Here is a 54,178-nt window from a genome sequence, read left to right as displayed (position 1 = left end):
AGTGTTGGTCAAGGGCGAATCCGACTCCACCATCCCCTTTATTTTCCTTCAACAGGTCGCTCACAGGTGTTTTTCATAGAATTTTTGACGCTACCTCATTTTTCATTTCCATTGTACTACATGAACAAAGACAAATGGAAAACTTATTCGTTATAATGATTAAAAAGGAGTGATGACATGAAAAAACGGAAACTTGGACATTCCAACTTATATGTAAGTGAAATTGGCTTTGGCTGCATGTCGCTCGGTACGTCGGAAAACGATGCGATTCGCCTCATTCATGAAGCGATCGATCAAGGAGTAAACTACTTCGATACAGCCGATTTATATGATCATGGGTTAAATGAAGAGATTGTCGGTAAAGCATTAAAAGGAAAACGACATGATGTCATCGTTGCGACAAAAGTAGGGAATCGTTGGACGGAACAAGGAAACGGCTGGACATGGGATCCGTCAAAAGCATACATAAAAGAAGCGGTGAAACATAGCTTACGACGATTACAAACGGATTATATTGATGTATATCAACTACATGGTGGAACGATTGATGATCCGATCGATGAAACCATTGAGGCGTTTGAGGAATTGCAACAAGAGGGCATCATTCGTTATTACGGCATTTCCTCTATGCGTCCAAACGTCATTCGCGAATATGTGAAGCGATCGCGCATCGTTTCTGTCATGATGCCGTATAGTTTACTTGATCGTCGCGCTGAAGAATGGTTTCCGCTTTTGAAGCAACATAACGTGAGCGTCATTGCTCGCGGACCGCTAGCGAAAGGATTATTAACTGAACGTCCGATTGAAAAAGCAAGCGGAAATACGAAACAAAATGGCTATGTCGATTATTCGTTTGCCGAGTTAGTGACGCTCATTCCAAAATTAAAAGCGGTTGCTCCGAACGAAACGCTGACGGCAATTGCCCTTCGTTTTTGTTTAGCAAATGAAGCCGTAGCAACAGTCGTTCCAGGCGCAAGCCGATTATCGCAACTAATCGAAAACGTCGCTGCGCAATCAGTAACATTGAGCGATGAACAAATAGCTATCTTAAAACAACTGACAAAACAAACGATGTTTACTGATCATCGGTAACCGAGGGTGTTCGCCCTCGGTTATTTAAATTTTCGCCAATCTAAGTCACTTTCTTCTAGCCATTCGGCAAACGTTTTATTTTTTTCTCGCTTACGAGCTTCTTCTTTGCGCTTTGCTTCCTCTTCTTCTTTTCGTTTTTGTTCTTCTTCTTGCAGTTGCTTTTGTTTTTGCTTAAGCTGTGCGATCAGTTGCTCATTTAATCGATCTTTTAGCATAAACATCTCCCCCTTTCCCCAAACTAATCATGACTAAAACATAAAGGAGTGAACTTTTATGGCAAAAAATAAAAGCCAAAAAGGAAAGCCGACAGCCGATACGGTTCGTCCTGTCATTGCAAAGGAAGAATTAGAGAAAGCAATTCATCCGACAAAACGGCAAAATTCTCCGCAGTAAGAATGGGGACATTCGTCCCCTTATAAAATATCTGTAATATGCGGCATATGTCGTTCAATCCACGCAAGCGCTTCATCTAACTGCACGAACGATTGTGTTTCAAATGTCATCTCATCTTGCAGTAGCCAGACATCGCGTTCGTCGTTTGAAAATCCTGCAACGGACCAATGAAGTAAACTATACGGATGGTTATTGTACAAAAACGACACCCATGTTTTTTCCTTTACTATTTTTCGAAGACGATTCACTTGATCATTCACAACAATCACTCTTTCTATGTCAATTACAGTACATTTTTATTTTAACTCAATATTGTGAAATAAGAAAAGAATACTCTTGAAAACAAAAAGAAAGTTGCGACTTATGTAAGGACGATGTAGTATATACGATATAAGGTATACAAGGAGGTGGAATATATGGCGAAAGTGCAAATTAAAGTGATGGATAACGGTTCATTTCGTGTAACCGGAGATGTTGAATTAATTGATATGGAAGGAAACGAGTTTGAAACAAAAGAAACATTTTCTCTCTGTCGTTGCGGGCTCTCGCAAAATATGCCATTTTGTGATGGAGCCCATAAAGGAAAATTCCAATCCGTCGTTCGCGCTCCGAAAAACGAATAAGCCCGGCTTTTATTCCGGGCTTTTACCTTTCAACGCTCCATAAGCGACATGCGCGCATTTAAAATTTGATTCGGGCTTTTTAATTGAAAACACCCTGCCCCATCGACAACATCAATCGTCATTTGTTCATCAAAGAAAATGAGCCGATGTTTTTCCATCCAAATAGGCATATCGTTTGTTTCAATCTCTACATCATGTTCGTCTAATTGATCGACAAGCAGTAACATAGGCACGCCGTTTACGGCACATCCGCAATCATCTGTATCGTATGTCAGCTTGACGTGCTTGTTTCCACGAACACGACGAAGTTGTTCGATCGCTCGTTCCGTTATCGTAATTTTCACCACTTGCACCTCACTTACTTTTTTAAAAATGCCCGTTTCCCCATTTTTTCAATGACCGATGGAAATAATTGATACAATCGACTTCCTATATGCATCCAAAACGGCAAATTCACTTCGCGCGTCGGAGTAAGCATTACATCAACGATCCGTTTTGCGACAAATTCAGGACGAAGCATCCACCGTTTCACGTTTTTCACATATTCCCCAGACGTATCAGCAACAGTAAAAAAGTTTGTTTCGATCGGTCCAGGGTTCACTGCAGTGACAAAAATGCCATACATGGACGCTTCCATTCGCAAGCCATTTGTAAATCCAAGGACAGCATGTTTTGTTGCGGCATATACGCTCGATTTCGGCGTCGCAATTTTTCCAGCTTGAGATGCGACATTAATAATGTGGCCGGATCGTTTTTTCATCATATGTGTGTACACTTTTTTTGTACACGCGATCAATCCGAGCACGTTGACATCAAACATTTGCTTCGCTTCCAACAAATCAATATGCTCGACATAGCGAAACACACCGAATCCGGCATTATTAACGAGAATATCGATATCGACAGACGCAAGTAATCGATCAAATACAGCGTCTACTTCCTGCTGATTGCTAACATCTAACTGTTCATATAAGCAAGAAATGCCGTACGTTTGTTCAATATGTTGCGCAATTTGCGCCAATTTTTCTTTTGAACGCGCAAGCAATATCGGTATTCCTCCACGTTTAGCTACTTCGTATGCAATTTGTTCGCCAATGCCGCTCGACGCTCCTGTAATAACGACGTATTTCCCTGCTAATTTCATGATCTCACCACTTCGTACATATATATTTGATCGTCTTTTTCTTTTTTCACTGCTCCGATTGCTTCTAAATAATCGAGTTGACCGATCGTTTCGGACATCGTCAATAAAAATTCACGTTCATATACGGACGGAAAAAGCGCACGACATACGTCAAATGCCGTCATTGGCTTTTCACTTAACAATTGCCATACATATTGCGCACGCTCTTTTTGTTTTTCAAGCCGCTTTTCGACAAGTGATGCAACATCTGTCACATCTTCTCCATGTCCTGTAACGATCGTTGTAATGTCGTAATTCAGTAGTTTCTTTAATGAATCGTTATATTGCAAAAGTGGTTTCGGGCGCTCTTGTTCACCGATCGCAGGCGGCTCTAACAACGGATTAGATGAAATCGCAGCTAACAAATGATCCCCTCCGATCATCAACCCATCTGCTTCACGATATAATACAATATGACTTTGCGCATGACCTGGCGTTTCGATAACCGTCCAGCCTTCAATCATATCCCCTTCTTTCACTTCTTGAGTGAGCGAGCGCTCGCACGAAAAGCGGAGGGAGCGCCGAAAGTTTCCGAGTTTTGCGATCCATTCTTCCCCAATTCCACATTCAATTAAAAATTGCTCAAAATATTGTTGATGCCACGCAAAAAAAGCAGCATCTTTCGCAATCCAAGGTGCAGCTTTGCGATGGCCAATAACAGGAAGCGACGGAGGGAAATAATCAAGTAAACCGACATGATCCGGATGGTGATGTGTAATGATGACTTGCTCAATATCTTCCGGTTCATAGCCGAGTTCACGTAATTCCCGAACGAAGACATGCCACGCTTCTTCTGTTTTCACTCCAGCATCAACGAGCGTTAAACGGTCTCCTTTGACAATATACATATTGACATCGCCAACGGCAAATGGCGTTGGGACGACAATGCGATGCAACTGTTCCATTTTTTCGGCTCCTTCATTATATCATCATAACTTTTCGTTTCGTCTGTTTATCAGTTTACACTTATTTTTTTCATTTGTCATTTATTTTTATTTATTTATTAAAAAATTCAGAAAATAAAAACATAAAACCTATTGACAACGAGCTTGTTTTTCATGCATAATTGCAAGCAAATCATATATGTCTGAAGCGATGAATAGGGCCAGTACATGATAAATGGTAACAAGAGAGTGAGACCCATAGGCTGAAAGGTTTCATTACCCTCTTTATCATGGAACCTACCCTATGAGCAGTTAGGCAAACCTAACCGTCTTGCCGACGATACCGGCATAAGAGGTGGGCACATTGTGCCAACAAAGGTGGTACCGCGGAAAAAAAGACCTTTCCGTCCTTTATCGGACGAAAGGTCTTTTTTATTTTGGAGACGAGGAGGAGGAAAAAAATGACGATCACATTTCTCGGTGCAGGGTCGATGGCAGAAGCGCTCATTTCAGGAGTGACACAGACACTATATGAGCCGAAACAAATGATTGTAACGAATCGCTCTCGAATGGAGCGACTGACGTATATGCAACAAACATACGGGGTACGAATTGAAACGAATAAAGAACAAGCCGTCAAAGAAGCTAATATTGTTATTTTAGCGATGAAGCCAAAAGACGTTGCAGAAAGCTTAACGCCAATCGCACATGCTTTTCATGAGCAACAACTTATTATTTCATTGCTTGCGGGAGTGACGACGGATACGATTGCATCGCTCATCGGAAAACAAATGCCTGTCATTCGTGCCATGCCAAATACATCGGCGGCAATCGGGCAATCTGCCACAGCGCTCGCACAAGGTGCCTATGCAACGGATAAACATGTCCACATGGCAAAAGAGCTATTTGAAACGGTCGGGATCGTTACGATTGTTGATGAAAAGCATTTACACGCCGTGACAGGGCTATCGGGTAGTGGACCGGCGTACGTTTACTATTTAGTCGAAGCGATGGAAAAAGCAGCAGATGAAATTGGACTTGAGCGCGATATTGCAAAAGAGCTTATTTTACAAACGATTATCGGTGCTGCTCATATGTTAAAAGCAACAAACAAACATCCTTCCGTTTTGCGCAAAGAAGTAACAAGTCCAGGCGGAACGACAGAAGCTGGCATTGGGGTACTTGAACGTTATCGCTACCAAGAAGCGATGATTGCATGCATTAAACGAGCAACTGAACGATCAAAAGAACTTGGTGAAGCGCTGCTTTCTTCCGTTCAATAGTGCAATTTGTTTTTCTTTTCCAAGTGCGCGTGGTATCATTTTTATGGAAGATACTACGGGAGGGATTTAATATGTTATTTTCACCATATACCATTCGAGATGTTACCTTTAAAAACCGCATTGTTATGTCACCGATGTGCATGTATGCGTGCGATCGCGAAGATGGAACGGTGCACAACTGGCATCTCGTTCATTATGCAACGCGCGCGGTCGGGCAAGTCGGGCTCATTATGGTGGAAGCGACAGCTGTGACGCCACAAGGACGAATTTCAGCTCGCGATTTAGGGATTTGGGATGATAACCATATCGATGGATTGCGTACGCTTACTACGCTCGTTCATGAACAAGGGGCAAACATCGGCATTCAGCTTGCCCATGCCGGCCGAAAGGCAACCGTTTCTGGTGAAATCATTGCACCATCCCCGATTCCGTTTGATGAAACGATGCGAACACCAAAAGAAATGACAAAAGCGGACATTGAAGAAACGATCCATGCGTTTCAACAAGGTGCGCGACGCGCCAAAGAAGCGGGATCTGATGTCATTGAAATTCATGCTGCTCACGGCTATCTCATTAACGAGTTTTTATCGCCGCTCACAAACAAACGAACAGACGAATACGGTGGAGAAAACCGTTACCGCTTTTTAAGTGAAATCATTGAAGCAGTGAAAGAAGTATGGAACGGACCGCTATTTGTCCGTATTTCCGCACACGATTATCATCCAGACGGGTTAACAGTGAAAGACTACGTCGAATATGCAAAACAAATGAAAGCACAAGGCGTTGACCTCATTGACGTTAGCTCTGGCGCCGTCGTCCCGGCAAAAATTGATGCGTATCCAGGTTATCAAGTGCCGTTTGCGGAAACGATTCGCCGTGAAGCAAACGTGCCAACTGGTGCGGTCGGACTCATTACGTCTGGCTTACAAGCGGAAGAAATTTTACGCAATGGCCGTGCCGATCTCATTTTTATCGGTCGCGAGCTTCTTCGCAACCCATATTGGCCAAAAACAGCTTCAAGCGAACTCGGTATATCGCTTGAAGCGCCGAAGCCGTATGTCAGAGGGTGGTAATACACGACAAAGGATGTCCAATGTAGCGGACATCCTTTTACATTTCAAAATAATAGTGAGCGTGAAGTTGACATCCTGGATTAAACGCCGCATTGCAATGTGGACAATGGTAATTGCTTGTCATATATTGTTCAATCGTCAGCTCAGTTTGACAAACACCGCATAAAACCGCTTTTTCATGAAAACGTTCTTTCGGCCATACGACATGCTTGCCACAACCATGTTGTTCATGGCAATGTACACATGGAAAATATGTTTTACAGCAATAAAACTTAATCGCAATGACATCGCGTTCACTATGATAATGTACACATCGTGTCTGTTTATCAATGACGCTTCCTTTTACTTCGATCATTGTTAACCCTCTTTTCGTAAAATTGGAAACGATGAAAAATCGAAAGCAAGTGACACGTTCGGAAAAATCGTTTTCGCTTCTTCAACGAGTTCGTCACACATCTCCCCTTGATAACGGGAACTAATATGTGTCAAAATGAGTTGCTTCACTTCCGCTCGTTTCGCTACTTCTGCTGCTTGCAACGTCGTTGAATGATAGTAATCATGCGCTAAATGTGCTTCTTTGGCACGAAATGTTGCCTCATGGACAAGGACGTCGGCTTGTTTCGCCAATTCCACACTCGCCTCACAATACCGCGTATCTCCTATAATCGCAACAATGCGTCCTTTCTTTGGCGGGGCTACAAAGTTTCGTCCATCAATGACAGTTCCATCATCTAATGTGACAAGCTCCCCTCGCTTAATTTGTTGATAAATCGGGCCTGGGCGCACGCCAAGTGCACGCAATTGATCGACGAGCAACGTGCCCGGTAAATCTTTTTCAACGATTCGGAAACCGTATGAAGGTAAACCGTGATCAAGCAATTTCGCTGTAACAATAAACTGCTCATCTTCAAAGACGACACCTTCTGTATCTGTAAACTCATGAATATGCAAATCATATTTTAACCGCGTACCGCTAACCGCTAAGGCAGTGTCAACAAACGAACGAATACCAGTAGGGCCGTAAACAAAAAGAGGTGTTTCTCCCCCTTGAAATGAGCGACTTCCAAGCAGTCCAGGCAAGCCGAAAATGTGATCGCCGTGTAAATGAGTAATAAAAATACGTTCAATGCGTCGCGGGCGAATAGACGTATGTAAAATTTGATGTTGCGTCGCTTCACCGCAATCGAATAGCCATGTCGCTCCTCTTTCTTCTAATAACTGAAGGGCAATCGCCGATACGTTTCTCCCTTTCGACGGGACACCAGAGCCCGTTCCTAAAAACAATAATTCCACGCTACAAACTCCTCTCTTTTCTTTAATCGGATAAAACATTTGCGTTTACCACAATAAACCTCTAAAATTACATTATCATGAACCTTTCAAAAAATGAATAAAAGTGAGGTATATGGTCCGTGAATGACGTACAACCAAAAGCGACAATTGTTATTTTTGGCGCAACTGGCGACTTAGCAAAACGCAAATTATTCCCATCTATTTATAAACTTTATCAAAAAGGAAAGCTTTCTGAACAGTTTGCGGTTGTTGGTGTCGCCCGTCGTCCCCATACAAATGAATCGTTTCGTCATTACGTAAAAGAAACGATTGAAGAAGCGACAAAACAAGAATTAATGGATGATCCATTTATTTCTCATTTTTACTATCATTCATTAGATGCAACAAATACGCAATCATACGAACAATTAAATGAATTATTAACGCGTGTGGAAGAGCAATTTCATATTCCAGGCAACCGCATTTTTTACTTAGCGATGGCGCCTGAGTTTTTCGGAACAATTACATCGCATTTAAAATCAGAAGGACTGACAGCGACAAACGGCTGGACGCGATTAGTCATTGAAAAACCGTTCGGACATGATTTGCAAAGCGCACAAAAGTTAAATGAAGAAATTCGACAATCGTTTTCCGAGGAACAAATTTTCCGGATTGACCATTATCTCGGAAAAGAAATGGTACAAAACATTGAAGTCATTCGCTTTGCGAACGCGATTTTTGAACCGCTTTGGAACAATCGCTTTATTGCCAATATTCAAATTACATCAAGCGAAACGCTGGGGGTGGAAGATCGCGGTCGTTACTATGATCATTCTGGTGCGCTTCGCGATATGGTGCAAAACCATATGCTACAAATGGTTGCCCTTCTCGCAATGGAACCGCCAATTAAGCTGACAACAGATGACATTCGTAGCGAAAAAGTGAAAGTGCTTCGCGCGCTTCGTCCGATGACACATGATGACGTCGACAAATATTTCGTACGTGGGCAATACGGGCGCGGCATTGTGCGCGGGCAACAAGTCGTCGGTTATCGTGAAGAACATAGCGTCGATCCACATTCTAATACGGAAACGTTTGTCGCAGGGAAACTAATGATCGACAACTTCCGCTGGGCAGGTGTGCCATTTTACATACGAACAGGAAAACGAATGACCGAAAAATCAACGAAAATTGTTGTGCAATTTAAAGACGTACCGATGAATTTATATTATCGCACGAGCGAATACGTTCATCCGAATTTGCTCGTCATCCATATTCAACCAGATGAAGGAATTACGCTTCATTTAAATGCGAAAAAAAGCGGCGAAAGCATGAAAACGACGCCAATTAAGTTGGATTACTGCAACAATTGCATAGACGGCATTAATACGCCAGAAGCGTATGAAAAATTGTTATATGACTGCATGCGCGGCGATGCGACAAACTTTACGCACTGGGACGAAGTCGCTGCGTCATGGAGCTTTGTCGACCCGATTTCTGAAGTATGGGAAAATACGAAAGCGGTTGACTTCCCGAACTACGAAGCTGGCTCGATGGGCCCGAAAAAGGCAGATGAGCTATTGCAAAAAGACGGCTTCCACTGGTGGTCGCTAAACGGAACAATGTAAGGAGGAAATAAACATGAAAATGTACGATGTCACTGCTCCGATTTTTGAAGGGATGCCTGTGTATAAAAATAAGCCGGAAAAACAACCGAAGCTAACGACCGTCACGAACGATTACGTCACCGAATCGCGCATCGACATGGATGTGCATACCGGTACGCACATTGACGCACCACTCCATATGGTAAAAGGCGGGGAAACATTTGAAACGATTCCGCTTGAAAAACTCGTCGGCTACTGCAAAGTATTAGACGTCACAAACGTCAATGATCGCATTACAAAAGAAGATCTCATTCATTTTGATATTCAAGAAAATGATTTTATCTTATTTAAAACAAAAAATTCATTCGACGATGCCTTTAACTTTGAATTTATTTACGTCGCCGAAGATGCTGCTGCATACTTAGCCGAAAAACGTATTCGCGGCGTCGGCATTGACGCGCTTGGCGTCGAACGAAACCAAGCGGGACACCCAACGCATAAAACGCTGTTCGGCCATGGCATTATCGTCATCGAAGGACTTCGGCTAAAAGACGTTCCAGCAGGCGAATATTGGATGGTCGCCGCTCCGCTTAAACTCGTCGGCACCGACGCCGCCCCAGCGCGTGTATTATTGTTTGAACAATAAGCAATCCCCCTCATCATATGGTGAGGGGGATGTTACTATCTATAATTGTATTAAATGGGAGGGGGAAATATGCATAAGCATTTGCCGATGGAAGAAGAAGTGATGGACATGCTAATTGGGGGGTTTTCTTTTATCATGTCCATTGCAGTCATGACAATTGTATATCTTTGGAGAAACAATCGAGCGCAACAGGTAGCTTTCTTATGGGTTTTTTGTCATTTTTTCTTGCTTTCCATTGGGGTATTTTTTGCATTCAAAGCCATTTCTTTCGACCTCGAGCATGCACAAGCATCGGTAGAAATTTCGCTTCTTTTAAGCAAGGCAGGAATATCATGGGGTGCGAGCATGATTTGCTTATTAATCGGGATTAGGAAACTAACAAACAAGACAAAGCAATAATATCCCCCTAGAGCCGCTTGCCCTAGGGGGTGTTCGTTTATTTTAACCATTCCGTATGGAAAATGCCTTCTTTGTCGATGCGTTCGTATGTGTGCGCACCGAAGTAGTCGCGTTGTGCTTGGATAAGGTTCGCTGGCAATGTATCCATTCGATAGCTGTCGTAGTATGCTAAGGCGCTAGCGAACGCTGGTACTGGAATGCCGCGCATCGCTGCGGTTGCAACGATTTCGCGAAGCGATTGTTGATAGTTTTCGACAATGTCTTTAAAGTACGGGTCAAGCAATAAATTTGGCAGCGCTGGATCGCGGTCGTACGCTTCTTTAATTTTTTGTAAAAATTGCGCACGAATGATGCAGCCACCACGGAAAATCATTGCGATATTGCCGTATTGTAAATTCCAGTTGTATTCTTCCGAAGCAGCTTTCATTTGCGCAAAGCCTTGGGCGTACGAGCAAATTTTGCTCATGTAAAGCGCGCGGCGAACGGCTTCAATGAAGTGCGCGCGATCGCCTTCATACGGCTTCACTGCTGGACCTGCTAATAGCTTGCTTGCTTTCACGCGCTCTTCTTTCATTGCGGAAATAAAGCGAGCAAATACCGATTCCGTAATAATTGGTAGCGGAACGCCTAAATCGAGCGCGTTTTGGCTCGTCCATTTTCCTGTTCCTTTTTGTCCTGCTTTGTCTAAAATAACATCGACAAGCGGCTTGCCTGTTTCTTCATCGATTTTTGTAAAAATGTCTGCCGTAATTTCGATTAAATAACTATCTAATTCTCCTTTATTCCACTCGGCAAATACTTCATGAAGCTCTTGCGCGTTTAAGCCAAGCACATGTTTTAATAAAAAGTACGCTTCGGCAATTAATTGCATATCGCCGTATTCAATGCCGTTATGCACCATTTTTACGTAATGGCCTGCACCGTCTGGACCGATATATGTCGTGCACGGCTCGCCATCGACCTTTGCGGCAATCGCTTCAAAAATCGGACGGACGAGTTCATGCGCTTCTTTTTGTCCACCTGGCATGATGGAAGGTCCTTTCAGCGCCCCTTCTTCTCCACCAGAAACGCCTGTACCGATAAAATGAATACCAAGTTCCGCAAGTTCTTTATTGCGGCGTTGTGTATCTTTAAAATACGTATTGCCGCCATCAATCACGATATCGCCTTTTTCTAAATACGGCTTTAGTTGCTCAATTGTTGCGTCTGTTGCAGCACCTGCTTTTACCATCAACAAAATTTTGCGCGGCTTCTCAAGCGCGTTGACAAACTGTTCGATGCTATATGTACCGACGATGTTTTTCCCTTCCGCCTCTTTTAAAAACTCGTCTGTTTTTTCGCGTGAACGGTTATATACGGCAACGGAATATCCACGGCTTTCAATGTTAAGCGCCAAGTTTTTTCCCATGACCGCTAAACCGATCACACCAATTTGTTGTTTCGCCATAGCAAACGTTCCTTTCTATATTTTGATTGTTCAAAAAAGAACATACCATAATCATCTTTTCTCGTTCAAGTGTTCTGTTTCTCATTTTTTATATGTTCTTTAATCGTACTTGATCCTTCTAAATGATCGAACAATATTGTCGGATCAATGACGGTAATTAGCCGATCAGGCAAATTCGCAATGCCGATGAAATATGGCGTTTGTTGATAAGCGAGCATATTCACTTGCTTCATCATATGTGACGGGATATCAATAATTTCTTTTGCATCGTCTACAATAAACGCGACATGTACATCGTCTGTATGCACAACGATGAGGCGCGTTTTTTCTGTTTCCGTATATGGACGGCGATATAAAATTTGCGACGTATCAAGCACAGGAACGAGTTCACCGCGAATGCGCACAACACCGAGCATATACGAAGGCATTCCCGGAATGATCGTCGGATGGCTCATTTTTTCGATGGAAACAACATGTTCAACCGGAATGGCATATTGTTCATTCGCAAGTTGAAAAACGACGACTTTCTCCATCGTTTCACCCCCTTGTCGTTACTTCCTCAATAATGGCAAGCACCATCTCCGTTGCTTTGACAAGTTCTTCAATTGGCATCCGTTCATTTGTTGTGTGAATGTCTTCATAACCGATCGCTAAGTTTACGGTTGGAATGCCAAATCCTGCAATAACATTCGCATCGCTACCGCCACCGCTACGCAACAGCTTATGCGGACGACCAATTTTTTCAGCCGCTCGCTTCGCTACTTCAACAACATAATCCCCGTCTCCGAATTTAAATCCTGGGTACATCACTTCCACGTGAACATCTGCACGACCACCCATTTCTTCCGCTACTCGCTCAAACGCTTCTTTCATTTTCGCGACTTGCGCTTCCATTTTTTCTGGAACGAGCGAACGCGCCTCTGCTAAAATGTCAACGCGATCGCAAACGATATTTGTTTGTGTTCCACCTTCAAAACGGCCGATGTTTGCGGTTGTTTCTTCATCGATGCGCCCAAGCGGCATTTGCGCAATCGCTTTCGCGGCGATTGTAATTGCCGACACGCCACGCTCTGGTGCAACACCGGCATGAGCCGTCTTTCCGTGAACGGTCACTTTCAACTTCGCTTGCGTCGGAGCAGCAACGATAATTTGTCCAACTTTTCCATCGCTATCTAGCGCATATCCAAATTTCGCTTGAATGAGCGACGGATCAAGCGCCTTCGCCCCAACGAGCCCAGACTCTTCTCCAACAGTAATAATAAATTGAATTGTGCCGTGCGCGATTTGTTTTTCTTTTAACACTCGGATCGCCTCAAACATGGCGGCAAGCCCTGCTTTATCGTCCGCTCCTAAAATCGTTGTCCCATCTGTCACAATATATCCATCTTGAATGGACGGCTTGACCCCTTTTCCTGGCACAACCGTATCCATGTGTGATGTAAAGTAAATCGGATCTATCCCTTCTTTTGTCGCAGGCAATGTGCAAATTAAGTTGCCTGCACCATGACCTGTTTGTGCTGTCGTATCATCTTCAATAACGTGTAAACCGAGCGCTTCAAACTTCGCTTTCAGCACATCTGCAATGTCACGCTCATATTTTGTTTCGGAATCAATTTGCACAAGCTCTAAAAATTCATCAACTAAACGTTGCTCATTGACCATTATGCATCCTCCTATGTATGTACTCACTTTTAAGTATAACGAAAATTCCTTCATATGGCGATGAACATGTACACATAATTTTTTTCTTTCATTTCACACATTTGTCACAATTTCATTATATCATTCATCTTGAACTTCATTTCATAGTAAATTAGGAGGTTTTTATGGATTACTTAACGAACAAAGATTTTTACAAAGCAATATGGCGTTGGCACTTTTATGCTGGAATCATTTTTGCGCCATTTTTAATTATTCTTTCCATTACGGGAGCCATCTACTTATTTAAGCCACAAATTGAATCTGTTTTATACAACGATCTCTATTATGTTCAAGAGGGAGAACATGAGCTAGCCCCAAGCTACGTGATTGAACAAGTCAAAAACACGTATGAAAATGCTACTGTCGTCAGCTATCGTCCGAGCAATGCCCCTAACCGTTCAACAGAAGTGGGCATTGTTTTAGATGGAAAAACTTATATCGTTTTTGTTAACCCATATACCGGCGATATTGTTGGTAAACTCGCAAAAGAAGATAAGCTTATGAATATCATTGTCAAGTTGCACGGCGAGCTCATGGTCGGAACAGTTGGTGATCGAATCGTTGAACTTGCAGCATGTTGGGCCGTTATTTTATTAATAACGGGATTATATTTATGGTGGCCACGAAACCGCTCTTTATATGGCATTGTAAAAATTCGCTTTCATGAAGGAAAGCGCGTCATGTGGAAAGACATTCATTCCGTTCTTGCTATTTGGCTTTCTATGTTTATTTTATTGCTTATTTTAACCGGTTTACCTTGGGCTGGATTTATGGGCCATCAAATTAATCAAATCGCTACAGCCACCCATACAGGATATCCATCTGGATTATGGGATGAAATACCTGAATCTGTTGTTCCAACAAAATCGGTCGCAGATGTGCCATGGGCTGCAGAAAATATGCCTGTGCCTGAATCGAAACAAAATGGGGCAATGACGATTCCGGTTGAATCAGTTATTCAAATTGCAAAAGATCGGCATGTTCATCCTGGCTTTTCTATTTACTTCCCTGAAGGAGAAAAAGGAGTATATACCGTTTCCGTCTTTCCGAACTTGCCGCAAGATCAAGCTACATTACATATTGATCAATATAGCGGCGAAGTGTTAGCAGATTTACGCTTTAAAGATTATGGGTGGCTAGCTAAAATGATCGAAATTGGCATTGCCCTTCATGAAGGTCGATATTTCGGCTTATTTAATCAATTGATCGGTCTTGTAACTTGCCTCGGTCTTATTTTCATTGCGTATAGCGGTGTTGTCATGTGGTGGAAACGACGTCCAAATGGGGCACTTGGTGTACCACCTGCACCACAAAGCAAAAAAGTGATGCGAATAGTCACCTTTATCATTATCGTATTAGGACTTACCATGCCTTTAGTCGCTCTTTCATTAGTCATCGCTTTTATTGTCGATTGGATTGTTATCCGTCGCATTCCAAAATTGCAAACATGGTTCTCGTAAGGGAAAGCGAACAGTGCACCCACTGTTCGCTTTTCTCTGCTACAACGGAATATTCCCATGTTTCTTTTTTGGACGTTCTTCCTGTTTATGGCGAAGCATATCGAGCGCTTGAATAAGCTTGATTCTCGTATCGCGTGGATCGATGACGTCATCGACCATACCGTACTTTGCGGCGACATAAGGGTTGGCGAATTTGTCGCGATATTCCTCAATTTTTTGCGCTCGCGTTTCTTCTGGGTTCGGACTATTTTCGATGTCGCTTGCGAAAATAATGTTCGCTGCCCCTTGTGGTCCCATAACGGCAATTTCTGCATTTGGCCATGCGTATACGACATCTGCTCCGATCGATTTACTATTTAATGCAACGTATGCTCCACCATACGCTTTCCGTAAAATGACCGTTATTTTCGGCACCGTCGCTTCCGAATACGCATATAAAATTTTCGCCCCATGACGAATGATGCCCCCGTGTTCTTGTTTGACTCCTGGGAAAAAGCCCGTCACATCTTCAAATGTAATAATTGGGATATTAAACGAGTCGCAAAAGCGAATAAAGCGCGCCGCTTTATCCGATGAGTCAATATCAAGCCCCCCGGCCATAAACTTCGGCTGGTTGCATACAAGTCCGACAACTTCCCCTTTTATGCGGGCAAAACCGATGACAATATTTTTCGCAAAATCTTTTTGTACTTCCATGAACGAGCCTTCGTCAACGACTTGCCACACGACGTTTCGCACATCGTATGGACGCACCGCATCAATAGGAATGGCATCCGCTAAATCGGGACGGTAATCGCTTTCCTTTTGTGCAGGTGCAACAGGCGGCTTTTCTTGACAATTTTGTGGAAGATAGCTTAATAGCCGCCGCACTTGGGCAAGTACGTCTTCTTCTGTCGCTCCTGAAAAATGAGCATTTCCGCTAATCGTATTATGAACGCGCGCGCCACCTAAATCTTCGGCACTAATTTTTTCTCCTGTCACCGTTTCAATTACTTTCGGTCCCGTAATAAACATTTGGCTCGTTTTTTCAACCATAAAAACAAAATCGGTAATGGCTGGTGAATAGACAGCCCCTCCTGCACACGGACCCATAATGACGGAAATTTGTGGAACGACGCCTGAATAAATCGAGTTTCGGTAAAAAATATGGCCGTATCCATCAAGCGACAACACGCCTTCTTGAATGCGCGCGCCACCAGAATCGTTTAATCCGATGATTGGAGCCCCTGTTTTCGCTGCTAAATCCATAATATTCGCAATTTTTTTCGCATGCATCTCCCCAAGCGCTCCACCGAATACAGTAAAGTCTTGCGAAAAGACAAATACTGTTCGCCCATCGATTTTACCGTATCCTGTGACAACTCCGTCACCCGGACCTTTTTTCCCCGCTAATCCAAAATCGGTGCAACGATGTTCAATAAACGGATTTAACTCAACGAACGTCCCTTCATCTAATAAAAGATCGATGCGCTCTCTTGCCGTTAATTTTCCCTTTTCATGTTGTTTTGCAATTTTATCGTCGCCACCGCCTAACTCAATTTCCCGGCGACGGTCATATAGCTCGTTGATTTTATCGTACATGTCCATTATTGCCCACCGACCTTTTCACAAAGCTCATATAACACGCCGCGGGCTGACTTCGGATGCATAAAAGCGATGTGTGCACCGCCTGCACCGCGTTTCGGTTGCTCGTGAATCATGCGAATGCCGTTATTTTTTAACTCTTCGATGCGCTGTTCGATATGATCAACCCCAAGCGCGACATGATGAATGCCTTCTCCTCGCTTTTCAATAAAAGAAGCAATCGGGCTATGTTCAGAGAGCGGCTCAAGCAGTTCAAGCTTGACATCGCCAACTTTTAAAAATGCTACCCGAACTTGTTCTGATTCGACCGTTTCAATGCCAATGCACGATAAGCCGAGCGTATCCGTATAAAACGGAAGCGCCTCGTCTAACGATTTGACTGCAATGCCAATATGATCGACTTTTTTTACTTCCATGACCCCCACCCCTTTGTTGTTCTCGGTTGCAAACCATCTGTGTATTTCGACATCTTTTTTCTTTTTTCCTTCTTTTTTTGCATTTTTCCTGCTTGTTTGCCGCACAGCATGTTTGTACAATAGGAAGCAAGAGGTGAAGAACATGCATTCAAAAAAAGTGCAAAAAATTGTTGTTTATTTAATGCTTGGCTCGATGCTTTTAACCTCTTTGCTCGCTGGATTAAGCATGTGGATATAGAACAAGCTGACCATATTCGGTCAGCTTGTTCTTTGTTTTATTTCAGCGCCCCATACTTTTTACCGAGCTGTTGGAACGATTCATTTGTTTTTACAATCGCTACTTTCGTTCCTAGTGGCACGTTCGGGTATAACGCCTCGACATCGCGATTGTGCATGCGCACACATCCTTCTGTTATATAACGTCCAATCGATGACGGTCGATTCGTTCCATGAATCCCATACGTTCGCCCATCTGTCCCGCGCGCATCAAATCCGATCCATCTTGTACCGAGCGGATTGTTCGGGGCGCCGCCTGGAATATTTTTCTTTCGATAGTACGGATTGACCGCCTTTACCATAACGGTAAATAATCCTTCTGGCGTGAGCGCATTCTTTTTTCCTGTAGCAACACGATATATACGTTCAATTTTTCCATGGCGAATAAAAGCAAGTTGATTCGTTTGTTTGTTAACAATAATCATCGGATCACCAACGCGCGGATTGTCTCCAAGCGGCCAAAGCGGTGAAAGAAAAAGAAAGAAAGCAAAAAGAAGCGGCATCATCTCACCCTTTTTCAATTATTGTGCGTAAAAAAAGGGAGATCATACCGTTACAATTGACTTTTGATGATTAAATATTGTTCCATCTCTTTCACAAAATGCAAAAGAGCCGCACGTTGTTCAAACTCCTCGCGCGTTTTTGGTAACGGCATTTGTTGAAACTGTTTTTTCATCTCCTCAAGTTGCCGAATAAAACGATCCGCTGTATTTCCCGGGTGAATCGCATCGCTTAGTTCATCGATAAAATCAGCAATCATATTGCGTTGCTCGACCGTATATGTCATTGAACTAATAAGCGGCAACATCCGCTCAATAATTTCAAATTGCCGTTCGCGCATACGAAAATATCGGTAATAATAATCTTCATTGCGCAAAAAATGATTTTCAATATTTTGCAACGCAAGCGCCTTTGCTTGCTTTAACGTATCGCTCGCTAACGCAATTTCTTTTCCGTCCCATAAACTTTCATTCGTCCGTAAATAATGAACAATTTCTTTAAAAATGATGCGAAATAAGTCTTCTACGATGCGTTGATATTCTTTTAAATCTTTTTCCACGCTCGGCATGTACATATTGACGAGCAAAGCGATGCCGATGCCGATGATCATTAACATCACTTCATTATATACGAGATGCCACGTCATCGCTTTCGCCATATATACGTGCAAAATGATGACCGCACTTGTCGCAATTCCTTCGGTCACTTTCAACGAAACGGTTGTCGGAATAAAAAATAATAGCAATAAACCGATCGAAATCGGATGATAACGAAGCCCTTCAAAAAAGAAAAACGAAAACAACAAACCAACTAAACCAGCAACAAACCGAGCACGCGCTGTTTGCAATGATTTTTTTTTCGTCACTTGAACGCAAAGTAATGTAATAATGCCAGCAGAAGCGAAATTTTCAAGATGCAACGATTGGGCAATCGCAATAGCGCTCGCCGTTCCGATCGCTGTTTTCGTCGTTCGATAACCAATTTTCAGCATAGCTATCACACTCCGCCCCTATTATAACACATTCCAATATAAAAGGTGCCCATCACGGACACCTTTTACATTTGTTCATATAAACGAATTAATTGCTCGGCAGCCATCGTGACAGGCTGTTTTCCTGCCATCACCTCTTGTTCAATAGCCGGTAACTGTTGTTGTACAACTGGATGATGAAAAAAGCGGTTGTGTAAGTAATCTTTAATCATTGCATGCAGCCAATCTTTCATCTGTTCTCTTCTTCTTTCCTCAAACACACCCGATTGTTTTGTCGTTTGCACAAACCGTTCGATCACTTCCCAAATTTGTTCAATTCCTTCTCCGTAAAGAGAAGAACATGTATAGGCTTTCGTTTCCCAGCCTTTCGTTGCGTGGCGCAAGTAGTGTAAAATTTGATTATATTCTTCTTTCGCTACTTCTGCTTTCTTTTTATTGTCGCCATCTGCTTTATTAATGACGATCGCATCGACGAGTTCCATCATTCCTTTTTTCATTCCTTGCAATTCATCACCAGCGCCCGTTAAAGCGAGCAATAAGAAAAAATCAACCATACCGCGCACCGCCACTTCGCTTTGACCAACACCGACCGTTTCCACAAGAATTACATCATATCCAGCTGCTTCACAAAGCAACATCGTCTCGCGTGTTTTGCGATGCACACCACCGAGCGTCCCACCTGATGGGGAGGGACGAATAAACGCACGCGGATGGCGCGCTAAATGTTCCATGCGCGTTTTATCTCCAAGAATGCTTCCTCCTGTAATTGAACTGCTCGGATCGACAGCTAATACGGCAACACGATGTCCTTTCTCACATAAAAATTGTCCGAACGCTTCAATAAACGTACTTTTTCCTGCTCCCGGCACACCGGTGATGCCAATGCGAATGGAGCGCCCGACATATGGAAGGAGTTCATGCAAAATGCGCTGAGCTTTTTCGGTATGTTTTGCTGCATTGCTTTCAATAAGCGTGATCGCTTGCGCTAAAATGGTGCGATCATGATTCAATACACCTGCAACATATTCCTCAACGGAACGTTCTTTTCGTTTTACCGATCGGTTTTCTTTCGCTAAATGGGCACGATCGTTTCCTTTCACATACGACGTTGCAAACATCTTTCCGTCATCAGCCCATTCAGGCCGAGATGTCCGTTCTTCGCTCATTCACTCACTTCCTCGTAACCGAGTCGTCGATAAATTTCATGCAATACTTTTTGTGCTGCTACCGGAATGATTGTACCTGGCCCAAAAATTGCAGCTGCACCATGTTCATATAAAAATTCGTAATCTTGCGGTGGAATGACTCCACCAACGACAACGATAATATCTTCACGCCCTAATTTCCGCAACTCTTCAACAAGTTGTGGCAACAACGTTTTATGCCCCGCAGCAAGCGAGCTCATGCCGACGACATGGACGTCGTTTTCAACCGCTTGCCGAGCTGTTTCTTCTGGTGTTTGAAAGAGAGGACCGATATCGACATCAAACCCTAAATCAGCAAATGCTGTTGCAATTACTTTTGCTCCGCGGTCATGTCCATCTTGTCCCATTTTTGCGATTAAGATGCGTGGTCGTCTTCCTTCTAGCTCGTAAAATTCATCCGTCATTTTTTTGACGCGGGCAATTTCTTCTTCGTTTGTAAACTCGGAACTATATACGCCGCTCACGGAACGAATGACGGCTTTATGCCTGCCTGCTACTTTTTCAATCGCATCAGATATTTCCCCTAACGTCGCCCGAGCGCGCGCTGCCTCTACCGCCAATTCAAGCAAGTTTCCTTCACCTGTTTCTGCTGCTTTCGTAATCGCACGTAGCGTTTGTTGAACGCGTTCTTCATCACGAGAAGCGCGCAACTGTTTTAATTTTTCAATTTGCCGCTCTCTAACGGCCGTATTATCGACTTCTAAAATATCGATCGGTTGTTCTTTTTCTGGACGATATTTATTCACGCCGATAATCGTCTCCGCACCGGAGTCAATTTTTGCTTGCCTTCTTGCCGCAGCTTCTTCGATGCGCATTTTTGGCAAACCTGTTTCAATCGCTTTCGCCATTCCGCCGAGATTTTCGATTTCCTCAATGTGAGCCCATGCACGCTTCATTAATTCGTTCGTTAACGTTTCCACATAATACGAACCTGCCCATGGGTCAATGACTTGGCAAATGCCTGTTTCTTCTTGTAAATAAAGCTGCGTATTGCGTGCGATGCGAGCGGAAAAGTCCGTCGGTAATGCAATTGCCTCATCAAGCGCATTTGTATGAAGCGACTGCGTATGTCCCATCGCTGCGGCATGCGCCTCTAAACATGTGCGCACGACGTTATTAAACGGATCTTGTTCAGTTAAGCTCCATCCCGATGTTTGCGAATGCGTACGAAGGGCGAGCGATTTTTGGTTTTTCGGGTTAAATGTTTTCATCATTTTCGCCCAAATGATTCGCGCTGCCCGCATTTTTGCTACTTCCATAAAATAGTTCATCCCAATCGCCCAGAAAAACGATAGGCGCGGAGCAAATGAATCAATGTCAATGCCTGCTTTTAGTCCTGTGCGCACATACTCTAATCCATCCGCAAGCGTATACGCGAGTTCAATATCTGCAGGTGCTCCTGCTTCTTGCATATGGTAACCTGAAATGCTTATGCTGTTGAATTTCGGCATATGTTTGGACGTATACGCAAAAATGTCTGCGATAATACGCATGGACATTTCTGGTGGATAAATGTACGTATTCCGCACCATATATTCCTTTAAAATGTCATTTTGAATCGTTCCAGATAGCTGTTCTTGTTTTACTCCTTGTTCTTCAGCCGTCACAATGTAAAACGCCATAATTGGCAATACGGCACCGTTCATCGTCATCGATACGGACATTTGGTCAAGCGGGATGCCGTCAAATAACGTTTTCATATCTAACACAGAATCAATGGCGACCCCTGCCTTGCCGACATCCCCAATAACGCGCGGATGGTCGGAGTCGTATCCTCGATGTGTTGCAAGATCAAAAGCGACAGACAGCCCTTTTTGACCCATCGCTAAGTTGCGACGATAAAATGCATTACTTTCTTCCGCTGTCGAAAAGCCAGCGTATTGACGAATCGTCCATGGGCGATTGACGTACATCGATGGATATGGTCCACGAACGTATGGCGGAATGCCCGGCATATAGTCAAGAAAATCGAGGTCTGCTATATCTTCTTTCGTATATAGCGGTTTGATCGCAATATGTTCGTTTGTTTGGAATACGAGCTCATCGAATGTTGCTCTTACTTTTTGTTCGATCGCTTTTTTCCACGTTTGTTCATCAACTGGCTTTCCATATTGTAACGATCGATTGGCAAAATTAATTTTCCCCATCCACGTTCACCCCCATATCTTTCATAAATGCGAAAATCGTATCGTAGCAGTTCGAACCGATATGAATGAATCCATTGACGCCCGCTTCTATAAACGTTGCTTCAATATGTGATGGTTGCTTTCCTGCGACATATATGCGAACATCGATTTTTTCCGTTTTTACTTGACGCACAATATGCGGAACGGCATCTACATAATCATCATCTGTCCCGCAAATGATATAATGCGTTCCGTTTGCTTCAAGTATGCCGTTGACGGCTTCCTCTATCGTCATATAACCGTCATTTTTTACGACTGTAAATCCTCCCGCTTCAAAAAAGCCTGTCATAAAATCAGCGCGCGCTTTATGTTTTGGAATGGAACCGAGATTTACAAGATGCACAGTTGGACGCTGACCGCTTGTTTCTGCATGGCGTTCCGATGCTTTGCGAAGCTGTTCAAACGGCTCAGATAAACGCCATTGTCGAATCGGTGACACAATCACGGCTGAACTTTCCTTTCCATGTATAACATGTTGAGCGATCGCTCGACGTTTAACAAGCGAAAGCGCCTCTTCCATTGTTTTTATATCGATATACATATGATTGCTTCCGTAAGCAGTGTACGTATGTTTCGGTGCTGACGGCTCAGCGATGTTTGCATATACGTTCGTTCCGACGATCTTTTCTTTTCTTTCTTTCACATGTTGTTCGCGTTGTTTTGCTACGTTTTCAATTTCCTTTTGCACAAATCCACATTGAAGCGCTTTTGTCATCCCGCCTTGCGCTTCGATTTGTTGAAATAATTTCCAAGCTTCTTCTGCTATTTGTGCTGTCAACGTTTCTACATAATACGATCCGCCAGCTGGGTCAATCACTTTTCCGATATGGGCTTCTTCTAACAAAATAAGTTGTGTGTTTCTAGCGATGCGCTCTGCAAATTCATCTTCTGTTGCAAACGGTTCGTTAAATGGTGAAACATGAAGGCTGTTTGCTCCACCGACGATCGCAGCAAACGCTTCTGTCGTTGCGCGAAGCATGTTGACGTACGGATCGTATACCGTTTTCGTAAAATACGACGTACGCGCATGAATGGATAGTTTTTGCGCTTGTTCGCTTCCTCCGAACGCTTGCACAATGTTTGACCAAATGAGCCGCGCAGCACGTAGCTTCGCAATTTCTATAAAGAAATGTGAGCCAACTGGGAAAGAAAAATCGATACGGTTGGCTACGTCATCAATCGTTAATCCACGCTCGAGACATTCGTTTATATACTCTACGGCTGAGGCAAAAGTAAATGCAAGCTGTTGAATCGCATGCCCTCCCCCATTATGATACGGATCGGCATGAACGAGAATTGTTTTCACATGCGGCATATGTGTTTTCGCCCATTTCGTCACATCTGCCATGACATCGTATAAAGTAGAAAGCGGCATAGGAAGCTTTCCTGTGATCGTCAGTAAATGAAGTGGATCCATTCCGATCGTCCCGCGCATGCGACTAAGCGGCTGTCCACTTTCCTCAATATATGCGACAAAAAGCGGAAGAAACGGAAATGCACATGCCCCTGTATCGATGCGAAGCGAGTAATTTTCTAAAGAAATGTTTGAAAACATCGTTTTTATTTGTTCTATCGTTTGAATAACAAATTTTAGCTTCGGCAATACGACATGAATTTCTGTCTGTCCACGTTCAAGTTGATGTTTCATGAGCTCATTCCATCGTTCAGGTGTCGAAGCCTCGCACTGTTGACTGACTTCCCACGCTTTTTTTATATATCCTTCTACTTCTGTTCCGCGCACATATGAAGGAAAACCCGGATATTGTTCAATAGGCAACCCCTGTAAATCAGCGCGTGTATAAATCGGTTTTAATTGAATTTGCTCATATGTTGTGGCATATAATCGTTTAAACGGTTTTCCTTTTAGCGATTTTTCCACTTCTTGTTTCCATTCGTCGTAGCTTGGAATCGGAAACGATATTTGTTTCATTGTGGCACCCCATCCCCCTTTGTTGTTAAAACGCTTTCTTTTCTTATTTTTGAAAATATTCGTTACATTTTTTATTGTAGTACATCGTCGAAAGGAAGAAAAGAGAAATCGTTGATATAAGAAGAAGAGGATAACTATTCGTTACCCTCCTCATCATCATTAGTAAATTGGTGTGTTTTCTTTTGTGACATGCTCTAAAATTTCTTTGACACGCGCTAAAAAGCGACCGCAAATTAAACCATCGAGCACGCGATGATCTAGCGATAAGCAAAGGTTAACCATATCGCGAACCGCAATCATACCGTCTTTGACAACCGGGCGTTTCACGATCGATTCAACTTGTAAAATCGCTGCTTGCGGGTAGTTAATGATTCCCATCGATTGCACCGAACCGAACGAACCTGTGTTATTGACTGTAAATGTGCCCCCTTGCATATCTTCCGGACGGAGTTTACCTGCGCGCACTTTTGCGGCTAATTCAGCAATTTCACGCGCAATTCCTTTAATTGATTTTTCATCAGCATGTTTAATGACTGGAACGAATAAGGCGTCATCTGTTGCTACGGCAATTGAAATGTTAATATCTTTCTTTTGAACAATTTTATCTCCTGCCCACATCGAGTTCATTTGTGGGAATTCTTTTAATGCTTGAGCCACCGCTTTTACAAAAAACGCAAAATACGTTAAGTTAAAGCCTTCGCGCTTTTTAAATTCGTCTTTAATCGAATCGCGATAAGCAACTAAGTTTGTTACATCGACTTCAACCATCGTCCATGCGTGTGGTGCTTCATGTTTGCTACGAAGCATGTTTGTCGCAATCGCTTTTCGAACTGGTGTCACTGGAATTTCAATATCGCCTGGTTGAAACGGTACGTTAGGCGCAACGGCTTGTTTCGGTGCTGCCGCAACTGAAGCTTCCGCTTTTGGCGCTTCTTGTACCGACTGCACAGGCGCTTGAACCGGAGCGGTTGGCGTTTGACTTGGCGTTGGAATGTTGCCGGATTCGATCAATTTCAACAAGTCTTTGCGCGTAATGCGTCCGCCCATGCCTGTTCCTTGTACTTGTTCAAGGTCGATGTTGTGCTCTTGGGCAAGGCGAAGAACGGCTGGCGAATAGCGGCCTCTTTCTCCCGCCGGTTTTTTCGGCATTGCTGCTTGTGCTGGCGCTGCCGGAGCTTCCGCTTTCGGTGCTTCTTCTTGTTTCGTTTCCGCCGTTTCTATGCCTTCTCCTTCGACTTCAATCGTACAAATGACGGCGCCAACTGGCAACGTTTCCCCTTCTTTTGCGATAATTTCTTTAATGACACCAGCAAATGAAGATGGAATTTCTGCATTCACTTTATCTGTCATCACTTCGGCAAGCGGATCATATTTGTTGACACGCGTGCCAACAGATACGAGCCATTGACTAATCGTCCCTTCCGTTACACTTTCCCCAAGCTGTGGCATCGTAATTTTCTCAATCGCCATCGTGACTCCTCCTTAAAACTGCGCCAATTCGCGCATCGCCTTTTCGACTTTATCTGGGTTGACCATAAAGAATTTTTCCATCGTTGGCGCATATGGCATAGCTGGAACGTCTGGACCAGCTAGTCGCATAATTGGTGCGTCTAAATCGAATAAGCAATGTTCTGCAATAATCGCCGCTACTTCGCTCATGACGCTTCCTTCTTTATTGTCCTCTGTCACAAGCAATACTTTTCCTGTTTTGCTTGCCGCTTCAATAATCGCTTCTTTATCGAGCGGATAGACGGTACGCAAATCTAAAATGTGAGCGGAAATGCCTTCTTGCGCCAATTTTTCAGCAGCTTGCAAAGCAAAATGAACACATAAGCCGTACGTAATAACTGTAATGTCTTCTCCTTCACGTTTGACATCTGCTTTACCGATCGGAAGCACATAGTCGTCTGTTGGGACTTCCCCTTTAATGAGACGATATGCGCGTTTATGCTCAAAGAACAACACTGGATCTTCATCACGAATCGCCGCTTTTAATAATCCTTTCACATCGTACGGTGTAGACGGCATGACGATTTTTAATCCCGGTTGATTCGCAAAAATTGCTTCAACAGATTGAGAATGATATAACGCTCCGTGAACGCCGCCGCCATATGGAGCACGAATAACAATCGGACAATTCCAATCGTTATTCGAACGATAACGAATGCGCGCCGCTTCAGAAATAATTTGGTTGACAGCAGGCATAATAAAATCCGCAAATTGAATTTCAGCAATTGGGCGTAATCCGTACATCGCTGCACCGATCCCGACACCAACAATCGCAGATTCCGCTAACGGCGTATCAATGACTCGCTCTTCCCCAAATTGATCATAAAGCCCTTGCGTCGCTTTAAATACGCCCCCTTTTTTTCCAACATCTTCTCCAAGTACGAATACGCGCGGGTCACGTTCCATTTCTTCGCGAATGGCCATCGTAACGGCATCGATATATGAAATGACAGGCATGTTTATTCCTCCTCTGCGTACACGTATTTCAACGCATGTTCTGGTTGTGCGTATGGTGCTTTTTCGGCGTAGTCTGTCGCTTCGTTTACTTGTTTCATCACGCGATCAACAATTTCTTTTTCCAGCTCATCCGTTAATACGCCTACTTCTTTTAAGTAGTTCGCAAATAAATAAATTGGATCTTTTGATTTTGCTTCTGCAATTTCTTCTGGCGTACGATATGCACGATCGTCATCGTCTGATGAATGCGCTGTTAAACGATAAGCAACCGTTTCAATTAATGTTGGTCCTTCACCACGGCGCGCACGATCTGCTGCTTCTTTTACGACGCGATATACTTCAAGCGGATCTGTACCGTCTACTGTATATCCTGGCATGCCATAGCCGATCGCACGGTCTGACACTTTTTCGCATGCTAATTGTTTTTCAATTGGAACAGAGATGGCATATTTATTGTTTTCGCACATAAAGATGACCGGCAGCTTATGAACGCCTGCAAAGTTTGCTCCTTCGTGGAAGTCACCTTGGTTCGAAGACCCTTCTCCAAATGTAACGAACGATACGAAATCTTTTTTCTCCATTTTTGCTGCTAACGCAATGCCAACCGCATGCGGCACTTGTGTTGTAACAGGGGAAGAACCGGTGACGATTCGGTTTTTCTTTTTCCCGAAATGCCCTGGCATTTGGCGACCGCCAGAGTTTGGATCTTCCGCTTTCGCAAATGCTGAAAGCATCAATTCTGTCGGTGTCATACCGAACGTTAATACAACACCCATGTCACGATAATAAGGCAAGACGTAATCTTTCGTGCGATCTAAAGCGAATGCCGCTCCTACTTGCGCCGCTTCTTGTCCTTGGCAAGAGATAACGAACGGAATTTTACCTGCGCGGTTTAACAACCACATCCGCTCGTCAATTTTACGCGCTAACACCATCGTTTCATACATTTGTAAAACGGTTTCATCGCTTAAACCGAGTTGTTTATGACGATTTTCCGCCATCATTCATTCCTCCTTTAAAAATGAATCGCTTTTCCGTCAACAGCAAGCGCCGCTTCCATCATCGCTTCTGACAGCGTCGGATGCGGATGAATCGTGTGGGCAATTTCCCAAGGTGTTGCATTGAGCACACGCGCTAATCCAGCTTCAGAAATCATATCCGTTACATGTGGGCCAACCATATGCACACCGAGTACATCATCTGTTTTTGCATCGGCGACGATTTTTACAAACCCTTCAGCTTCCCCGTACACAAGCGCTTTGCCGATCGCTTTAAACGGAAATTTGCCGACTTTCACGTCATATCCTTTTGTTTTCGCTTCTTCTTCTGTTAAACCAACGCTTGCCGCTTCAGGACGACTGTAAATACATTTTGGCACCATCGTATAATCGAGTGGATAAACAGTATTTCCAGCAAGATGTTCAATCGCGATGATTCCTTCATGTGAAGCGACATGGGCAAGTTGCAAACCGCCGATCACATCGCCAATCGCATAAATATGTTTTTCTTTCGTTTGATAATACTCGTTTGTTTGAATAAAGCCTTTTTCAATAACAATATCAGTATTTTCCAATCCGATTCCTTCAACGTTCGCTTGACGTCCGACGGAAACGAGCATTTTTTCAGCTGTAAACGTTTCGTTTTGTCCATTGATCTCTGCTTCAATGCGTACACCGTTCTCAACAACGAGCGTGTCAGGCAATACTTTTGCCTTTGTAACGATGCGTACACCACGTTGTTTTAATATTTTTTCTATTTCTTTTGATACGTCGCGATCTTCCGTTGGTAAAATGCGATCAGCATATTCAACGACCGTGACATCTACGCCAAAATCGTTTAACATTGACGCCCATTCAATTCCAATGACTCCGCCACCGACGATGATAATGGAAGCTGGCAACGTTTCCATGCGCAACGCTTCATCGGACGTCATAACGAATTGTCCATCAATGGTTAACCCCGGTAACGTGCGCGGACGAGATCCTGTTGCAATCACGACATATTTTGGTACGAGCATTTCATTTTCCGTTCCATCATTCATTTCAACGGAAATCGTTCCAGGCATCGGTGAAAAAATGGAAGGTCCTAAAATGCGTCCTGTTCCTTCATATACATCGATTTTTCCTTTTTTCATTAACATGTGGATCCCTTTATGCAGTTGATCAATGATCGCTTGTTTGCGCGCTTGTACTTGAGCAAAATCTAAACGCACTTCCCTAGCAAACACGCCAAACGTTTCGCTTTGTTTCGTTTGAGCATACACTTCTGCGCTGCGCAATAACGCTTTGCTCGGGATACATCCTGCATGCAAACACGTTCCCCCAAGCTTTCCTTTTTCAACAACCGCTGTTTTTAAACCGAGTTGGGCCGCACGAATGGCGGCAACATATCCGCCCGTTCCACCGCCAAGTATCACGACATCGTACTCTTTAGCCATCGTTTCATCCCCTTAAACTGTTGTTTTGACCGCTTGTGGATATTGTTTCGCTTCTTCTTCTCCACGCAACACGCGAAGTGCCCCTTCAGCAAGTGCCTGCAATTCATTTTCCCCTGGTTGCACGATGACATCGGCAATCCATTGTACCCGATCAGCAATTTCTTTCACAAACTGTTTTCCGTATGCTAAACCACCCGTTAAAATGATGGCATCCACTTTCCCGGCTAACACCGCGCTTGCAGCTCCAATTTCTTTCGCTACTTGGTATGCCATCGCGCTATAAACGAGTTTCGCTTTTTCATCACCATTTTCAATCATTTTTTCAACTTTCACCGCATCATTCGTCCCTAAATATCCAACAAGACCTCCTCCTCCAACGAGCATGCGCATCACTTCTTCGCGATAATACTCACCAGAGAAACAAAGGGAGACGAGATCGCCAGCTGGAACAGTCCCAGCACGTTCCGGGCTAAACGGACCTTCCCCGTCTAATCCGTTATTGACATCAATGACGCGCCCACATTTATGCGCGCCAACGGTAATTCCACCGCCCATATGTGCGACGATGAAATTGACTTCTTCATACGCTTTTCCCATCTGTTTGGCGACGCGACGAGCAACCGCTTTTTGATTTAATGCATGGAAAATGCTGCGACGCTCGATTAACGAAAAACCGGAAATGCGAGCGATCGGATCAAGTTCGTCTACAACGACTGGGTCGACAATAAATGCTGGGATATTTAATGCAGAAGCAATTTCGTGAGCTAAAATGCCTCCGAGATTTGACGCGTGCTGACCAGAGTATCCACGTCTTAAATCTTGTAACATTACCTCATTGACAGCATACGTGCCGCCTTCGATCGGGCGAAGTAAGCCTCCGCGTCCGCATACCGCATCGAGCTTTGAAATATTTATCCCTTCATGATCAAGCGTTTCTAAAATCGTTTGTTTACGAAATTCATATTGGTCAATGATTTTTTTATACACTCGTAACGCCTCTGTATCATGACGAATCGTTTTTTCAAAAATGGAGCGTTCATTATGAAAAACGCCAATTTTTGTTGACGTCGATCCCGGATTAATGACTAAGATGCGAAATGAATGTTCTTGCAATGTTTGCCCCTCCATTTTTTATCATCGACAAAGCGAGAACGAACGTCCTCGCTTTGTTATGTTTAACGTGTGCGGCGACGGCTTAAAATGTGTTGACCGTTTTGTAAAAATTGGCTGCGTGATTGACGCATTTTTGCAATGCGCTCTTCAGCTAAACGGTCTGCTGCTTGGTATGTCGGAATGCCGTCACGCTTCGCAATTTCGATGACTTTTTCAATATTGTTATAAATTTGTTCAACTTTTTTCATCGCGCGTTCGCGGTTATATCCGTATAGCTCATCCGCTACGTTAATGACACCGCCCGCGTTAATCACATAGTCTGGCGCATAAACGATACCCATTTCATGAATGATGTCGCCATGTCTTGCTTCGCGCAATTGGTTGTTCGCAGCGCCTGCAATGACTTTCGCTTTTAGTTGAGGAATCGTTTGATCGTTAATCACACCGCCAAGGGCACATGGAGCGAAAATGTCGCAGTCTACGCTGTAAATATCGTTCGGGTCAACGGCTTGTGCGCCAAACTCTTCAACAACGCGTTGCACCGCTTCTTTATTAATGTCTGTAACGATAAGCTTCGCTCCTTCTTCATGAAGATGACGGCATAAATTGTAAGCGACATTACCGACTCCTTGTACCGCGATCACTTTTCCTTCAAGTGAATCGCTACCGAAAGCCTCTTTCGCTGCTGCTTTCATGCCACGATAAACGCCGTACGCAGTAACCGGAGAAGGATTTCCAGACGAACCGAATGCTGGTGAAATACCTGTTACATAGTCTGTTTCTTCGTAAATAATATCCATATCAGCGACGGTTGTACCAACGTCCTCCGCTGTAATGTAGCGACCGTTTAATCCTTGAATAAAGCGACCGAACGCACGGAACATCGCTTCGTTTTTATCTTTCCGCGGATCCCCAATGATGACCGCTTTTCCACCGCCAAGATTTAACCCAGCTGCTGCGTTTTTATACGTCATCCCACGCGCTAAACGGAGCGCATCTTCAATCGCTGCATCTTCTGATTCATACATCCACATGCGCGTGCCGCCTAATGCTGGTCCAAGTGTTGTATCATGAATAGCGATAATCGCTTTCAATCCTGATTCTTTATCTTGACAAAATACTAATTGCTCATAGTCGTATTGCTCCATATATTTAAAAATCTCCATCTTTCGTTCCCCCTTGTTATTCGTTCGTTGCACAAATGGCTAATGCTAGTGAATACAATTTACTTTCTGCTGAATCCGCGCGCGATGTTAATACAATTGGTGCTTTCGCGCCAGCAATGATCGCTCCGACTTGCGCGCGGGCAAAATAAACGAGCGACTTATATAGCACATTTCCCGTTTCAATGTTCGGTACAACTAAAATATCAGCATGTCCTGCTACCGAACTTTGAATGCCTTTATGTTGGGCTGATTCAACGGAAATGGCATTATCTAAAGCGAGCGGGCCATCGACGATGCAATCTTTTAGCTGTCCGCGTTGATTCATGAGCGACAACGCTGCTGCATCAATCGTAGCTGGCATCGCTGGATTCACAACTTCAACAGCGGCGAGCGGCGCAACTTTCGGTGTATGAATGCCAATCGCTTTCGCCACTTGCACCGCATTTATAATAATTTCTGTTTTTTGTTGCAAATCAGGCGCAATGTTCATCGCGGCATCTGTGACGAGAATCGGCCGTCCATAATGTGGCACATCAAACAAAGCAACATGTGACAAAACTCGACCTGTGCGAAGTCCATATTCTTTATTGAGCACCGCTTTTAAAATCGTTGCTGTCGGTACGTTCCCTTTCATTAAGACGCTTGCTTCTTTTTCATGTACCGCTTTGACGGCCATGTGAGCTGCTTCTTCTTTTGTCGAAGCATGAACGATGCGAATGGCATCGCGATTTTCGTCTTGAACATATTCGGGAACAAGACGCGATAAAACGGATTCATCGCCATATAAAATAAATCGCCCGAATCCTGCTTGTAACGCTTGTGCGACTGCTTTTAACACCTCTTCGTCTTCAGCTGCCGCAACAGCTATGGTTGCTTCAGGAAATTGGGTTGCTTTGGTGATTAACGATTGTAGCTTCATCTCATCTGCTCAACCCCTTTGTTTTTTCGTCACCTTTTATTCTTGCAAAAACCATGCCAACTTTTTTGTTATTGAAAACGCTTTATTTTATTTATTTTTCGTTGCAACTTTTTGCATACTATGAACATTATTGCATGCTTTTTTTATCAAGTCCATACTTTTCAAGCTTGTAGTATAAATTTCGAATCGAAATGCCTAGTTGTTTGGCAGCTGCGGTTTTATTTCCTTGGCACGCTTGCAAAACGTTCTCAATGACTTTCGCTTCGTATTGCTCCACGAGCTCGTTTAGCGGTTTATGCCCATAAGGCAATTCATGGGACGAAAGATGTTCTGGCTCTTTCGATTTGTGCAACAATGAAATATGCTTCCGTTCAATGACCACTTCATTATATTTCATAAAAATCATCGCGCGTCCTAGTACGTTTTCTAGTTCACGTACATTTCCCGGCCAATCGTACGATAGTAAATAAGCAAGGGCATCATCCGTAATTCCTTCCACATTGCGCCCGTAATCTTGATTTAGTTTTTGTATGAGCCGTTCACATAACGCAGGAATATCTTGCTTTCGTGCACGCAACGGAGGAATGTAAATCGGCATGCGATTGAGCCGATAATATAAGTCTTCACGAAATGTTCCGTCGGCAATCGCTTTTTCCAAGTGAACATTCGTCGCAGCAATGACGCGCACATTAATTGGAATAGGCTTCGTGCCACCGACGCGCACAATTTCTTTTTCTTGTAACACACGCAACAATTTCGCTTGCATATTGGCGGATAATTCGCCAATCTCATCTAAAAAAATGCTTCCGTTGTTCGCTTCCTCAAACAATCCTTTTTTCCCTCCGCGTCTTGCGCCTGAGAACGCCCCTTCCTCGTAGCCGAACAATTCACTTTCAAGCAACGATTCGGAAATGGCGGCGCAGTTTACACGAACAAATTTATGATATTTTCGATCACTAGCATTATGAATGGCGTGGGCAAACAGTTCTTTCCCTGTTCCCGACTCCCCGCGAAGCAAAATCGTTGCAGGTGTTTTCGCCGCTAATTTCGCTTGTTCAATCGCTAACATCATCTCTTCTGATGTGCCGACAATATCATCAAATGAGTATTTTGCCTCTAATGTACGAATAATTTGGCGGGCGCGTTGTAACTCAGAAGTCAACTGTTCAATTTCTGATACATCATGAATGACACCGACGCTTCCTTTTAACATGCCGTCGACGATAATTGGCGCAACATTAACAACGACATCGCGCTTTTTCGGACCGACTTTCATGCGCACTCCTCTGACCGGTCGCCGCGTTTTCAACACTTTCATATGCATGCTTTCTCCTTCAGAAATGTCCGCTGTCGCCGGTTTTCCGATCACTTCTTCTTCTGATAACCCCGTTAATTTTGTATATGCAGGATTAATTAAAATGCCGTTACCGTATTCATCAACAACAGAAATCGCTTCTTCTGAAGAGTGAATAATCGCTTCTAACATCGTGCGAATTTCTTTTAAATTCGTTACTTCTTCTGCTAGATGGACAACTTCTGTAATGTCTTTAAATACGGCAAAAGCACCAAATAATTTTCCAGTTTCATCAATAAGCGGGATGCGTGTCGTAATCATTTTTTTTCCGTTTTCTAATATTAGTTCTTGATTCAACTCCACTTCTCTCGTTTGTAATACACGCGGCAATCCGCTAGCTGGAATAACACGCAAAATATGCGTACCAATGACTTCTTTTTTTCTTTTTCCAATCATTTTTTCTGCGCTCGGATTCATATGAGTGACAAAACCACGTTCGTCAATGACGATCATTCCGTCATGCGTAGAATGAAAAATTAAATCATGTTTCGTTGTTGCTGTTTTTAACGTCGCAATGAGTTGCTCTTTTTCTTCCACAAGCTGCGCAATAATGTAAGCGATATCACCAGGAATAACGACCGTATGCCCCGGACTTTCTTTGCGCAACGCAGTAAACACTTCATCATCTCCTGTGACCTCAACGATAATGTCAAGATCATCTGTTAACACATCGCGCCAATGTTTGCTCGTTTCGATCCCCATGTCGCGCGCAGCTTTTATCCCAGGGGCATCTTCGTTTCGATCCACAATTGCCACGACATCCATCAATTTCGTTTCATGAAACATTTTTAATAATGCACTTCCACCTTTGCCTGCCCCAACAATTAATACTTTTTTCATTCCCATCACCTATTCGTTTGCAATTTTTTGCAGACGCTTTCATCATACATTGTTTTTCTCTTCTTGACAAACAAACAAAAACATTTATGATGAAAACAGAACGAATGGAAAGGGTTTTGTTTTATGCAGCGAATGATCGCCCTACTTATTTTACTAATTCCAGGATTTATCGCAGCGCTAGGGATTAAATGGATGCGCGATACGGTGTTTGGCATTTTACACGCACCGATCCCTTCACTTGTCATTCAATTTTTGCTCGGTTTATTTTGTTTTATCATCGGTCTTAGCTTTATTGCAGGATTTATTTTGCACCGCGATCGAAAACGAAACAAAGTGCAACCACGTTTTCAAAAAAAGAAACGCTTCGATTCACAATGATCGAAGCGTTTTTTCGCGCACGTTTTTTGCTTTTTCGGGAAAATCTGTAAATATCCCATCAACTTCATATTGAAACATCGTTTTCATCTGTTCTTCTTTATTGATTGTAAAAGGACGAATGAGCAATTGATTGGCATGAGCTGCTTCAACAAACAATCGATCTACAGCGCGATGATACGGATGAAGCGCCAAAGCGTGTAAAGTATGGGCATAATCCCACGGCTGATGCAATTTTTCCATATATAGTAGCGCTGTTTCAATATGAGGAGCTAATTGATGACATGTTGCCATACTTTCATGGTTAAACGATGAAAAAATGACGCGCGATGCTAAACGATACTGCTCGACAAGTTCAATTGTTTTTTCTTCTAGTCGTTCGTAAGGTACAAGATTGTTTTTTAATTCTATATTAATAAGCAACGACGTTTGTTGTGCCCACTCAAGCACTTCTTGTAACGACGGAATCGGACAAAATCCGTATTGTTTAAATTTATAGTTGGCGTTTAATTTTCGTAATTGCCGATACGTCATTTGTCCAACCCATCCTGTTCCGTCTGTCGTCCGATTGACTGTTTCATCATGAATGACGACGACGACTCCGTCTTTTGAAAGTTGTACATCAAGTTCAATCCCGTCCGCATGAACACGTGCTGCTTCTATAAAAGAGGCCATTGTATTCTCTGGATGCGTCCCAGCTGAACCGCGATGAGCAAAAATATGTGTCATCCTTTTCCCACCTTTAAAAACGTTTTATACTTAACATATGAAAGGAGTGGAACTCATGCGACCGTTACAAATTTCGTTAGAAACAGCGCAAAAGCTCGCTAAAGCATTGAACGTGCCGCTGGAACAAATTATGCACATGCCTCAGCACATATTAGTCCAAAAATTGCTTGAAGTCGAAAAAAACGAGCAACAAAAAAGGTAGTCGCCCGACTACCTTTTTTAACTTGCTTTATGTTCAAGTCTTAACCGATCTGCAACCATCGCAATAAATTCTGAGTTTGTCGGTTTCGCTTTTGACATGCTGACCGTATGGCCGAACAAAGAAGAAATGGATTCTAAGTTTCCGCGGCTCCATGCCACTTCAATCGCATGACGAATCGCTCGCTCTACGCGACTAGCTGTCGTATTATATTTTTTCGCAATGTCTGGATAAAGAACTTTTGTAATCGATCCGAGCAACTCGACGTCGTTATACACCATCGCAATCGCTTCGCGTAAATATAAATATCCTTTAATATGGGCTGGGACACCAATTTCGTGAATGATGTTTGTAATGCTCGCATCTAAATTTTTTGGCTTGCCGTCGCGAATTGGCGAAAGAAGCGGTCGTTTGAATACCGCTGGTTTTTTGCCACATACTTGACGAATTTGATTCACTAAATGTTCGATATCAAACGGCTTTAAAATAAAGTAGGAAGCGCCGAGTTCAACCGCTTTTTTCGTTACATCTTCTTGTCCAAACGCCGTTAACATAATGACGTTTGGCAATGGCTGTTTCATCATGCGCAACTTTTCTAGCACAGCTAAACCGTCTAAATGCGGCATAATAATGTCGAGAACGAGAACATCTGGATCGCGATCGCGCAACAATTGCAAGCAATCTTGCCCGTTATATGCAACGCCAATGACTTCCATATCTCCTTGGCTTGTAATGTATTCTTCAAGCAAATGCACTAATTCTCGGTTATCATCTACAATGCAAACTTTTATTGTACTCACGAAATCTTCCTCCCTAAAGCAATGATCTTTTGTCACATACGTGCTTAATTCGACGCAATGGACAAAAATCCTTTTTTCTTTGCAAAATTAGTCAAATAATTTATATTTTTCATAAAACACGTGTGCACGTTTTTTCTTTCATTTTACACTACATGTTTACGCCGTGTCATGATAAAATATGACAAATTGCGTGGAAAAACAAAAAGCAAGCCAATATTAGCTCGCTTTTTGTTCGCTTTTATCATAAATGTTAATTCCGGCTTCGTGCAACATCCATTCAATGTGCACACCGTACCCAGATGTCGGATCGTTGACAAATACATGCGTCACAGCCCCAACGAGTTTTCCATCTTGAATAATCGGGCTCCCACTCATCCCTTGAACGATACCACCTGTTTTTTCTAACAAACGTGGATCGGTCACTTTAATGACCATTCCTTTTGTCGCAGGGAATTTTTGCGGAGTAACACTCACGATTTCAACATCAAACGCCTCGACACGATCTTGTTCGACGACGGTTAATATTTTTGCCGGTCCTTTTTTCACATCTGTCGATAAAGCAATCGGCATCGGTTTATCAAAAATACCGTTTTGAATCGGCTGTGAAAGCTTACCGAAAATACCGAACGGGCTGTTTGTTTTAATGTCACCAATCACTTGTTTATCGCTTGAAAATCTCGCTAATTTTTCACCTGGACTTCCATTTCTCCCTTTATCAATGGCCGTTACCGTCGATTTGACGATCGTTCCATCACGAACGACGATCGGCTTTCTCGTATCCATATCAGAAATGACATGTCCGAGCGCCCCGTATATATTTGATTTCGGATCAAAAAACGTCATCGTTCCAATTCCTGCCGCTGAATCGCGAATGTACAATCCGATGCGATACGCTTGATCATGTTTATCTTTTAATGGGGTCAAGGTCGTTTCAAACGTATGACGATCACGCGCAACAGTGAGTCGTAAAGGTTTGCCTGTTTTCCCCGCTTCTTCAATAAACGGAGAGACATCTGTCATCTTTTCGATTTTTTTTCCATTGATATGTGTAATGGCGTCTCCGACTTGAATGCCAGCCGTTTCACCGGGGGATTGTTTTCCTTGTTCCGTCTCCACTAAATGATGGCCGACGACAAGAACTCCAACTGTATTTAATTTCACACCAATCGATTGACCGCCAGGAACGACTTTAAAATCCGGTAATACTTTTACGTTTACTTGTTTAATCGGGAATCCTGCCATTTGTAAAATGACATCGCTTTCTCCGACATGTTCCCCACTAATCGCTAATTTTTCTTTTTGCTGAACAGAAACAGCGCCTGTCGTTATCGTTTGAACAGAACCAAATACAGGTACATGAGCCGTTTGTCCTTGAAATAACATAAGTTGTTTCGGAATGTTTACATATTTTTGAAATGGTGTTGCCATACTTAGAACGATAAAAGAAACAAGGAGAAATGCACCTATTCCTTTTCTTAATTTGTCAAAATCCAAAGTCTTCACTCTCCTCGTTCCTACGTACACACCGAATCCTACACTATTTAATGTTGCCTGAAACAAATGAAATATAACCGAATAAAACGAAAAAACAATGCCAATGTTGGTATTCATACTGTTTCATTTTTGATTTTTTCCGCTAATTGTAACAACTCACGTGCATGCTGTTTCGTCAGTTCCGTAATTTCCACCCCAGAAATCATCCGGCTTATTTCGTTAATTTTTTCTTCTTCGTTTAACGCCTCGACAGTTGTTTTTGTCCGTCCATCGATCGTTTCTTTTGCGATAAATAAATGCGTATCTGCCATCGCTGCAACTTGCGGCAAGTGCGAAATGCATAATACTTGAGAATGACGTGCGACGCGATAAATTTTTTCCGCAATGGCTTGAGCGACGCGCCCACTTACTCCTGTATCTACTTCATCAAAAATAATGGATGTCACACCTTGATGTTTAGAAAAAATACTTTTCAAAGCAAGCATCATGCGCGATAACTCCCCACCCGATGCCACTTTCGCAAGCGGCTTTAACGGTTCTCCAGGGTTTGTCGAAATGTAAAACTCAACTTCATCCATTCCGTTTGCCTGCAACTTGACAGGTGTTCCATCGAGCAGCGGATCATCGTACGATCCTTGACGTTTTCGAAAAACGACATCAAACGTCGTTTTTTCCATGTATAAATCTTTTAGCTCTTGATGAATGTCATCGATGAGTTGTTTCGCATATTGCATGCGCAATTCGCTAATATGTTTCGCTTCAACGAGCAAATCAGCCGTAATGGATTGAAGTTCAGTCTGTAATTTATGAATATGATCGTCGCGATGTTGAATCGTTTCAATTTCTTCTTCCACTTTTGCAGCGTACTCTAAAATGTCACGCACCGTTTGACCGTATTTTCGTTTTAAATGATTAATTTCATTTAAGCGACTTTCAATTTCGTCAAGTCGAAGCGGATCGTATTCTAACTGATCTAACTGTTCACGTAGTTGATGAGCGACTTCTTCTAACAAGTAATAACAATTCGATACAACTTCTTGAGCTCGTTTCACTGATGCATCGATATCGCTCACATGATCTAAATGGTTCATCGCTAATCCAATCCAATCTAGTCCACGTTGCTCCCCATAAAGCGCCTCATAACTGCTTTGTAACGCCTCGTATATTTTTTGGAAGTTAACGATTTTTCGGCGTTCTTCCATCAGCCGTTCATCTTCATCTATTTGCAAATCTGCTTTTTGAATTTCATCTAACTGAAATGTTAACAAATCTAATCGATGTGCCATTTGTTGCTCATTTTCATTTAATTTTTGCAGTTGGCGCTTCACTCGTTCATATGTAGCATATAATGCTCCGTATTCTTCTAACGCATCACGAATATGCTCGCCCCCATATTCGTCTAATAAGTGTAAATGTTTACTTTCATCGAGCAACTCTTGATGCTCATGTTGCCCGTGAATATCGACGAGCGTTGAACCAATTTCGCGCAACGTCGCAATCGTTACTAATTTTCCATTGACCCGGCAAACGCTTTTTCCGTTTACTGTTAGCTCCCGTCGAAGCACAATCATGCCGTCGCTTATATCGATGCCGAGTTCCGCACATTTGCTATAACACGGATGGTCATCTTGTTCAAGCAAAAACAATCCTTCAATTTCCGCTTTTGTTTCCCCGTATCGAACAAACTCTGCGGAACCTCGTCCGCCAATTAATAAATGAATCGCATCAATAATAATCGATTTTCCCGCTCCCGTTTCCCCTGTTAAAACCGTTAATCCTTTTTCAAACGAAAGCGAGAGCGATTCAATAATCGCAAAATTTTTAATGGATAACTCTGCTAACATGTCACATTCACACCTTTATTACAGCATGTCCAACAATCGTTTAGAAATGACTTCTGTATCTTCTGGCGTGCGGCAAATAATTAAACACGTATCATCGCCACAAATCGTTCCAACAATTTCATCCCACTCTAAATGATCAAGAAGCACACCAATGGCATGCGCATTGCCCGGCAACGTCTTCATGACAAGCAAATGACCAGCTCCATCAATTTTCACAAATGCATCCATCAACGCTCGCTTTAATTTTTGCAGCGGATTAAACCGTTGATCGGCAGGTAGGCTATATTTATACCGCCCATCCATCATTGGGACTTTCACTAAATGAAGTTCTTTAATGTCTCGAGACACGGTTGCTTGTGTCACGTTAAAGCCTTCTTTGCGCAACATATCAACAAGTTCATCTTGTGTTTCAATCTCATGATTTGAAATAATTTCACGAATTTTAATATGACGTTGTCCTTTATTCAACGAAAACACCTCTTTCGCGTGTATAACATATGCATATTTATACTTCTATGTTACCGAACGATAGACGGGCAAACAAGAGGGAATAACCGATCGTTATTCCCCCGCATGTTCTTTATTTTCTTTCAGTTCGTCATGCGCCCTAGCAACAACTTCTTCTGGAGAAACCGTCAAGCGATTTTCTCCTACTTCTTTGCCTTCCCAACGTAAATGAAGTAAAAATTCAATATTGCCACCACCGCCTGTGATCGGCGAGTGCGTTAATCCGATGATATCGTACCCTTCTTGTTGAGCAAATGCCGTAATCGTATGCAGCACGTGGACGTGAACGCGCGCATCGCGAACGATTCCTTTTTTTCCAACGAACTCTTTTCCCGCTTCAAACTGTGGCTTGACTAAAGCGACAACATCGCTATGCGGCACTAAAATCGTCTTTAAAACAGGGAGAATGAGCTTTAATGAGATAAACGACACGTCAATTGTTGCAAAGTTTGGCAAGCCGTGCTGAAAGTCGCTCGGCGTCACGTAGCGGAAGTTTGTCCGCTCCATTACAACAACACGCTCATCTTGACGCAGTTTCCACGCGAGCTGATTGTATCCGACATCAAGAGCGTACGACAACTTTACCCCGTTTTGCAACGCACAGTCTGTAAACCCACCGGTCGATGCACCAATATCGAGCATCACTTTATCTTCGACATGAAGCGAAAACGCTCGTAACGCTTTCTCGAGTTTCAGTCCCCCGCGACTGACATATGGGATCGCATGTCCTTTCACCGTCAGCGGAATGTCAACAGGTACTTTTTCTCCCGGTTTATCAAGCCGCATTTCATTCGAATATACAAGACCGGCCATAATCGCCCGTTTCGCTTTTTCACGCGTTTCAGCCAATCCACGTTCGACAAGCAATACATCTAAACGTTCTTTCTTCCCTTTCATCTCTCATGCCCTTTTTCTTTTTTTCGGAGTTAATAAACAAATGCGTTCCATCACATGTTCTGTCGTCAATCCAATTTCTTCTAGAAGTTGCGACACGCCACCATGTTCAATAAAACGGTCCGGAATACCCATTCGATCAATGGTCGCTCCATGATATCCATGATCATGAGCAAATTCGAGCACCGCGCTACCAAATCCGCCTTGAAGCACTGCTTCTTCAATCGTGAGTAATGGCATATTTTTTTGTAGTAACGTGTGCAACATTTGTTCATCTAGCGGCTTAATAAAACGAGCATTGACAACTTGTACAGAAATGCCGTCATTCGCTAGACGCTCAGCCGCTTGAAGTGCCATCGGAATCGTCGTACCAAACGTTAAAATGGCAGCGTCTGTTCCTTCACGCAACACTTCCCATGTGCCAATCGGAATGTTTTTTAATTGTTTATCCATCGGCACACCGAGACCGTTGCCACGCGGAAAACGCATCGCAATCGGTCCGTCATCGTATTGAATGGCTGTATATACCATATGTTGCCCTTCATTTTCATCTTTTGGCATCATTAATACGATGTTTGGAATGTGACGTAAAAAGGCGATATCAAACACTCCTTGATGCGTTTCTCCATCAGCACCAACAAGCCCCGCTCGGTCGATTCCAAGAAACACGTTTAAGTTTTGGCGACAAATATCGTGAACGACTTGGTCATACGCACGTTGTAAAAAAGTTGAATAAATCGCCAAAAACGGTTTCATCCCTTGCGTGGCTAAACCGGCAGCCATCGTCGCCGCATGTTGTTCAGCGATACCGACGTCATACATGCGCTCTGGAAATTCACTTGCAAACCCTTCTAATTTTGATCCAACCGGCATGGCTGGTGTAATGGCAACAATGCGCGGATCTTTGCGCGCTAATTTACGCACCGTTTCGCTAACGAGCGCGCTCCAAGAAGGAGCAGACTGCTTGGATTGGATGAAATCACCCGTTTCAATTTTATACGGTCCCGTTCCGTGCCACGTTCCCACTTTATCGTTTTCTGCTGGGTGGTACCCTTTTCCTTTTTTCGTAATGACGTGAACAAGAACAGGCCCTTTCGTCTTTTTCGCATAATGTAAAGTTTCAAATAAATCTTCAAAATGATGACCATCCACCGGTCCAAAATACGTAAAACCTAACTCTTCAAAAAACACGCCTGAAACGAGCAAATACTTAATGCTATCTTTCACTCGTTCCGCTGTTGCTGCAAGCTTTCCACCGACAGCTGGAATTTTCTTTAATAACATTTCTAATTCATCTTTTACCCAATGGTACTTCCCTGCTGTACGCAGACGCCCAAGCACGTTGTGAAGCGCACCGACGTTTGGAGCAATCGACATTTCGTTATCGTTTAAAATAACGATGATGTCTTTTTTCTCGTGTCCGATGTGGTTTAACGCTTCTAGTGCCATTCCGCCTGTTAATGCTCCATCTCCAATAATCGGAACGATATATTCGTCCGTCCCTTTTAAATCGCGCGCAATCGCCATTCCCATGGCTGCGGACAACGACGTCGAGCTATGCCCCGTTTCCCATACGTCGTGTTCACTTTCACTTCGTTTCGGAAAACCACATAACCCTTTATATTGCCGCAACGTATCAAACTGATTTGCACGCCCCGTTAAAATTTTATGCACGTACGATTGATGTCCAACGTCCCAAATGAGCTTATCTTTTGGGCTGTCGAACACTTTATGGAGCGCAATCGTCAATTCGACGACCCCTAAATTCGGTCCAATATGTCCACCTGTTTTTGATAATTTTTCGATTAAAAATTGTCGAATTTGCTCACTTAATTGAACGAGCTGTTCGTTTGACATGTGCTTTAAAAATTTCGGATTTTGAATCGCTGTAACATCCAACGCGACCACTCTCTTTCATGTAAGCTATCACAACTTATATCATACAGCTTTTTGTATTTTTAATTATACAAGCAAACATGTTTACACGCAAAAAAGAGCCGCTTACACGAACGTGTGAACGGCTAACATTTCTTTTCCACTATATCACATGTTGCTTCTTTCCTCAATGCTATTAATGATCGCGCGTTTCGATGACATCGCAAATGTAATGTAATAGCGGTGCATCGATTTCAGCTTCGTGAAGAAGTGTGCGCGCTTCTTTCATATGGTCATGAAGTTTTTTCTTTGCTCCATCAAGCGTCAAAAGAGAAGGATACGTCGATTTATCATTTTCGATGTCGCTTCCTACTTTTTTCCCGATTTTTTGCTCGTCTCCTTCAATGTCTAAAATGTCGTCACGAATTTGAAACGCTAAACCGAGATGATCGGCAAACGCTGTTAACAATGTTAATTGTCGTTCCGTTGCTTCTCCTAATATTGCACCTGCCCGAACGCTGTATTGCAACAACTTTCCCGTTTTATGGCGGTGAATGTATTCTAGTTGCTGCAAACTAATCGTTTTCCCTTCGCCTTCAAGGTCAGCTACTTGTCCCCCGACCATTCCTTCCGGTCCAGCGGCTTTCGCTAATTCCGAAATAAGACGAACTTTTACATCTGGTGAAATCGCTTTGTCATCTGCTACAACTTGAAAAGCGTATGTCAGCAGCGCGTCGCCCGCTAAAATGGCGTTCGCTTCACCGAACACTTTATGGTTTGTCGGCTTACCGCGCCGTAAATCGTCGTTATCCATACTTGGCAAATCATCATGAATGAGCGAATACGTATGAATCATTTCGAGCGCACAGGCAGTTGGCATGCCGATGTGTACTGGCTTCTGAAACGCATGTAACGTAGAAAGTAATAAAAGAGGACGAATGCGTTTTCCACCTGCTTGCAACGAATATAACATCGCCTCTTTGATCGTTTGAGGCGCTTGTAACGATTCAATATACGCCGGAAGCTGCTGTTCGATTTGTGATTTATATTGTCGCAATAACGATTCCAATGTTTACTCCTCCTGCACCGTAAACGGTTCAAGCTGTCCATCTTCTCGTAAAATAAATTCCATTTGCTTTTCTACTTGTTGTAGTTTGTCATGACAAAACTTCGACAATTTCATTCCCTCTTGGAAAAAGTGAATCGCTTCTTCTAGCGGAACGTCCCCTTCTTCTAACTTTTGCACAATTTCTTCAAGTTTACTCATCGCTTCCTCAAATGTCATACTTCTTCCTCCTCAATATTCGAAACAATGCAATGTGCACGTCCATCTTGAAAACGGATATGAACGCGATCCCCTTTTTGCAGTTGTTTCACTGTCTTAATGAGCGCTTCCTGCTCATCGTATGCGAGGCTATATCCGCGCTCCATAATTTTTAGTGGACTGAGCGCATCAAGTTTTCCCATCGCCGTGGCAAGCGACCATTTTTTTTGTTTGATTATATCGTTCATATAGCGAACGATCGTCTGTTCTAACGTGCGGACACGATCGACCGCTTTTTCGACTCGCGATTGTGGATGATGAGCAAATAACGTAAGCTGCAATTGTTGAAGCTTATGTTCTTTTTGTTTGAACATATCGTTCATTTGTCTTTGCAATCGATCAACAAGCATATCTAGCTGTTGTTCTTTTTGTTCATATAACCGTTTCGGATAGCGAAACGCATACGATGAACGTAACGATTGCAGCCGTTTTTGTTCCGCGTTCATTCGCTCTTTCATCGCTCGAATGAGGCGAGCTTGTTGGTCCGATACACGCGAAAGCAAATCAGCGATATGCGGCACAGCAAGCTCTGCTGCCCCCGTTGGCGTCGGTGCTCGCAAATCGGCAACAAAGTCAGCGATCGTATAATCCGTTTCATGTCCGACAGCAGAAATAATCGGAACGCGCGAATGAAAAATCGCCCGCGCCACAATTTCCTCATTAAACGCCCAAAGCTCTTCGATCGAGCCGCCACCACGACCGACGATGAGCACGTCGATATATCCGATGTCATTCGCTTTTTGAATCGATTGAACGATCGATAACGGAGCTTGTTCCCCTTGAACGAGCGTCGGAAACAAAATGACTTTCGCTAGCGGATAACGGCGACGAATCGTCGTTAAAATATCGCGAATGGCCGCTCCCGTTGGCGAGGTCACCACGCCAATATGTTGCGGAAATTTCGGAATCGGCTTTTTATGTTCCTTAGCAAATAATCCTTCTTGTTCTAGTTTCTTTTTTAATTGCTCATATGCTAAATACAGCGCGCCAACACCATCTGGCTGCATCTCTTTTACATATACTTGATACGTTCCGCTCGGCTCATACACAGAAATTTCACCGCGGACAAGTACAGTCATTCCATTTTCCGGCTTAAACGTTAACTGTCGATTATATCCCGCAAACATGACCGCTTGAATGCGCGCTTGTTCGTCTTTTAAAGTAAAGTACATATGCCCACGCGAATGATATGTAAAGTTTGAAATTTCCCCTTTAATCCATAAATCTTGCAAATGAGGGTCAACTTCAAATTTCCGTTTAATGTATTTCGTTAACGCTGCAACTGTTACATATCTCATTTCTGCCACAAAAATAACCTCGCTTATTTATGTAGTTCCCGCGCAGCTTGTATCGTGTTGTGCAACAACATCGTAATCGTCATTGGTCCAACTCCTTTTGGCACCGGAGTAATGTAGCTTGCTACTTCTTTTACATCGTCAAAATCGACATCCCCACACAATTTTCCGCTTTCTAATCGATTGACGCCAACGTCGATCACAATTGCTCCTTCTTTCACATATGGTGATGTAATGAGCTTCGGTTTGCCGACGGCGACGATTAAAATATCCGCTTGGCGCGTGATCGCCGCTAAATCGTTTGTGCGCGAATGACAATATGTGACCGTTGCATGTTCGCGTAAAAACAGCTGTCCAACCGGTTTACCGACGATATTGCTGCGACCGACAACAACGACATGTTTTCCCGCAATATCGACTTGCAAAGATTGAACCATATATAAAATGCCGTACGGTGTACAAGGCAAAAACGTTTTCTGCCCCGTCATCATTCGTCCAATATTTAGCGGATGAAACCCATCGACATCTTTTTCTGGCGCAATCGCTTCAATGATATGTAGTTCATTCATTTGTTTTGGTAGCGGCAATTGAACTAAAATACCGTGCACCGATTGGTCTTCATTTAAACGAGCGATTTGCTCTAGCAAAAACTCCTCAGATATGTCGCTTGGAAAAGTAAGTAAAATCGAGCGAATGCCAATTTCTTCACATGCTTTTTGCTTCGCTTTTACATACGATTGTGAAGCGGGATGATCTCCAACGAGGATGACCGCTAATGCGGGCTCAATGCCTTGTTGTTTTAACTGCTCGACTTCTTTTGCTAATTGTGCGCGTTTTTCTTTCGCTAGTTCAAAACCGTTAATGATTTGTGCTGCCATAAATCCTTCTCCCCCTTATTTGTTTAAGACAATGTTTCTTTTATTTTCGCAAGTACGCCGTTAATAAAGCGACTTGATTTTTCATCGCCAAACACTTTTGCTAATTCAATCGCTTCATCCATGCTTACATTGAACGGGATGTCATCCATATATTTCATTTCAAATACAGCCATGCGTAAAATGGAACGATCGACATTCGCCACGCGCTCTAATGTCCATTTTTCTAAATGTTGACGCAATAAGTCGTCAATTTCTTTTTGATGTTCCACCACGCCGAAAACAAGCATTTCCATAAATGGATCGGTCTCTTCTTCAGCGACGTTTGCAATCGCCGCATGTGGTTCAATGCCTCCCACGTCGATTTGAAACAATGCTTGCAACGCTTTTTCTCTTGCTGTATGCCGTTTCATGACCAAAACCCTTTCTATTCGTAATGTCGAAAATTATACCATGATCATAACACATTTCGACGAAAGAAAACACTCACCCATCGAAAAAGGGCGATCTCATAAACGAGATTGCCCCTTTTCTTTACTCGACTTCTGCCTCTGCTTTGGACGATTCGAATTGAACGCCAACAACATGAACGTTCACTTCCGCTGTCTCTAATCCTGTCATCGTCAGCAACGCTTGGCGGACGTTTTCTTGAATTTTTTGCGAAACCGTCGGAATCGATACGCCAAAATTCATTACACAATAAATGTCAATGACAATCCCGCGGTCCGTTAAGTCGACTTTTACGCCTTTACCGTGATTTTTTTTCCCTAATCGCTCAACGACACCTGCTGCAAAATTACCGCGCATTTGCGCTACCCCTTCAATTTCAGACGCCGCAATCCCTGCGATGACTTCAATCACTTCCGGTGCAATTTCTACCTTCCCTAAGCTGTTATGGCCGTTTTCCATTTCTAATACATGTTCAGACATAACGGATTCCCTCCTTATATCATTAAGAGTTCATTACATCGTATGTTTCTAAAAACTTTGTATTAAAGTTTCCTTCGACAAATTTTTCATGATCAAGCAATTTTAAGTGAAATGGAATTGTCGTATGAACTCCTTCAATAACAAATTCACTTAAAGCCCGTTTCATGCGGGCAATCGCTTCTTCGCGCGTCGGTGCGTGAACGATCAGTTTGGCGATCATCGAATCATAATATGGCGGAATCGTATAGCCTGGATAAGCAGCTGAATCTACCCGTACTCCAAATCCACCTGGCGGCAAGTACATTTGTATTTTTCCGGCCGATGGCATAAAGTTTTTCGCAGGGTTTTCCGCGTTAATTCGGCATTCGATAGACCAACCGTTGAACGTGACATCTTCTTGCTTCAACGTCAATTTCTCACCTGATGCTACACGAATTTGCTCTTTAATTAAATCGACACCTGTCACCATTTCCGTTACTGGATGTTCGACTTGAATGCGCGTGTTCATCTCCATAAAGTAAAATTGGCGATTGCGATAGTCGTAAATGAATTCGACCGTTCCTGCTCCCGTATACTGCACAGCTTGCGCTGCTTTGACAGCTGCTTCTCCCATCTTTTGACGCATTTCTTCATCAAGCACAGGAGATGGTGTTTCCTCCAACAGTTTTTGTAAACGTCGTTGAATTGTACAATCGCGCTCGCCGAGGTGAATAACGTTTCCATATGAATCTGCTAACACTTGAATTTCAACATGTCGGAAATCTTCAATGTACTTTTCAATATATACACCCGGATTTCCAAAAGCAGTGGCCGCTTCTTGTTGCGTAATCGTAATTCCTTTTCTAAGCTCTTGCTCATCTCGAGCGACGCGAATTCCTTTTCCGCCTCCACCTGCGGTTGCCTTAATAATAACAGGATACCCTATTTCATTCGCTAGTGCAATCGCTTCATCGATACTTTCAATAATTCCTTGCGAGCCGGGAACGATCGGCACACCAGCTTGTCTCATCGTTTCACGTGCAACATCTTTCGTTCCCATTTTTGTAATCGCTTCCGGACTCGGCCCGACAAACGTTACATTACATTCCCGACAAAGCTCAGCAAAGTCTGCGTTTTCAGCTAAAAATCCGTATCCCGGATGAATAGCATCGCACCGAGTTAATGTTGCCACGCTCATCATATTTGTGAAATTCAAATAGCTTTCTTTAGACGTTTTCGGACCGATACAATATGCCTCGTCCGCCATTTGAACATGAAGCGCTTCACGATCCGCTTCAGAAAATACAGCGACCGTCTCGATGCCAAGCTCTTTGCACGCCCGAATAATCCGAACAGCAATTTCCCCACGATTGGCAATTAACAATTTTTTTATCATAACTATCGCTCCTTTATTCAGGCTTCACAAGGAATAAAGGTTGTCCATATTCAACGAGCTGGCCGTTTTTCACAAGCACTTCTACAATTTCTCCATCGACTTCTGCTTCAATTTCATTAAACAACTTCATCGCTTCAACAATACATACAATTGTATCTTTTTTCACTTTATCACCAATTTTCACGTACGGTGCAGCGTCTGGTGATGGCGCTGCATAAAACGTACCGACCATCGGCGATGTAATTGTATGTAAGTTTTCTGTTGCAACAACTTGTTTTTCCGGCTTTACTTCTTCTTTCACTTCTACCTTTTCAACAGCTTGTGCCACCGGTGCTTGTTGTTGAACAACAGCTGTTTGCGGCACGTCTACTTTTGGTGTAGCAACAACAACTTGTTCCGTTGCTCCAGCTTTTTTCATTTTAATTTTTGAGCCATCATGTTCATAGACGAACTCAACAATGTTTGACTCGTTTACTAATCGGATTAATTCGCGAATTTCTTGGATTTTCAACATTGACTTACACCCCTCGCCCCATCATTTGTAGAAAAAGATTATACAATACCATGATACGACACACCTTTTCCATTATTCAATAAAATGATAAGAAAATGTTAGAAAATTTATATCTGGTCATAAAAACAATTATTATTATATAGTATTATAAAATTCGTTTTCAACCGAAAAAAAATAACCGGGAAACCGGTTATTTTTGGAAACGAACAGCTACATCTTGTACGCGGCCGATCTCGCTTTGAACGAGCTGAATAATTTCGTTCGCTGCTTTTTTCGAATGTTCTTTTGCTTTCACTGTAATATGCACTTGATTTTCATGGACACGAACAAGCGCATCGTCGTATCCTTTCGATTTAATTAACGTTTCTAGCACCGCTTCTTTTTCTGCAATATTCGATAGTTGTTGTAATTGATCGATCGCTTTACTTTTTTCTTCCGCAGATACGTTATTGGAAGCGACAATCGCATTCAACTCTTGGCGCAACTTGCTTCGTTCATCTTCAATTTCAAGGCGAAGGGCTGTAAATAAATCATCGCTTGCTGTATTCGTTTGTTCAACTGTGACTTCTTCTCCGTTGGCAACTTCTTCTTTCATTGCTTCATCCGTTGGTTTTAAGTCCTTTTCATTGTTTGCTTCCTCTTTTTGCTCGAATGCCACTTGTTCTGTCACTTGAGGGCTTGTGACATAATACACCGATAAGACGACAACTAAACTAAACATTGTTAATAACCAAACCGTTTGCTTTTTCAACATATGTTCTCCCCCTTACTTTTTTGGTAAAACAGCGACGCGATGGCTCGGAACGTTCAACGTTCGCGTCACTGCTTCGACAATCCATTTTTTCACTTGTACTTGATCGGCTCCTTTTGCCACAACAAGCACACCACGAATGGCTGGCTTTTTCGTTTGTAAAACGAGCGGTGTTTCTTCGTCCCCTTTGCGTACGATCACGATTTTTTCGTCTGTGGATTCATCTTCAATTTGACGTTTTCCACCTTCTTTATCTTCTTCCATCGTTCGTTTTTTCTGAACGGTTGCATTTTTTTCGAGTACGTTTTGTTCCGTTGCATCGACATTGACGATCACTTTCACTTCACCAACGCCAACAATCGCTTCAAGCGCTTCTTTTAATTGTTGTTCATATCGCTCTTCATAGTCTGCAATTTGCTTTAATTTTTTGTCTTCATCTGTTTGACGAAATACAGTTTGAGTTGTTTCTTGTTGAACGCGTTTTGCTGGCGAAAAGTTGAACACATTGCCAAAGATCATAAATGATAAGCCGATGGCTAAAAGAATGGCAATCAGTAAGTTTTTTTCAATCCATTGTTTCACCCCTCCCTACTCCCTCCTTTCAAGATGAATCGTAATCATCTGTGGATCTACTCCCCACATTTGTGCTAAAAAGCGGGCAATGTCGTCGTGTTTTTCTGTAATCGACGGCGAAGATGGAATGCGAATCGGTTTAACAACAGAAGTCGTTTCTTCTGCTAACTCCACCGTAATCGCCTCAATCTGAGGGGGGATTTGTTCCGACTCCCCAATTGTTAATGAAATGTCCGTCACCGTTAAACCATATGTGCGCATCAACTCCTCAGCCGCTATGTTCTTTAGCTGGACAGCCATTTGTTCTAAAATATATGCACGTTGTGAGGCTTGTATTTCTTTTTTCTTTTTTTCAATGTCATTTTCAAGCGTTGCATGTTGTTGTTGCTGAATTGAGGCAAACCATGTATTTACATCCCCATGAAATAACCGAAGAAGCGGAGAAAATAAAATGAAAATAAACAATAAACCGACAACCATCTTGACGTATTTTTGAAATGAACCGTTTGGCAAAATGAGTTCAATGACAACGGCGAGCAAGATGAATGTAATGATATGGGAAATCCACTCAGTCAACAGTCCCACAACGTCTATTCTCCTTTCAGCGAACCATCATCGTTAAATTTCCTGCTGCAATAATAACCGTCATGCTTAAAAAAAACATAAGCGATACAATCACGAGGGCGGTGAGTACATACATCATGCTTTTGCTGATCACGCTCAAGCAAGAGATAACGATGCCTCCCCCCATCGGTTGCAATATCGCAGCAGCTAGCTGATAAATGAGAGCGATGACTAAAATTTTGATCGCTGGAAACGCTGCAATAAGAAGCAATAAAGTGACACCGAACAAGCCGACTGTATTTTTTAATAAGACGGAAGCGGTCACAACTGTATCTGCCGCATCCGTAAACATTCGCCCGATAATCGGAATAAAGTTTCCTGCCACAAATTTAGCTGCTCGTATCGCAATCCCATCGGCAATAGCTGTTGTTGCGCCCTTGACGGACAATACACCGAAAAAAATGGTGAGCATCACACCAAGTGAACCGATGCTAATGTTGCGCAACAAATCTGCTAATTTTGTTACTTTATAATGTTCGCTCAATAAACTAACAATGCTTAAAATCGTTGCTAAAAATAGAAGCGGCAATGAAAAATGTTCAATGATCGTTCCTGTGATATTCATAAAAAACAACACAATCGGATGAAAAAAAGCTACGGATACAACGCCGCCTGATGACGCCATAAGCGCAAGTAAAATCGGTAAAAGGGCGATCATAAAACTCGTCATCGTCTGAATGGCTTCCTTTGCGTACGTGACAGCAACGTGAAAGCTGTTTAACGCAATAATCATCAGCACCATATAAACAACCGCATGTGCGACTTTGCTGACAGCATGATGCGAAAACGCGTTTTGTAGCGATTGTAAAAATAAACTAAATACCGTTAATAAAATCAGTGTGCCAAGCAATTTTCCGTTTGCCATCAGCTCGTACAATAAAAATTTCATAAACGCCTGCAACCATTCACTGAGCGATAGTTGTTTCTCACCGTTTATAAACTGCCAAAAAGATCCTTTTTGACTTTCAGGCAATAATCCTCCATACTGTTGCACGATATGATCCCAATATTGTTTAATAGACTCCACACCAACTTGTTCAGCTTGTTGTTTGACGAATTCATTTGTTGGCGGTGATGCTTGTACAACGGAAGGCAAGAAAAAAAGGAGAAAGAAAAATAAAATGGGAGCGCGCCTCATGTCATCACCCCTTCATCGGAAGAAAGCTTAAAATCGTTTCAATAAGAGCTGTTAAAATTGGGATGGCCATTGCTAAAATTAAAATTTTTCCACCTAGTTCAATTTTTCCAGCAATCGCTCCTTGCCCGGCATCTTTAGAAATTTGTGCACCAAACTCAGCAATATATGCGATGCCAATAATTTTTAATATCGTTTCAACGTATACCGTTTGAACGTGCGCTTCATTTGCTAACGTTTGAACCATGCGAAAAATGTCTTGAATGCGATCAATTAAAAATAAAAAAATAACTGTTCCGACAAAAACGGTCAGCAAAAGTGAAATATTCGATTTATGTTCGTTTAAAATCGTTACTAAAAACGTGGCGATAAGCCCAAGCCCGACAATTTGCAAAATATCAATGGGTACTCCCTCCTAACTTTGAAACAAAAAAACAGATTTAATTTTTTGAAATAAATCTTGAACGATCGAAATGACTAAAAACAAAATATAAATAAATCCTAGCAGCGTCACCCATTGAGCATATTCCTTCTTCCCAAATCCTTCTAAAACGGTATGCAAAAAAGCAACGACAATGCCTACGCCAGCAATGCGAAAAATTAAATCTACGTCAACACCCATTTTGAATGTCCTCCTCTATATGAGTAAAAGCACGATGAGAATGCCGGTTAATACCCCTAAACTTTTCATCATTTTTTCATACCGTTGCTGTTTTTCCATGGCATCTCCTTCTTCTCGCTCTAAATGCACCATCGTTAAACGAATGTAATTTTGTTGAATTTCATGATCGTACTGTCCAAGCGTCTCGCCAAACTGTTTCATAATCTCAAACTCTCCTTCTTTTAAGGCGGTCATTTTCCATACTTCATGCAAGCTTTCTTCCCACGCTTGGCGAGCGTTCATCGTTCCTTTTTGCAACTTATGCGCAAACGATTCAAACAACCATGATAACGGTCGCGATAGTTGCTGTGATAATCGAAGGGAAGCGTCCATTAACGGTGTATGCCCGTACATAATTTCTGCTTCCAACGACTGCAACGCCATTTTTAATTGGCGCAACTGTTTTGTGCGCTCTCTTAAAAGTCGCGACGCTTCAAATCCTGACCATGTCGTTGCTAATATAATACATATCGCTCCAATCCATTTCATTCACATCACGCCCATCTTTCGATATATATCGCGCCCATGTGAATCACGAATCGCTTGAATCGTTCCTGGACGTCCGACATTTGTTAATTCAACAAATCGTTCAAATATAGCTTGTTCCATAATCGGACGCAGCGCTGGACGTTTCACGATGTCAGCCATATGGCGACCGTGCGCTGTCATAAATAAGCCAACTCCTGCATGAACCGCTTCCAAAATGGCCGTACAATCCGCTTCACTTCCAATTTCATCAACAATTAAAACGTCTGGGCTCATCGAACGGATCATCATCATCATCCCTTCCGCTTTCGGACATGCATCGAGCACATCGACGCGATAGCCGAATGTAAATTGCGGAATGCCTTTGACACAGCCGGCAATTTCTGATCGTTCATCGACGATGCCAACTTTTTGAGGAGCAATACGCCGATCTGTCACCCCGCTGCTGACGATGCGTGCAATATCACGAAG

The 54,178-nt window shown here is 42.9% G+C and carries 59 protein-coding genes (1 of these 59 running past the window's edge); 11 read left to right on the top strand and 48 right to left on the bottom strand.

Annotated features, from left to right (window positions below; translation table 11 throughout):
• Positions 1-177 precede the first annotated feature (177 nt).
• Positions 178-1,092 (top strand): aldo/keto reductase, encoded by a 915-nt coding sequence (locus HNR63_RS10560; protein ID WP_181520666.1) that lies wholly within the window; start codon positions 178-180, stop codon positions 1,090-1,092.
• 20 nt (positions 1,093-1,112) lie between these two features.
• Here the strand turns inward: HNR63_RS10560 and HNR63_RS10555 are convergent, their stop codons facing one another.
• A complete protein-coding gene (locus tag HNR63_RS10555; protein WP_035063623.1) occupies positions 1,113-1,313 on the bottom strand; it encodes a DUF3886 domain-containing protein in 201 nt (66 codons plus the stop codon).
• Between the two features lie 192 nt (positions 1,314-1,505).
• Entirely contained in the window at positions 1,506-1,745 is a 240-nt protein-coding gene (locus HNR63_RS10550) for a DUF2552 family protein (RefSeq protein WP_181520665.1), read from the bottom strand.
• A 156-nt stretch (positions 1,746-1,901) separates the two neighbouring features.
• Here HNR63_RS10550 and HNR63_RS10545 point away from each other — a divergent pair, with 156 nt between their 5' ends.
• Complete coding sequence (locus tag HNR63_RS10545) at positions 1,902-2,108, top strand: CDGSH iron-sulfur domain-containing protein (protein ID WP_181520664.1); 207 nt, start codon at positions 1,902-1,904, stop codon at positions 2,106-2,108.
• 29 nt (positions 2,109-2,137) lie between these two features.
• Here HNR63_RS10545 and HNR63_RS10540 read toward each other — a convergent pair whose 3' ends face one another.
• Genes HNR63_RS10540 through HNR63_RS10530 form a run of 3 tightly spaced genes read right to left on the bottom strand, consistent with a single transcriptional unit; the run spans position 2,138 to position 4,196 of the window.
• On the bottom strand, positions 2,138-2,455 hold the full coding sequence (locus HNR63_RS10540) for an iron-sulfur cluster biosynthesis family protein (RefSeq protein ID WP_181520663.1): 318 nt from the start codon (positions 2,453-2,455) through the stop codon (positions 2,138-2,140).
• Positions 2,456-2,466: 11 nt separating this feature from the next.
• The gene (locus HNR63_RS10535) at positions 2,467-3,252 is read right to left on the bottom strand and encodes an SDR family NAD(P)-dependent oxidoreductase (RefSeq protein ID WP_181520662.1); all 786 of its coding nucleotides are present in this window, start codon (positions 3,250-3,252) and stop codon (positions 2,467-2,469) included.
• Entirely contained in the window at positions 3,249-4,196 is a 948-nt protein-coding gene (locus HNR63_RS10530) for an MBL fold metallo-hydrolase (RefSeq protein ID WP_085788518.1), read from the bottom strand. The genes HNR63_RS10535 and HNR63_RS10530 overlap by 4 nt, the downstream gene beginning before the upstream one ends.
• Positions 4,197-4,636: 440 nt before the next feature.
• Here HNR63_RS10530 and proI point away from each other — a divergent pair, with 440 nt between their 5' ends.
• Entirely contained in the window at positions 4,637-5,458 is an 822-nt protein-coding gene (gene proI / locus HNR63_RS10525) for a pyrroline-5-carboxylate reductase ProI (RefSeq protein WP_085788517.1), read from the top strand.
• Positions 5,459-5,529: 71 nt separating this feature from the next.
• Entirely contained in the window at positions 5,530-6,531 is a 1,002-nt protein-coding gene (namA, locus tag HNR63_RS10520) for an NADPH dehydrogenase NamA (RefSeq protein ID WP_181520661.1), read from the top strand.
• Positions 6,532-6,568: 37 nt separating this feature from the next.
• On the opposite strand, the gene HNR63_RS10515 is transcribed toward namA, so the two are convergent.
• Positions 6,569-6,886 (bottom strand): CHY zinc finger protein, encoded by a 318-nt coding sequence (locus tag HNR63_RS10515; protein WP_181520660.1) that lies wholly within the window; start codon positions 6,884-6,886, stop codon positions 6,569-6,571.
• 2 nt (positions 6,887-6,888) lie between these two features.
• The gene (gene rnz, locus HNR63_RS10510) at positions 6,889-7,824 is read right to left on the bottom strand and encodes a ribonuclease Z (RefSeq protein WP_181520659.1); all 936 of its coding nucleotides are present in this window, start codon (positions 7,822-7,824) and stop codon (positions 6,889-6,891) included.
• 119 nt (positions 7,825-7,943) lie between these two features.
• Here rnz and zwf point away from each other — a divergent pair, with 119 nt between their 5' ends.
• From zwf to HNR63_RS10495, 3 genes are all read left to right on the top strand, one after another.
• Positions 7,944-9,431 (top strand): glucose-6-phosphate dehydrogenase, encoded by a 1,488-nt coding sequence (gene zwf, locus HNR63_RS10505; RefSeq protein WP_181520658.1) that lies wholly within the window; start codon positions 7,944-7,946, stop codon positions 9,429-9,431.
• Between the two features lie 13 nt (positions 9,432-9,444).
• Positions 9,445-10,056 (top strand): cyclase family protein, encoded by a 612-nt coding sequence (locus tag HNR63_RS10500; protein ID WP_181520657.1) that lies wholly within the window; start codon positions 9,445-9,447, stop codon positions 10,054-10,056.
• Positions 10,057-10,125: 69 nt separating this feature from the next.
• The gene (locus HNR63_RS10495) at positions 10,126-10,455 is read left to right on the top strand and encodes a hypothetical protein (protein ID WP_181520656.1); all 330 of its coding nucleotides are present in this window, start codon (positions 10,126-10,128) and stop codon (positions 10,453-10,455) included.
• A gap of 37 nt (positions 10,456-10,492) precedes the next feature.
• On the opposite strand, the gene gndA is transcribed toward HNR63_RS10495, so the two are convergent.
• The 3 genes from gndA to HNR63_RS10480 all read right to left on the bottom strand — a co-directional run bounded on the left by gndA (position 10,493) and on the right by HNR63_RS10480 (position 13,564).
• Positions 10,493-11,902, bottom strand: coding sequence for an NADP-dependent phosphogluconate dehydrogenase (gndA, locus tag HNR63_RS10490; RefSeq protein ID WP_181520655.1), 1,410 nt, complete (start codon positions 11,900-11,902; stop codon positions 10,493-10,495).
• Between the two features lie 65 nt (positions 11,903-11,967).
• The gene (locus tag HNR63_RS10485; protein WP_035047842.1) at positions 11,968-12,435 is read right to left on the bottom strand and encodes a chemotaxis protein CheW; all 468 of its coding nucleotides are present in this window, start codon (positions 12,433-12,435) and stop codon (positions 11,968-11,970) included.
• 4 nt (positions 12,436-12,439) lie between these two features.
• Positions 12,440-13,564 (bottom strand): M20/M25/M40 family metallo-hydrolase, encoded by a 1,125-nt coding sequence (locus tag HNR63_RS10480; protein ID WP_181520654.1) that lies wholly within the window; start codon positions 13,562-13,564, stop codon positions 12,440-12,442.
• A gap of 164 nt (positions 13,565-13,728) precedes the next feature.
• On the opposite strand from HNR63_RS10480, the gene HNR63_RS10475 reads away from it, so the two are divergent.
• Positions 13,729-15,063, top strand: coding sequence for a PepSY-associated TM helix domain-containing protein (locus tag HNR63_RS10475; RefSeq protein ID WP_181520653.1), 1,335 nt, complete (start codon positions 13,729-13,731; stop codon positions 15,061-15,063).
• A gap of 39 nt (positions 15,064-15,102) precedes the next feature.
• Here HNR63_RS10475 and HNR63_RS10470 read toward each other — a convergent pair whose 3' ends face one another.
• On the bottom strand, positions 15,103-16,653 hold the full coding sequence (locus HNR63_RS10470) for an acyl-CoA carboxylase subunit beta (RefSeq protein WP_181520676.1): 1,551 nt from the start codon (positions 16,651-16,653) through the stop codon (positions 15,103-15,105).
• Positions 16,650-17,063, bottom strand: coding sequence for a methylmalonyl-CoA epimerase (gene mce / locus HNR63_RS10465; protein WP_035063622.1), 414 nt, complete (start codon positions 17,061-17,063; stop codon positions 16,650-16,652). Before mce ends, HNR63_RS10470 begins: the two co-directional genes overlap by 4 nt.
• A 142-nt stretch (positions 17,064-17,205) precedes the next feature.
• On the opposite strand from mce, the gene prli42 reads away from it, so the two are divergent.
• Positions 17,206-17,301 carry a stressosome-associated protein Prli42 gene (gene prli42, locus HNR63_RS10460; RefSeq protein ID WP_009373849.1) on the top strand — a complete coding sequence of 32 codons (96 nt, stop codon included), beginning with the start codon at positions 17,206-17,208 and terminating at the stop codon, positions 17,299-17,301.
• 37 nt (positions 17,302-17,338) lie between these two features.
• Here the strand turns inward: prli42 and HNR63_RS10455 are convergent, their stop codons facing one another.
• The 13 genes from HNR63_RS10455 to HNR63_RS10395 all read right to left on the bottom strand — a co-directional run bounded on the left by HNR63_RS10455 (position 17,339) and on the right by HNR63_RS10395 (position 34,447).
• The gene (locus HNR63_RS10455) at positions 17,339-17,842 is read right to left on the bottom strand and encodes a L,D-transpeptidase (RefSeq protein WP_181520675.1); all 504 of its coding nucleotides are present in this window, start codon (positions 17,840-17,842) and stop codon (positions 17,339-17,341) included.
• A gap of 50 nt (positions 17,843-17,892) precedes the next feature.
• Entirely contained in the window at positions 17,893-18,831 is a 939-nt protein-coding gene (locus HNR63_RS10450) for an aromatic acid exporter family protein (protein WP_075038963.1), read from the bottom strand.
• 65 nt (positions 18,832-18,896) lie between these two features.
• Positions 18,897-19,997, bottom strand: coding sequence for a methylmalonyl Co-A mutase-associated GTPase MeaB (gene meaB / locus HNR63_RS10445; RefSeq protein ID WP_181520652.1), 1,101 nt, complete (start codon positions 19,995-19,997; stop codon positions 18,897-18,899).
• Entirely contained in the window at positions 19,994-22,183 is a 2,190-nt protein-coding gene (gene scpA, locus HNR63_RS10440) for a methylmalonyl-CoA mutase (protein WP_042534332.1), read from the bottom strand. Before scpA ends, meaB begins: the two co-directional genes overlap by 4 nt.
• A complete protein-coding gene (locus tag HNR63_RS10435; protein ID WP_181520651.1) occupies positions 22,170-24,152 on the bottom strand; it encodes a methylmalonyl-CoA mutase family protein in 1,983 nt (660 codons plus the stop codon). The genes scpA and HNR63_RS10435 overlap by 14 nt, the downstream gene beginning before the upstream one ends.
• Positions 24,153-24,311: 159 nt before the next feature.
• Positions 24,312-25,622, bottom strand: coding sequence for a dihydrolipoamide acetyltransferase family protein (locus HNR63_RS10430; RefSeq protein ID WP_181520650.1), 1,311 nt, complete (start codon positions 25,620-25,622; stop codon positions 24,312-24,314).
• A 12-nt stretch (positions 25,623-25,634) separates the two neighbouring features.
• Positions 25,635-26,618, bottom strand: a complete 984-nt coding sequence (locus tag HNR63_RS10425; protein ID WP_003394199.1) for an alpha-ketoacid dehydrogenase subunit beta — start codon at positions 26,616-26,618, stop codon at positions 25,635-25,637.
• Between the two features lie 2 nt (positions 26,619-26,620).
• A complete protein-coding gene (locus HNR63_RS10420; protein WP_009373856.1) occupies positions 26,621-27,619 on the bottom strand; it encodes a thiamine pyrophosphate-dependent dehydrogenase E1 component subunit alpha in 999 nt (332 codons plus the stop codon).
• Between the two features lie 14 nt (positions 27,620-27,633).
• The gene (lpdA, locus tag HNR63_RS10415; protein WP_181520649.1) at positions 27,634-29,055 is read right to left on the bottom strand and encodes a dihydrolipoyl dehydrogenase; all 1,422 of its coding nucleotides are present in this window, start codon (positions 29,053-29,055) and stop codon (positions 27,634-27,636) included.
• Between the two features lie 12 nt (positions 29,056-29,067).
• A complete protein-coding gene (buk, locus tag HNR63_RS10410) occupies positions 29,068-30,168 on the bottom strand; it encodes a butyrate kinase (protein ID WP_181520648.1) in 1,101 nt (366 codons plus the stop codon).
• A 62-nt stretch (positions 30,169-30,230) separates the two neighbouring features.
• Positions 30,231-31,334, bottom strand: coding sequence for a branched-chain amino acid dehydrogenase (gene bcd, locus HNR63_RS10405; protein ID WP_009373861.1), 1,104 nt, complete (start codon positions 31,332-31,334; stop codon positions 30,231-30,233).
• Between the two features lie 16 nt (positions 31,335-31,350).
• Positions 31,351-32,253: a phosphate butyryltransferase gene (gene yqiS, locus HNR63_RS10400; RefSeq protein WP_181520647.1), complete on the bottom strand. Its 903-nt coding sequence runs from the start codon at positions 32,251-32,253 to the stop codon at positions 31,351-31,353.
• A 127-nt stretch (positions 32,254-32,380) separates the two neighbouring features.
• On the bottom strand, positions 32,381-34,447 hold the full coding sequence (locus HNR63_RS10395; RefSeq protein ID WP_181520646.1) for a sigma 54-interacting transcriptional regulator: 2,067 nt from the start codon (positions 34,445-34,447) through the stop codon (positions 32,381-32,383).
• Positions 34,448-34,570: 123 nt separating this feature from the next.
• On the opposite strand from HNR63_RS10395, the gene HNR63_RS10390 reads away from it, so the two are divergent.
• Positions 34,571-34,825, top strand: coding sequence for a DUF2627 domain-containing protein (locus tag HNR63_RS10390; RefSeq protein WP_021095261.1), 255 nt, complete (start codon positions 34,571-34,573; stop codon positions 34,823-34,825).
• Here HNR63_RS10390 and HNR63_RS10385 read toward each other — a convergent pair.
• Positions 34,817-35,551, bottom strand: coding sequence for a glycerophosphodiester phosphodiesterase (locus tag HNR63_RS10385; protein ID WP_181520645.1), 735 nt, complete (start codon positions 35,549-35,551; stop codon positions 34,817-34,819). The two genes, HNR63_RS10390 and HNR63_RS10385, sit on opposite strands and share 9 nt — an antisense overlap.
• 55 nt (positions 35,552-35,606) lie before the next feature.
• On the opposite strand from HNR63_RS10385, the gene HNR63_RS10380 reads away from it, so the two are divergent.
• Positions 35,607-35,753 (top strand): YycC family protein, encoded by a 147-nt coding sequence (locus HNR63_RS10380; protein ID WP_021095259.1) that lies wholly within the window; start codon positions 35,607-35,609, stop codon positions 35,751-35,753.
• Positions 35,754-35,770: 17 nt separating this feature from the next.
• On the opposite strand, the gene spo0A is transcribed toward HNR63_RS10380, so the two are convergent.
• From spo0A to spoIIIAA, 22 genes are all read right to left on the bottom strand, one after another.
• Positions 35,771-36,550, bottom strand: coding sequence for a sporulation transcription factor Spo0A (spo0A, locus tag HNR63_RS10375; RefSeq protein ID WP_009373870.1), 780 nt, complete (start codon positions 36,548-36,550; stop codon positions 35,771-35,773).
• 216 nt (positions 36,551-36,766) lie between these two features.
• A complete protein-coding gene (gene spoIVB / locus HNR63_RS10370) occupies positions 36,767-38,044 on the bottom strand; it encodes a SpoIVB peptidase (protein WP_181520644.1) in 1,278 nt (425 codons plus the stop codon).
• Between the two features lie 113 nt (positions 38,045-38,157).
• Positions 38,158-39,888 (bottom strand): DNA repair protein RecN, encoded by a 1,731-nt coding sequence (gene recN / locus HNR63_RS10365; RefSeq protein WP_181520643.1) that lies wholly within the window; start codon positions 39,886-39,888, stop codon positions 38,158-38,160.
• Positions 39,889-39,906: 18 nt separating this feature from the next.
• Positions 39,907-40,356 (bottom strand): transcriptional regulator AhrC/ArgR, encoded by a 450-nt coding sequence (gene ahrC / locus HNR63_RS10360; protein ID WP_021095256.1) that lies wholly within the window; start codon positions 40,354-40,356, stop codon positions 39,907-39,909.
• Positions 40,357-40,449: 93 nt separating this feature from the next.
• Positions 40,450-41,292, bottom strand: coding sequence for a TlyA family RNA methyltransferase (locus HNR63_RS10355; RefSeq protein WP_181520642.1), 843 nt, complete (start codon positions 41,290-41,292; stop codon positions 40,450-40,452).
• 3 nt (positions 41,293-41,295) lie between these two features.
• Positions 41,296-43,188: a 1-deoxy-D-xylulose-5-phosphate synthase gene (dxs, locus tag HNR63_RS10350; protein WP_085789622.1), complete on the bottom strand. Its 1,893-nt coding sequence runs from the start codon at positions 43,186-43,188 to the stop codon at positions 41,296-41,298.
• Positions 43,189-43,360: 172 nt separating this feature from the next.
• Entirely contained in the window at positions 43,361-44,233 is an 873-nt protein-coding gene (locus HNR63_RS10345) for a polyprenyl synthetase family protein (RefSeq protein ID WP_181520641.1), read from the bottom strand.
• A gap of 3 nt (positions 44,234-44,236) precedes the next feature.
• On the bottom strand, positions 44,237-44,449 hold the full coding sequence (locus tag HNR63_RS10340) for an exodeoxyribonuclease VII small subunit (protein WP_009373880.1): 213 nt from the start codon (positions 44,447-44,449) through the stop codon (positions 44,237-44,239).
• Positions 44,446-45,795, bottom strand: a complete 1,350-nt coding sequence (xseA, locus tag HNR63_RS10335) for an exodeoxyribonuclease VII large subunit (RefSeq protein ID WP_343047719.1) — start codon at positions 45,793-45,795, stop codon at positions 44,446-44,448. Before xseA ends, HNR63_RS10340 begins: the two co-directional genes overlap by 4 nt.
• 14 nt (positions 45,796-45,809) lie before the next feature.
• Positions 45,810-46,661, bottom strand: coding sequence for a bifunctional methylenetetrahydrofolate dehydrogenase/methenyltetrahydrofolate cyclohydrolase FolD (gene folD, locus HNR63_RS10330; RefSeq protein ID WP_085788952.1), 852 nt, complete (start codon positions 46,659-46,661; stop codon positions 45,810-45,812).
• A 23-nt stretch (positions 46,662-46,684) separates the two neighbouring features.
• Positions 46,685-47,071, bottom strand: a complete 387-nt coding sequence (nusB, locus tag HNR63_RS10325; protein WP_021095250.1) for a transcription antitermination factor NusB — start codon at positions 47,069-47,071, stop codon at positions 46,685-46,687.
• Between the two features lie 121 nt (positions 47,072-47,192).
• Positions 47,193-47,588, bottom strand: a complete 396-nt coding sequence (locus tag HNR63_RS10320; RefSeq protein ID WP_021095249.1) for an Asp23/Gls24 family envelope stress response protein — start codon at positions 47,586-47,588, stop codon at positions 47,193-47,195.
• Positions 47,589-47,610: 22 nt separating this feature from the next.
• Positions 47,611-48,963: an acetyl-CoA carboxylase biotin carboxylase subunit gene (accC, locus tag HNR63_RS10315; protein ID WP_021095248.1), complete on the bottom strand. Its 1,353-nt coding sequence runs from the start codon at positions 48,961-48,963 to the stop codon at positions 47,611-47,613.
• Between the two features lie 13 nt (positions 48,964-48,976).
• Positions 48,977-49,477 carry an acetyl-CoA carboxylase biotin carboxyl carrier protein gene (gene accB, locus HNR63_RS10310; RefSeq protein WP_181520640.1) on the bottom strand — a complete coding sequence of 167 codons (501 nt, stop codon included), beginning with the start codon at positions 49,475-49,477 and terminating at the stop codon, positions 48,977-48,979.
• A 190-nt stretch (positions 49,478-49,667) separates the two neighbouring features.
• On the bottom strand, positions 49,668-50,231 hold the full coding sequence (locus tag HNR63_RS10305) for a SpoIIIAH-like family protein (protein ID WP_021095246.1): 564 nt from the start codon (positions 50,229-50,231) through the stop codon (positions 49,668-49,670).
• Between the two features lie 12 nt (positions 50,232-50,243).
• Positions 50,244-50,810 (bottom strand): stage III sporulation protein AG, encoded by a 567-nt coding sequence (spoIIIAG, locus tag HNR63_RS10300; protein ID WP_181520639.1) that lies wholly within the window; start codon positions 50,808-50,810, stop codon positions 50,244-50,246.
• Positions 50,811-50,816: 6 nt separating this feature from the next.
• Positions 50,817-51,386, bottom strand: coding sequence for a stage III sporulation protein AF (spoIIIAF, locus tag HNR63_RS10295; RefSeq protein ID WP_021095244.1), 570 nt, complete (start codon positions 51,384-51,386; stop codon positions 50,817-50,819).
• Positions 51,387-51,402: 16 nt separating this feature from the next.
• Positions 51,403-52,563 carry a stage III sporulation protein AE gene (gene spoIIIAE, locus HNR63_RS10290; RefSeq protein ID WP_021095243.1) on the bottom strand — a complete coding sequence of 387 codons (1,161 nt, stop codon included), beginning with the start codon at positions 52,561-52,563 and terminating at the stop codon, positions 51,403-51,405.
• A gap of 4 nt (positions 52,564-52,567) precedes the next feature.
• Positions 52,568-52,954: a stage III sporulation protein AD gene (gene spoIIIAD, locus HNR63_RS10285; protein WP_181520638.1), complete on the bottom strand. Its 387-nt coding sequence runs from the start codon at positions 52,952-52,954 to the stop codon at positions 52,568-52,570.
• Between the two features lie 21 nt (positions 52,955-52,975).
• Positions 52,976-53,182, bottom strand: coding sequence for a stage III sporulation protein AC (spoIIIAC, locus tag HNR63_RS10280; RefSeq protein WP_004889589.1), 207 nt, complete (start codon positions 53,180-53,182; stop codon positions 52,976-52,978).
• Between the two features lie 15 nt (positions 53,183-53,197).
• On the bottom strand, positions 53,198-53,710 hold the full coding sequence (gene spoIIIAB, locus HNR63_RS10275) for a stage III sporulation protein SpoIIIAB (RefSeq protein WP_085788956.1): 513 nt from the start codon (positions 53,708-53,710) through the stop codon (positions 53,198-53,200).
• Positions 53,711-54,178 carry the 3' portion of a stage III sporulation protein AA gene (gene spoIIIAA, locus HNR63_RS10270; protein WP_181520637.1) on the bottom strand. The gene runs 456 nt beyond the window's last position, so only the last 468 of its 924 coding nucleotides appear in the window; its start codon lies off the right edge, out of view; the stop codon is at positions 53,711-53,713.

The organism is Anoxybacillus ayderensis (genome assembly GCF_013761015.1).
GTDB lineage: Bacteria > Bacillota > Bacilli > Bacillales > Anoxybacillaceae > Anoxybacillus > Anoxybacillus ayderensis.
This window is presented reverse-complemented; position numbering and strand designations above follow the sequence as displayed.

Bases quoted from the DNA above. Each gene is read 5' to 3' on its own strand.
- HNR63_RS10545 (WP_181520664.1), top strand. From the start codon at position 1,902: ATGGCGAAAGTGCAAATTAAAGTGATGGATAACGGTTCATTTCGTGTA.
- HNR63_RS10495 (WP_181520656.1), top strand. From the start codon at position 10,126: ATGCATAAGCATTTGCCGATGGAAGAAGAAGTGATGGACATGCTAATT.
- HNR63_RS10340 (WP_009373880.1), bottom strand. From the start codon at position 44,449: ATGACATTTGAGGAAGCGATGAGTAAACTTGAAGAAATTGTGCAAAAG.
- yqiS (WP_181520647.1), bottom strand. From the start codon at position 32,253: ATGAAGCTACAATCGTTAATCACCAAAGCAACCCAATTTCCTGAAGCA.
- HNR63_RS10390 (WP_021095261.1), top strand. From the start codon at position 34,571: ATGCAGCGAATGATCGCCCTACTTATTTTACTAATTCCAGGATTTATC.
- nusB (WP_021095250.1), bottom strand. From the start codon at position 47,071: ATGAAACGGCATACAGCAAGAGAAAAAGCGTTGCAAGCATTGTTTCAA.
- HNR63_RS10395 (WP_181520646.1), bottom strand. From the start codon at position 34,447: ATGAAAAAAGTATTAATTGTTGGGGCAGGCAAAGGTGGAAGTGCATTA.
- gndA (WP_181520655.1), bottom strand. From the start codon at position 11,902: ATGGCGAAACAACAAATTGGTGTGATCGGTTTAGCGGTCATGGGAAAA.
- HNR63_RS10420 (WP_009373856.1), bottom strand. From the start codon at position 27,619: ATGGCGGAAAATCGTCATAAACAACTCGGTTTAAGCGATGAAACCGTT.
- HNR63_RS10380 (WP_021095259.1), top strand. From the start codon at position 35,607: ATGCGACCGTTACAAATTTCGTTAGAAACAGCGCAAAAGCTCGCTAAA.
- HNR63_RS10500 (WP_181520657.1), top strand. From the start codon at position 9,445: ATGAAAATGTACGATGTCACTGCTCCGATTTTTGAAGGGATGCCTGTG.
- HNR63_RS10435 (WP_181520651.1), bottom strand. From the start codon at position 24,152: ATGAAACAAATATCGTTTCCGATTCCAAGCTACGACGAATGGAAACAA.
- HNR63_RS10450 (WP_075038963.1), bottom strand. From the start codon at position 18,831: ATGCTGAAAATTGGTTATCGAACGACGAAAACAGCGATCGGAACGGCG.
- HNR63_RS10320 (WP_021095249.1), bottom strand. From the start codon at position 47,588: ATGTCTGAACATGTATTAGAAATGGAAAACGGCCATAACAGCTTAGGG.
- meaB (WP_181520652.1), bottom strand. From the start codon at position 19,997: ATGAGCGAAGAACGGACATCTCGGCCTGAATGGGCTGATGACGGAAAG.
- accB (WP_181520640.1), bottom strand. From the start codon at position 49,477: ATGTTGAAAATCCAAGAAATTCGCGAATTAATCCGATTAGTAAACGAG.
- scpA (WP_042534332.1), bottom strand. From the start codon at position 22,183: ATGGGGAAAATTAATTTTGCCAATCGATCGTTACAATATGGAAAGCCA.
- spoIIIAE (WP_021095243.1), bottom strand. From the start codon at position 52,563: ATGAGGCGCGCTCCCATTTTATTTTTCTTTCTCCTTTTTTTCTTGCCT.
- HNR63_RS10455 (WP_181520675.1), bottom strand. From the start codon at position 17,842: ATGCCGCTTCTTTTTGCTTTCTTTCTTTTTCTTTCACCGCTTTGGCCG.
- HNR63_RS10530 (WP_085788518.1), bottom strand. From the start codon at position 4,196: ATGGAACAGTTGCATCGCATTGTCGTCCCAACGCCATTTGCCGTTGGC.
- recN (WP_181520643.1), bottom strand. From the start codon at position 39,888: ATGTTAGCAGAGTTATCCATTAAAAATTTTGCGATTATTGAATCGCTC.
- namA (WP_181520661.1), top strand. From the start codon at position 5,530: ATGTTATTTTCACCATATACCATTCGAGATGTTACCTTTAAAAACCGC.
- HNR63_RS10515 (WP_181520660.1), bottom strand. From the start codon at position 6,886: ATGATCGAAGTAAAAGGAAGCGTCATTGATAAACAGACACGATGTGTA.
- HNR63_RS10535 (WP_181520662.1), bottom strand. From the start codon at position 3,252: ATGAAATTAGCAGGGAAATACGTCGTTATTACAGGAGCGTCGAGCGGC.
- HNR63_RS10385 (WP_181520645.1), bottom strand. From the start codon at position 35,551: ATGACACATATTTTTGCTCATCGCGGTTCAGCTGGGACGCATCCAGAG.
- lpdA (WP_181520649.1), bottom strand. From the start codon at position 29,055: ATGGCTAAAGAGTACGATGTCGTGATACTTGGCGGTGGAACGGGCGGA.
- accC (WP_021095248.1), bottom strand. From the start codon at position 48,963: ATGATAAAAAAATTGTTAATTGCCAATCGTGGGGAAATTGCTGTTCGG.
- spoIIIAB (WP_085788956.1), bottom strand. From the start codon at position 53,710: ATGAAATGGATTGGAGCGATATGTATTATATTAGCAACGACATGGTCA.
- folD (WP_085788952.1), bottom strand. From the start codon at position 46,661: ATGGCAGCACAAATCATTAACGGTTTTGAACTAGCGAAAGAAAAACGC.
- HNR63_RS10355 (WP_181520642.1), bottom strand. From the start codon at position 41,292: ATGAAAGGGAAGAAAGAACGTTTAGATGTATTGCTTGTCGAACGTGGA.
- HNR63_RS10485 (WP_035047842.1), bottom strand. From the start codon at position 12,435: ATGGAGAAAGTCGTCGTTTTTCAACTTGCGAATGAACAATATGCCATT.
- spoIIIAC (WP_004889589.1), bottom strand. From the start codon at position 53,182: ATGGGTGTTGACGTAGATTTAATTTTTCGCATTGCTGGCGTAGGCATT.
- bcd (WP_009373861.1), bottom strand. From the start codon at position 31,334: ATGGAGATTTTTAAATATATGGAGCAATACGACTATGAGCAATTAGTA.
- HNR63_RS10475 (WP_181520653.1), top strand. From the start codon at position 13,729: ATGGATTACTTAACGAACAAAGATTTTTACAAAGCAATATGGCGTTGG.
- HNR63_RS10430 (WP_181520650.1), bottom strand. From the start codon at position 25,622: ATGGCGATTGAGAAAATTACGATGCCACAGCTTGGGGAAAGTGTAACG.
- prli42 (WP_009373849.1), top strand. From the start codon at position 17,206: ATGCATTCAAAAAAAGTGCAAAAAATTGTTGTTTATTTAATGCTTGGC.
- HNR63_RS10305 (WP_021095246.1), bottom strand. From the start codon at position 50,231: ATGTTGAAAAAGCAAACGGTTTGGTTATTAACAATGTTTAGTTTAGTT.
- proI (WP_085788517.1), top strand. From the start codon at position 4,637: ATGACGATCACATTTCTCGGTGCAGGGTCGATGGCAGAAGCGCTCATT.
- HNR63_RS10425 (WP_003394199.1), bottom strand. From the start codon at position 26,618: ATGCCTGTCATTTCATATATCGATGCCGTTACGATGGCCATTCGCGAA.
- mce (WP_035063622.1), bottom strand. From the start codon at position 17,063: ATGGAAGTAAAAAAAGTCGATCATATTGGCATTGCAGTCAAATCGTTA.
- HNR63_RS10555 (WP_035063623.1), bottom strand. From the start codon at position 1,313: ATGTTTATGCTAAAAGATCGATTAAATGAGCAACTGATCGCACAGCTT.
- HNR63_RS10480 (WP_181520654.1), bottom strand. From the start codon at position 13,564: ATGGTCAATGAGCAACGTTTAGTTGATGAATTTTTAGAGCTTGTGCAA.
- HNR63_RS10560 (WP_181520666.1), top strand. From the start codon at position 178: ATGAAAAAACGGAAACTTGGACATTCCAACTTATATGTAAGTGAAATT.